Origin of the sequence: Brevundimonas sp. LPMIX5, assembly GCF_003576505.1 — a bacterium.
Taxonomy (GTDB): Bacteria; Pseudomonadota; Alphaproteobacteria; order Caulobacterales; family Caulobacteraceae; genus Brevundimonas; species Brevundimonas naejangsanensis.
In genome coordinates, this window is record NZ_QWTZ01000011.1 from 1 (window position 1) to 56115 (window position 56115).

Consider the following 56115-nt stretch of genomic DNA (forward strand, 5'->3'; position numbering starts at 1 on the left):
TCAGTTCGTGGTCTACTTCGACTTCGACCGTTCGGACCTGACGGCGGAAGCCCGCTCGGTGGTGACGCAAGCCGCCAACTACGCCAAGTCGGGCGCTCCGACGCGCGTGCTGGTGGTCGGCCACACCGACACCTCGGGCAACGCGGCCTACAACATGGGCCTGTCCAACCGCCGTGCGCGCACCGTGGCTGACGCCCTGGTCGCTCAAGGCGTCAACGGCGGCGTGATCTCGCTGGACGGCAAGGGCGAGACCCAGCCGGCCAAGGCCACCGGCGACGGCGTGCGTGAGCCGCTGAACCGCCGCGCCACCGTCGACATCAACTTCTAAGGCTCAAGGGGGCCGGCTCATCCCGGCCCCCGCGACCGTAGAAGCGTCGATAAGATCAAGGACGGTCAACCCGCAGGGGCCGACCGTCCTTTTTCTTTGTCTGAAGGCCGCCCTTGCTGGCGCCTGTCATCATCTGCGGCTATCTGCAGGTGACGATTTTCTAGAGGAGTGCTTCTATGCGCGTCGCCATGATCGGAACGGGCTATGTCGGCCTGGTGTCTGGGGCCTGTTTCGCCGATTTCGGCCATACGGTGACCTGCGTCGACAAGGACGCCTCCAAGATCGATCGCCTGCACCAGAATATCATGCCCATCTACGAGCCTGGCCTGGACGATCTGGTGGCGACCAACGTCAAGGGGGGGCGCCTGTCCTTCGCCACGGACGGGGCCGAGGCCATCCGCTCGGCCGACGCCGTCTTCATCGCCGTGGGCACGCCCTCGCGGCGCGGCGACGGCCATGCGGACCTGTCCTACGTCTATGCGGCGGCCGAGGAGATCGCCGATCTGATGCAGGGCTTCACCGTCGTGGTGACCAAGTCCACCGTCCCGGTCGGCACCGGGGACGAGATCGAGCGCATCATCCGCGAACGCCGCCCCGACGCCGACTTCGCCGTCGTCTCCAATCCCGAATTCCTGCGCGAAGGCGCCGCCATCGGCGATTTCAAGCGGCCGGACCGCGTTGTCGTCGGCACGGATAGCGAGCGCGCGCGCGCCGTCATGGCTGAGCTCTATCGTCCGTTGAACCTGAACGAGACGCCGATCATGTTCACCGGCCGCCGCACCTCCGAACTGATCAAATATGCGGCCAACGCCTTCCTGGCGATGAAGATCACTTTCATCAACGAGGTCGCCGACCTGTGCGAGGCGGTCGGCGCCGATGTGCAGCAGGTGGCCCGCGGTATCGGTCTGGACAATCGCATCGGCTCGAAGTTCCTGCACGCCGGGCCGGGCTACGGCGGTTCGTGCTTCCCCAAGGACACCCTGGCCCTGGTGCGCACGGCGACCGACGCCGGCTCGCCGATTCGTCTCATCGAGACGACCGTGGCCATCAACGACGCCCGCAAGAAGGCGATGGCCGACCGCGTGGCCGAGGCCCTGGGCGGCGATTTGAAGGGCCGGACGGTCGCCCTGCTGGGGCTGACGTTCAAGCCGAACACCGACGACATGCGTGATGCTCCCTCGCTGGACGTGGCGCCCGCCCTGATCGCACGCGGGGCGACGGTTCACGCCTATGACCCCGAGGGCATGGAGGAGGCTGCCAAGCTTCTCGACGGCGTGGTGTTCACGAGCGGCCCCTATGACGCGGTCCAGGGCGCCGACGCTGTAGTGATCCTGACGGAGTGGAACGAGTTCCGCGCTTTGGATCTGGCCCAGGTCAAGCTGCTGCTGAAGCAGCCAGTCATGGTCGATCTGCGCAACGTCTATCGCCCGGACGACATGAAGGCGCGGGGCTTCCGCTATACGTCAATCGGTCGTCCCGACCACGCCGCCTGATCAGCGGGTTCTAGAAGAACAGGGCCCGTCCCGCTGCAATGACGACGGCGGCTGTCACCACGGCGGCGAACGCCGCCGCGGCGCCAAGCCTCAACGCCCTGCCCAGCGCCCGACCTGGCGCGTCGTCATCCATGTGAATCTCCCTGATTGCGAACACCAAAGCCGTGCGGGCAGGGAACCGCAAGGGTGTACAGGGCAAAGAAAAAGGGCGGCCCGGTCACGGGCCGCCCTCCATCCTCGACAAGGCGTCGGGATCAGCCGGTGAACGGACGGATCAGGATTTCGACGCGGCGGTTCTGGGCCTTGCCCTCGACCGTATCGTTCGAGGCGATCGGATTGCGGGCGCTCATGCCGGCGACGTAGAGGCGCTCGCGCATCACGCCGCGGTCGATCAGATAGGAGGCGACCGACGACGCCCGGCGTTCCGACAGCGGCTGGTTGATCGCATCGCCGCCCGAGGCGTCGGTATGGCCGATTACGTCGACCATCGAACGATCATATTCGTTCAGCACCCGTGCGACATCGTCCAGCACCGGCAGGAAGCGGGTGTCCAGCGACGACTGGTTGGTGGCGAAGGTCACGTCTGACGGCATGCGCAGCACCAGGTTGTCGCCCTGGCGCCCCACGCCGACGCCAGTGCCCGAAAGCTCGGCTTCCAGCGCGCGTTGCTGGCGGTCCATGTACTGGCCGACCCCGGCCCCGGCCAGGGCGCCCACGCCTGCGCCGATGAGGGCGTTCTTGCGGCCCTGCTCGCCGCTGGAGGTGTTGGTCAGATAGCCCAGCAGGGCGCCGCCGACGGCGCCGGCGATCGCGCCCGTGCCGGTGTTGTTGCGACGCGGCGCAGAGCTGTAGGGGTCAGTGGTGGTGCAAGCGGCGGCGCCCAGCAGGGCGGCGATGCTCAGGCCTGTGACGGCAAGCTTGGCGCGCATAGGTGATCCTTTCGATAGTGATCCGGTCGCAGAAACGCAGGCCATATGGTGAAGGTTCCAATCTGTACCCGTCATGAACGGAACCGGCAGGGTTTTCACAGCGGTTGCGACCTCGGCGAGCGTTGACCGCACGGCCCCGGCCCCCCATCTGTAACAGCGGCCGGGCGCTTTGCCGATCGCGGGAGGCGCCGGACGGCCGAGGTCGCTTTTCCATGAGGACCCCATGACCACCCGCGCCGTGCTGTTCGACAGCCCCTTCCTGCTGGGCTTCGACCAAACCCGAGCCCTGATCGACCGCGCCGCCAAGGCGGCGGGCGAGAGCTATCCGCCCTATAACGTCGAACAGATCGGCGATGCGGCCGTCCGCATCACCCTGGCGGTGGCCGGATTCACGCCGGACGACCTTTCCGTCACCGTCGAAGGACGCCAGCTGACCATCACCGGCAAGCGCGAGGACGCAGGCCGCGACCCGCAGGCCTTCCTGCATCGGGGCATCGCCGCGCGCGGCTTCGTGCGCAGCTTCGTCCTGGCCGACGGGCTGGAGATTTCCGGCGCCCGGCTGGAGCACGGCCTGTTGCACGTCGAGCTGATCCGCCCGGAGCAGGAAAAGCTGGTGCGGCGCATCCCCATCACCACGACGGGCTGAACCAGCCATCGAACCGCTCGGCTTTCCGGGCGTTCAGTCAAGCGTAAGGAGGCGGTCTTATGACGCCCATCATGACTAAAAAGGACTTCGCCGGTTTCGGCGCCCCTGATCTTGTTTACGTCCGCGCCATCCGCGCCTCGGATGTGATGGCCGACGCCCACGTGGAGCCGGCGGCCGATATTGAGATCGATCCCGATCAGATCCTCTACGCGGTGCACGGCGCCGACGGCGAGCGTCTGGCCGTCATGCTGGATCGCGAAACTGCTTTCGCCGCCGCCGTCGCGCACGAGCTTGAGCCGGTCTCGGTCCATTGATTTCTTTGGAAGAATAAAGGCGCGGGCCGGCTGGGCGCCGCGCCTTTTCGTTGGTCAGGCGGCCGTCTTGGACACGTCCTTGACGAACAGGGCGCGGATGGCGTCCACGGTCCGCGCCTGACGCAGGTGCTCGCGCAGTTCCGGCGAGCGCAGGGCGCGCGACACCGCCGCCAGGGCTCGCAGATGCTCGGCCCCGGCGTCCGTCGGCGCGAACAGGGCGAACAACAGGTCCACCGGACGATCGTCCAGCGATTCATAGGCCACCGGCGTGTCCAGCCGCACGAAGACGGCGCACACCTGCTCCAGACCCTTGATGCGGGCGTGCGGCACGGCGACGCCCGAGCCCAGGCCGGTCGAGCCCAGGGCTTCGCGTTCCAGCAGAGCCTCGAAGGTGCGCTCGGCGTCCATGCCGGTCGCGCTGGCGAAAGCCTCGGCGACGGCGTGCAGCGCCTGACGCTTGGATGACGCGCCGCCGCGCAGGACGATCCCGTCCGGCGACAACAAATCAGCAATGTCCATGACTACCCCGAAATCGGTACCCGACATGTGCGGAAGGGCGAGGGCCTTCTAGCGCCTTCGCCCCTCCAGCGGAAGTCTCTCAGCCGACGCGTTTCGCCGCGCCGTTCACCGTGCGCTCCGGGTCGATCCAGCCCACATTGCCGTCCGGGCGACGATAGACCACAGCCAGGCCGCCGTGGGCGGCGTTGCGGAACATCACCAGCGGGTAGCCGGTCATGTCCAGTTCGGCCACGGCGCGGCCGACCGTGAGGGTGCGGATTTCGGCCTGGGTCTCGGCGATGACCATGCCCACGGGGGGCGGTTCATCGGGGCGACCCGCCTCGCCGAACTCTTCGTCCTCGACCGAATCGGGGTCGCGGAAGATGGTCAGGGCGGCGACTTCGCGCGCGGCGTCCTCGGTCTTCTCGGGCGACAGGCCCTTGGGTCCGATGTGGTGATCCTTCAGGCGGCGCTTATAGCGGCGGACCCGCTTCTCCAGCTTGTCCAGACTGTCGGAGAAAGCGGCCTGGGCGTCGCCGCCGAACCCGGTCGTCACCAGCGACTGACCCGAGGCGAGACGCACCCAGCAATCGACGCGGAAGCCATGGCGATCCTTGGAGACCACGACCTCGGCGTCCTGGGCGCCGCGGGCGAAATATTTGCCGATGCCCTCTTCGAGTTCCTGGGAGATGCGCGAGCCTAGCGCTTCGCCGACATCCACTTGCTTGCCGCTGACTTGTATCTGCATAGCCATACAACGCGACGGACCGCGTTTGGTGTCAACGCCGATCACCGATTTGTGGTGAAGCTTGGCGGGGGCGTGATCAGGCGGTCTTGAGCAGGCGGCGGCGCTGGACCGACGACGGAATTTTCAAGGCTTCCCGATACTTGGCGACCGTGCGCCGGGCGATGTCGATGCCGGCCTCATTGAGGATTTCGACGATCCGATCGTCGCTCAGCACCTCGCCGTCCGCGTCCTCGCCCTCGATCATGGTCTTTATCCGGCGGCGCACCGCTTCGGCCGAATGCGCGGCGCCGCCGTCGCTGGACTGAATGGCGGCGGTGAAGAAGAATTTCAGCTCGAACACCCCGCGCGGGGTGGAGACGTATTTGTTCGAGGTGACGCGGCTGACGGTGGATTCGTGCATCTCGATGGCTTCCGCCACCGTCTTCAGCGTCAGCGGGCGCAGGAATTCGACGCCGAAGGCCAGGAAGGCGTCCTGCTGGCGCACGATCTCGGACGAGACCTTGAGGATGGTCTTGGCGCGCTGGTCCAGCGATTTGACCAGCCAACTGGCCTGGGCGGCGCAGTCGGCGACGAAGGTCTTCTCCGTGTCGGACCGGGCGCCCGCCGCGATCACCGAATGATAGCGCTTGTCCATCAGCAGCCGGGGCAGGGTGTCGGCGTTCAGCTCGACCCGCCAGCCGCCCGCCGGATCCGGCCGCACATGGACGTCGGGCACCACGGTCTGCGTCGGTTCGCCGCCGAACCCGGCGCCGGGACGCGGCGTCAGGCCCTTCAGCTCGGCGATCATCTCGCCCAGGTCCTCGGCGTCGACGCCGCAGGCCTTGCGCAGGGCGGTCAGGTCGCGCCGCGCCAGCAGCTCCAGATTGTCCAGCAGGGCGCCCATCGCCGGATCGAAGCGGTTGCGCTCGACCAGTTGCAGCGTCAGGCATTCGGCGATCGAACGGGCCATCACCCCCGTCGGCTCGAACCCGTGGCAGACGCTCAGAATTGCCTCCACGCGGCTGATATCCACGCCCAGCCGCTCGGCGATTTCACCCAGATCGGCGCGCAGATAGCCGCCTTCGTCCGTGGCGTCGATCAGGGTCAGGGCGATGCCGTGGTCGGCCGCCGACAGGCCCGCCGCCGAGGCCTGGGCCTGCAGATGCTCCCACAGGGTCAGGTCGCGATGATCGGGGCGCTCGCGCTCTTCGCCGTCAGCCATGCCGCCGGCGCCCGTGCGGGACCAGTCGTTCAGGCCAGGCTGGGCGACGGCGCCGTCCTCCTGACGGTCGCTGACCCGTTCGCCAGGCGCGGCGTCGCCGTACAGGTCGTCCGAGGCGGCGTCCATGTTCTGGGCGTGGGCGTCGGACCCTTCGACGAATCTCAGCTCCGCCTCGCCGCCGTCTCCGGGGGCGGCGTCGTTGGCGGCGTCCGGCGCAGCGTCGCCGCCGGCGTCGGCCTCGTCGCGTTGCAGCAGGGGATTGCGTTCCAGCTCGGCCTCGACGAAGGCCTCCAGCTCCAGGTTCGACAGTTGCAGCAGCTTGATCGCCTGCTGCAGCTGGGGCGTGATGACCAGCCCCTGCCCCTGCCTGACCTCCAGCCTCTGACCGATCACGTCGCTTCAACCCCGCATGCAGGCGCTGTTGGCCCGCTTCTTGCTGGGATCATGGCGCAGAGCCGTTAACGGGGGATGAGCGGGGCTTTACCTTGGCCCTGCGGCTCGGCCTCAGCCGTACATCTCGCCCAGATAGACGCGGCGCACCTCGGCGTCGGCGACGGCTTCGTCAGCCGTGCCCTCGAACAGCAGAGAGCCGGACGAGATGATTGAGACGCGGTCGATGATGTCCAGCGTCTCGCGCACATTGTGGTCGGTGATCAGCACGCCGATGCCCTGGCTCGACAGATAGCGGATCACCTGGCGGATATCCGCGATGGCCAGCGGGTCGATGCCCGCGAACGGCTCGTCCAGCAGCATGAAGCTGGGTCGCGCGGCCAGGGCGCGGGCGATCTCGACGCGGCGCCGCTCGCCGCCCGACAGGCCGGTGGCCGGGGCGTGGCGCAGGTGGTCGATGCGCAGCTCCTCCAGCAGGCGGGTGGTCTCGTCGCGAACGCCGGCGGCGGTCTTCTCGCGCAGTTCGACCACGGCCTTGACGTTCTGCTCGACCGTCATGCCGCGGAAGATGGAGGCTTCCTGCGCCAGATAGCCCAGGCCCATGCGCGCGCGCTGGTACATGGGCTGCTGGGTGATGTCCTCATTGTCCAGCCAGATCGAGCCGCTGTCGGCGGGGATCAGGCCGGTGATCATGTAGAAGCAGGTCGTCTTGCCCGCCCCGTTCGGCCCCAGCAGGCCGCAGACCTCGCCGCGCTGGACGTTCAGCGAGACGTCGCGCACCACCTGCCGCTGGCCGAAGCTGCGGGCGATGTGTTCGACGCGCAGACCCGTCGGATGCGCGTTTTCGACCGCCGGCGCCGTCGGTTCGACGACGGGGCCGTCCAGGTTCAGGGCGGAGAGTTCCTTGCGCGCCACGCCGCCTCAGTTCCCTTGCGGATAGAAGACGCCCTGGACGCGGCCGTTGCCGCCGCCGCCCTCGATGCGCGCCGTCTCGGTGCGGACGTTGTAGACGAGGCGGCTGCCGGTCAGCACGCTCTTGCCCTGGGTCAGGATCACGTCGCCGGTCACCACGACGTTGCCGTCGTTCAGGGTGTAGACGGCGCGGTCGCCCTTCATGCTCTGGTCCGGGGTGACGAAGTAGACGCCGCCGCTGGCCTCGATACGGTTCAGGTCGCCATTGGACGTAAAGCCCCGGATGGCGTCGGCGCGCAGGCGGTTGCCGCCCTGCGTCACCTCGGCCCGGCCGCGAAGCGAGAAGCCGTCTGGCGTATATTCGCCGCTGTCGGCGCCGTACTGGACCGGCTGGCGGCTGGCGTCGGCGCGGGTGCTGGCGTTCTGGGCCCCCGAAACGGCGGGCAGCATCAGGGCGGTCAGCAGGGCGGCGCCTGCGATCGTCAGCTTGGACTTGGACAGTTTCATCGGTCGGCTCCGGCGGGATTGATCGTCCCGGTTACCTTGTTTTCGCCCTGGCCGTTGAAGACGACCCTCTGGCCCTGATCATAGATCGCATAAGACGAAGCATCGATGCTTCCAAGGGGGCCGCGACCCTGCACCCCCTTGTCGCCGGTGACGACGCCGGTGTCGGTGTCCACCACCGCTTCGGGCGTGGTCAGCTCCCAGCCCGTGCCGCCATCGGAAATCTTCACGTTCGGGCCGATGACGACCTTGCGCTGGGCTTCCAGATAGGTCCCGCCGTCGGCGCTCAGTTCCGTCGTCTTGCGCGCGCCCAGGTTCAGCCTCAGCAACGGGCCGACCAGGCGGAAATGGCCGCTTGCCGGATCGCGCACCGCCCCCTGGGCGCCGATGACGAAGGAGCGTCCCTGCGCGTCCTGGCCGTGGAACATCGGATTATCCAGGCGGATCTCGCGGCTTTCGCTGGCCTTGCGCTCGACCCCCGACATGACGGTGCGGAACACGGTCCAGGTCAGGGCGCCGCCCGCCAGCATCAGGATGACGATGGGCAGGACGCGCCGATACAGCTTTACCCGCCGCGAGCGCGTGCGCCAGCGTTCGCCGGCGCGGGCGACGCGCACCTCGTCGGCGCGCTTCTGCTCGTCCTGGGCGTGCTGTTCGCTCATCGGCGTTTCAGGTCCGATCCTTCTAGGCGTGGGCGAAGATGTCGATCTCGTCCCAACCGGCCAGGTCGAGGCGCGAACGCATGGGCAGGAAGTCGAAGCAGGCCTGGGCCAGCTCCATGCGGCCTTCGCGCACCAGCATCTCGTTCAGCCGGTTCATGATGACGTGCAGGTAGAGAACGTCCGAGGCGGCGTAGTCCAGCTGCGCCTGGCTCAGTTCGGCCGCGCCCCAGTCTGAGCTCTGCTGCGCCTTGGACATGTCGACCCCGGCCAGCTCGCGCGACACGTCCTTCAGGCCGTGGCGGTCGGTATAGGTACGCGCCAGCTTGGAGGCGATCTTGGTACAGTAGACCGGCCGCGTCTCGACGCCCAGGTGCAGCTCGAACATGCCGATGTCGAAACGGCCGAAGTGGAATATCTTCAGCACCTTGGGATCGGTCAGCAGCCGCTTCAGGTTGGGGCAGTCATAGGCCGGGCGGTTCAGGCGCACGACGTGGGCGTTTCCGTCGCCTGACGACAACTGCACCACGCATAGCGGATCGCGGCGGAAGCGCAGGCCCATCGTCTCGGAATCGATCGCCACCTCGGGGCCCAGGTCCAGGCCGTCGGGCAGGTCGCCTTCGTGGAAATAAACCGTCATGCGCGCAAACTCGTTCGTCGTTCAGGCCGCAACATAGACGAACCGCGCGCCACCGCCAGAACACAGGCGCCGGAACTCAGGCTCGACTTCGCCGTCGCGGCCGCAGGGGAGGGGATATCAGGGCCGAAATGACAAACGGCGCCGCATCCTATCGGATACAGCGCCGCTTGAGAAATGGTGCCCAGGAGAAGACTCGAACTTCCACGACCGTTAAGCCACTGGCACCTGAAGCCAGCGCGTCTACCAATTCCGCCACCTGGGCCCGGTGGGTCGCCCCGCCGAGGGCCGGACTAATAGGGGGGACCCTCGGGGCGGTCAACAGGCTTTTTTCGCTTTCGTGAAAAAACTGCGCCGTTGACCAAAAGCTCCGGGAAATCCGCGCACTATCAGGCCAGCCAGACCATCATCCGCGTATCGGCGCTCTCGCCCCGCGCGCGGCTGAAGGCCGGACGGGTCTCGCCGGTATAAAGGAACCCCGCCTTTTCCAGCACCCGGCCCGAGGCGGGGTTGTCGGCAAAGTGGCCCGCCATCAGGGCGCGGCGCTTCCATCGCGTCGAGGCCCAGACCAGGGCGCCTTGCAGCGCCTCGGTCGCATAGCCGCGGCCCCAGAACTCGCGGCCGATCCAGTATCCGGTCTCGGGCACGGCGTCGGCGTCGTGGAACATGCCGACGACGCCCACGGGGCCGTGGTCCTCGTGCTCGATCAGGAAGGTGTTGGCCTTCTTCGGGTCCTGCGACGCCACCTGCAGCACGAAATCCTCGGCATGGTCGACGCCGAAGGGGTGGGGCATCCGCTTGGTCATGCGGGCGATGTCGTGGTCATTGGCCAGGGCCGCGATCCGCGACACGTCCTGGGCGCCGGGGGCGCGCAGCAGCAGGCGCCGCGTCTCGACGACGGGAGAGGTTTCGATCACGCACATGGTTCGGCCTCGATGTCTTCGGCGCCGCCTCCTTGGAGGGCTCGGACGGCTTTCGAGGCGGGGAAACGCAAACGGGGAGCCTGGTGATCCAGACTCCCCGCGGAATATTTTCCCTTGGTCCGGATCGGCTGCTGTCGAGAGCAACGCGATCCGGGGAAATACTGTCCTGGCTTCGCGTTACTCGGCGGCCATCGCCTGGGCGTCGTCGTTGGCCGGGAGAATCGACACGTAACAACGGCCGCCACGTTTGGTCGTGAACTGCACCGAGCCGGTCACAGTGGCGAACAGGGTATGGTCGCGGCCCAGGCCGACGTTCGTGCCCGGGTGGAATTTGGTGCCGCGCTGACGCACGAGGATGTTGCCGGCCAGCACGTGCTCGCCGCCGAACTTCTTCACGCCAAGGCGCTTCGACTCTGAGTCGCGGCCGTTACGCGACGAACCGCCAGATTTCTTGTGAGCCATCTTGCTGCTCCTCTTCCTTGGTGCGCTACCGCCCGTTCGGGCTGCTTGAGCGCTCCATCTGTCTTGCTAGGCGCTGATCCAGCGCCGGTGAAAATCTTAGGCTTCGGCGCCTTCGGCGGCGTCAGCCTTAGCGGCCTTCTTGGCCGGAGCCTTCTTGGCCTTCGGGGCCTCGGCTTCGACAGCCTCGACGCGCGGGGCCAGGCCGCGGGCGCGGGCGTTGATCTCAGCCTTGGTGATCAGCTCGACCTTGCCGTCCCACTTGGCCTTCTCGCCGGCGCCTTCGATGCCGGTGATGCGCAGGACCGATTCCATCTGGCGATGGCCGTTCGTGCGGCGATAGCCCTGACGACGGATCTTCTTGAAGATCTTGATCTTCTCGCCCTTGCGGGTCTCGATCAGCGTGGCTGCGACAGCGGCGCCGTCGATCAGCGGAGCGCCGACCGTAACACCCTTGTCGCCGCCCAGCATGAGGACTTCACCGAAATTGACGGCAGCGCCAGCGTCGCCGTCGATCTTCTCGACAACAATCACATCGCCCGGTTGAACCCGGTACTGCTTTCCGCCGGTCTTGATCACCGCGTACATTAGGAAGCCTCAGCGTGAACGCAAAAATGGATGCGCCCGCCAGGAGACCCTGCGGGCGAAGAGCGGCGACATATACGGATGGTCACGGAAGAGTCAACGTGAAACGGACGCCCAAGGGGGCAAAACCCGCCTGAAACGGGTTCTGAGCCGACTCTGTGGCCGCGATGCACGGGCGTGCAAGCACGGGGGGAGTTCGAAGCCCCTATATATGAAGACGCGACGTGGCGCCGCGGACGAAGATTCTTCGCCGATTCTTCTCGACCGTTATAAGGTAACACTCTAAGGGAGCGGCCATGTCCTCTCCCGATCTCGCCGAGCCGGTGCTGCTGTCGCTTCTGGGCGGCGGCTTCGTCGCGGCCTTCCTGCACGCGGCCCTGCCGACCCACTGGCTGCCGTTCGTCCTGGTCGGACGGGCGCAGCGCTGGAGCGTGGCGCGGGTGATGACGACCGTGGTGACGGCCGGATTGGCCCATATCGCATCCACGGCCCTGGTGGGATCGCTGATCGTGGCGGCGGGCCTGGCGTTGAACCGCTGGGTCGAGGGCCTGCTGCCGCATCTGTCGGCGGGCCTGCTGTTCCTGTTCGGCGCCTTCTATCTGGCCAAGGCGTCGTTGAAGCGTACGGCGACGGCGGGCGGACCGGCGATGGACGCGGGCGAGGGGGCCGGGCCTGCCGTCTCCGACCGGGCGGCCTTTCTGGGGCTGGTGCTGATGATGGCGGTGACGCCGGGCGAAGTGCTTCTGCCTATCTATCTGTCCTCGGCGACCGAAGGCTTCTGGGCTCTGGGCCTTCTGACGCTGGTGTTTGCGGCGGGGACGGTGCTGGGCATGACCCTGCTGGCGGCGCTGGCGACGGCGGGCTACTCCATCCTGCGGCTGGAGCGGTGGGCGCGCTATGAAGGAGCCATTCTGGGCGGGGCCCTGATCCTGATCGGCTTCCTGGTGCTGACGCATCAGCATTGAGTTTCGATAGGTTATATATTTACATTCAAAGACTTGTGTCTTGCAGGGCTTGACCTTGCCGCGTGGGAAGACCTAGCTGGACGGACATGGCGCACGAACACGCACACGGTCATGAAGGCCACGATCATTCCCACGGCCAAGGGCATGGCCAGGGTCATTCGCACAGCCACAGCCACAGCCACGGCCTGGGCGGTCACCATCACGGGCCGACCGACACCGGCGACTGGCGCTACGCCGTCGGCCTGATCGTCAACCTGGTCTTCGTCGCGGTTGAGTTCATAGCGGGCTTCATCGCCGACTCCACCGCCCTGATGGCGGATGCGGGGCACAATCTTTCAGACGTTCTCGGCCTGGCGATGGCGGGCGGCGCGGCCTGGCTGGCCCGGCGCGCGGCGGGGGCCAGACGCACCTACGGCTACGGCAAGGCGACGGTGCTGGCGGCGCTGGGCAACGCCCTGCTGCTGATCTTCGCCTGCGGCGCCATCGCCTTCGAGGCGGTGCGTCGTCTGGCCGAGCCCGCGCCGGTGGCCTCGGGCATGATCATCGCCGTGGCGGGCATCGGCTTCATCATCAACCTGGGCACGGCCCTGATGTTCATGAAGGACCAGCACAAGGACCTGAACGTGCGCGGCGCCTATCTGCACATGATGGCCGACGCCGGGGTCTCGCTGGGCGTGGTCATCGCCGGCGTCGTCATTTTGTTCACCGGCTGGGCCATGATCGACGGGATCGTCAGCCTGATCATCGTCGCCGTCATCATGATCGGGACCTGGGGGCTGCTGAAGGATTCGGTGAATCTGGCGCTGGACGCCGCGCCCAACGGCCTCGACGTGGCCGAGATCCGCAGCGCGCTTCTGGCCCTGCCGGGGGTGACGGCGGTGCACGACCTGCACGTGTGGGGCCTGTCGACCACCGACGCCGCCCTGACCGCCCACCTGGTCCACGACCGCCCCGATCCCGACGCCCTTTTGGCCGAGGCGCAGGGGCTGGCGCGCGGCCGCTTCGACATCAGCCACACGACGCTGCAGCTGGAAACGGGCGTCCTGCCGGATTGTCCGACCTGCTGAGCGGTTTCGCCTCTTCCCAAGGCGGCCCTCAGCCGCCATCTAGCGAGCCATGACCCAGAAGACACCCGTGACCGTCCTCACCGGCTACCTCGGCGCCGGCAAGACCACCCTGCTGAACCGCATCCTCACCGAGGACCACGGCAAGCGCTACGCCGTCATCGTCAATGAGTTCGGCGAGATCGGCATCGACAACGACCTGGTGGTCGGCGCCGACGAGGACGTGTTCGAAATGAACAACGGCTGCGTTTGCTGCACGGTGCGCGGCGACCTGATCCGCGTGGTCAACGGCCTGATGAAGCGCCAGCGTCCCGGCAAACCCGCCTTCGACGCCATCATCGTGGAGACCACGGGGCTGGCAGACCCCGGCCCGGTGGCCCAGACCTTCTTCGTCGACGACGAGGTCAAGGCCAAGACGCAGCTGGACAGCGTCACCGCCCTGGTCGACGCCAAGCACGTCATGGCGCGTCTGGATGACTCGAAAGAGGCGCGCGAGCAGGTCGCCTTCGCCGACCGCATCATCCTGAACAAGATCGATCTGGTGGACGAGGCTGCTCTGGCCGAGGTCGAGACCCGTCTGCGCGCGCTGAACCCTCTGGCCCCCATCGTCCGCGCCGAGCGTTCGAACGTGCCGCTGGATCAGGTGCTGGGCCTGCACGCCTTCGATCTGGACCGCATCCTTGAGGTCAAGCCGGACTTCGTGAACCCGCCCCACGGCGCCGAGGGGCACGTCCACGACGAACACTGCGGCCACGGGCATGACCATGCCGAGGATCATGTTCACGACGAGCACTGCGGGCATGATCACCACCATCATGACCATGACCACGATCATGCGCACGGCCCGCGCGGCCACGCCCACAACGACGACATCAAGGGCATCTCCCTGACGCTGGACCGCCCGCTAAACGGGGCCAAATTCACCGCCTGGCTGGACCGCCTGCTGGGCGAGCAGGGCCAGAACATCCTGCGCGCCAAGGGCATCATCGACGTTCAGGGCGAGGATCGCCGTCTGGTCTTCCAGGCCGTGCACATGATCCTCGAAGGCGACCTTCAGCAGCCCTGGGGCGAGAAGGAACGTCGCTGGAGCCGCGCCGTCTTCATCGGCCGCGATCTGAACGAGGCCGAACTCAAGGCCGGGTTCGAGGCCTGCGCGGCATGAACCCGCCGCCCCGCCCGCGCGCAGAAGCCAAGCTGATCTACGGCACGCCCGAGTTCGAGATCGTGCAGCACGGCGACCACGTGCGTTGCGCGGTCTCGGGCGCGCCGATCCCGCTGGAGGCCCTCAACTACTGGAGCGTCGAGCTTCAGGAGGCCTACGCGTCCGGCGAACTGATGACGAAGCGCTGGGTCGAAACGCATAAATAAACCCTCTCCCGGCTGGAGAGGGCTTGAGGCTCGGAAAGCCGAAGGCGATCCGCAAGCCGAAAGGGTGAGGGGTTTGTCCTTTCAGTCGGCGTAAGCCGTTGCGCGGCGGCCCTTGGCCGACTTCACCCCCGAACCCTCACCCTTTCGCCTGTACCAATCGCTGACGCTCTTGGAGGCTCAAACCCTCTCCCATCAGGAGAGGGTGTTCAGCCATTCCGTCATAACCCGCGCCAGCGCCTTCGGCTGTTCCAGCGGGATCATGTGGCCGCTGTGCGGCACCGTCTTCAGCGTCGAACCTTTGATCCCGCGATGCAGCTCCTCCGCCTCTTCAGCGCTGCGCAGCCGATCCGCGTCCGCCGCCACGATCAGCGTCGGCTGAACAATCTCGCCCAGCCGGTTCAGATCGCCCGCCCGCGCCATCGCCGACTGGCGGTGAAACACCTCGCCGCCCAGCCGCAAGCCCATGTCGCGCACCCGCGCGATCATCGCCTCATCGTTCGCCAGATCAGGATGCAGGGACGAGACGATGGCCGGCCGGCTCAAGCCCTTGAAGGCCCTCGGCGGCGCCTTCAGGGCCGAGCGCCGCTGGCGGATCAACTCTTCCGTATCCCCGCGCGCCGAGGTGGCGATCAGGATCAGGGCCTCGACCCGCTCCGGCGCGATCCGCGCCAGCTCCCGCGCCACATAGCCGCCCATTGAGAAGCCCACGGCGACGAACCGCTCCGGCGCATCGGCCAGGATCGCCGCCGCCAGGCGCTCGATATCCTCGCCCCGGCTGAGGTCGGTGGCGACCAGCGGCCCGAACGGGGCCAGATCGTCGGTCATCTCGTCCCACAGGGTCGCATCGGCCATGAAGCCGGGAATGAGCAGCAGGGTCATGGTCCCCTCATAGACCCGCCACGCGACAGACGCGACGCAGGACGCTATGAGGCCTGCTGACTTCTCTTTGCGCGTGAGCCGACATGACGACCTTCTCCTTCGACGCCCAGGTCACCGCCGCCCTGTTCGACAAGACGGGCGCGATCTTCGCCCTGGGCGACGGCTCGGTGCGGTTCGAGAGCGGCGCGCGTAGCGAGGTCCATGACGGCGCCGTCCTGTGCGCCTGCGTCCACCCCTCGGGCGAGGGTGTCATCACCGGCGGCGACGACGGCAAACTGGTCTGGAGCCGCGAGGGCGAGGCCGTGCTGCTGGCCCAGACCAAGGGGCAATGGATCGACGCCGCTGCCGCCTCGGCCGAGTCGGGCCTGATCGCCTTCTCCTCGGGCCGCGCGCTGACGGTGCTGGACAGCAAGGACGTGGCTTTCCGCCGCGAGTTCCAGCATGAGCGCACCGTCTCGGGCGTAGCCTTCGACCCCAAGGGCCGCCGCATCGCCGCCTCGACCTATGGCGGCGCCTGGCTGTGGTACGCCCGCATCGAGCAGCAGCAGCCGACGAAGCTGGCCTGGGCCGGGTCGCACCTGGCGGTCGGCTTCTCGACCGACGGCGCCTTCGTCGTCACCTCCATGCAGGACAACCAACTGCACGGCTGGCGCCTGAAGGATCAGAAGAACATGCGGATGGGCGGCTATCCGTCCAAGATCAAGAGCTTCGCCTTCATGGCCAAGGGGCAGCTTCTGGCCACCTCGGGCGCGCAGGGCGTGGTGCTGTGGCCCTTCGTCGGCGCCAACGGCCCAATGGGGCGCGAGGCGACCGAGATCGGCTATGACGAGACGACCCTGATCGCCCAGGTCGCCGCCGCCCCCGCCCACGGCCGTCTGGCGGCGGGGCTGGAAGACGGGCGCGTCTGGTGGGCCGACCCGGCCGGGCGCGGCCTCCAGTTCGTCAAACAGGACAAGGGAGCCCCCATCACCGCCCTGGCCATGAGTTCCGGCGCCGCCCGCATCGCCTGGGCCGATGAAGACGGTCACGCGGGCGTGGCCTCGCTCTGATCGCGCTTGCGCTGAAGCTTGGCTGAGGCAGGATGACGGCATGACCCGCGCAAAGGGCCGCAGGCGGCGGCCGATCCTGACCCTGCTCGTGATCCTGGCTCTGTTCCCGTTGGCCGGGGTGGCGGTGCATCGCTTTTTGCCGCCTCTCGCCACGATCCTGATGGTCCAGCAGGCGGCGGCCGGGCGTGGCATGGACTATCGCTGGCGCTCGCTGGACCGCATCTCGCCGCGCCTGGTCGAGGCGGTGATCGCCGCCGAGGACGCCCGGTTCTGCCAGCACCACGGCTTCGACGTCGAGGCGATCCAGAAGGCGCTGGAGGCCAACGAACGCGCCGAGCAGCGCGGCTCGGGCAAGGTGCGCGGCGGCTCGACCATCAGCCAGCAGACCGCCAAGAACGTCTTCCTGTGGCCCGGCCGCGACTGGGTCCGAAAGGGGCTGGAGGCGGGCTACACCGGCCTGATTGAGATCGGCTGGGGCAAGCGGCGGATCATGGAGATGTATCTGAACGTCGCCGAATGGGCGCCGGGCGTTTATGGCGCCGAGGCCGCCTCGCGCCACTGGTTCAACAAGAGCGCGGACAAGCTGACGGCCGCCGAGGCCGCCCGCCTGGCCGCCATCCTGCCCAGCCCGCGCCGCTACAACGCCGCCGCGCCCGGCCCCTATGTCCGCCGCCGCGCCGCCCGCATTCAGGCGGCTATGGGCACGGTGCGCCAGCAGGGTCTGCACGCCTGCGTCGATCGCCGTTGAAGCCGGCCGTTTCGCAACCCGCTGTTAACCGTGAACTTGGGGCCAAGCCTTAACGGACCCGCGTCATGCTAAGGCGGACTGCGGACCTGGGCGTCTGCGCGCGAGACGGGATTTCACGGTGAAACACGGTCTGAAACGAGCTGGGCGCGGTCTACGCTTCTTCGTCCGCCGCCTGATGCGCCAGACCCAGGGCAATGTCGCCCTGATGTTCGCTATCGCCCTGCCGATCCTGATGATGATCACTCTGGGCGCCATCGACCTGCATCAGGCGTCCAAGGTGAAGGCCGAGCTTCAGGACGCGCTGGACGCCGCCGCCCTGGCCGCCGCCCGTTCGATCTATGCTGACGACGCCAACATCAACCGGGTGGGCATGGCCGCGCTGAAGGCCAATATGCCGCGCTATTTCCAGGCTGGTTCGGCGGATACGGCGACCTTTGTCCTGGCGAACAACCGAGTGACTGGCGAGGCGCGCGTCAATGTGAAGGTGCTGGTCGCCAACGTCTTCCTGCCGCCCTACGGCAAGCTTCTGGACGACTATCTGCCGGTCGGCACCCGCTCTGAAGTCCTGCGCGCCTCGCGCAACGTCGAGGTGGCGATGGCGCTGGACATCACGGGGTCGATGGACAACTGCACGCGCAACTGTCCGCCGACGTCCAAGCTTCAGGACCTGCAGGCGGCGGCCAAGGATCTGATCGACATCGTGGTTCAGGACCAGCAGACGCCCTTCTACTCCAAGGTGGCGCTGGTCCCCTACGCGGCGGGGGTGAACGTCGGGTCGCTGGCGGCTCAGGCGCGTGGGCCGCTGGACAGCACGACCCGTTCCGTCACGGCCGCATCGTGGGTAAGCGGGACGGTGCGCACGATTACGAGCATTTCGCGGGCCTCGCCGACGACCATCACCTCCAACGGCCACGGCTTCGTCACCGGCGACCGGGTGGTGCTGTGGAACGTCCAGGACATCGCGGGCCTGAATGGGGTTCCCTATGAGGTGGCGAGGATCTCCAACAACCAGTTCCAGCTCAGGACGCTGTCGGCGTCGGGCGCGGCCTCCAGCTATCAGGGCTCGTCCACCAGCACGACGAAATCGGCCTATGTCGCCAAATGCGTGCGCAGCGACTGCGGCCTGACGCTCACGGTCGGCAGTCATGGTCTGTCGCTGAACGACCATGTCCGCCTGACCAGCATGGGCGGCCTGACCCAGTTGAACGAGGCGGGGTTCCGCGTGGCGAGCGTCAGCGGATCGCAACTGGTTCTGGATACGACGCGCAGTCTGGGTCTGGTCCGAACCTCAAAGGGCGGCGTCTCCTATTCCAGCGGCGGTCAGCTGATGAACGGGCGCGATGGCGCTGAATGGCGCGTCTTCTCCACGGCGGACGGCTACGTCAACGTGCTCGCCTCCAGCACCTGCGTCAGCGAGCGCGTCGGGGCCGAGCGCTATACAGAGGCGCGGCCGTCCACCGCCTATGTCGGCCGCAGCTATCTGGATTCGGGCAACGCCTGCCCCAGCGCCGCCATTACCCCGCTGACGGCCAGCGCCAGCGCCCTGAAGACCAAGATCGACCAGATGCGCGGCGGCGGCTCGACCGCAGGCCAGATCGGCATCGCCTGGGCCTGGTATATGGTGTCGCCCAACTTCGCCTCCCTGTTCGACGGGGCGGGCAAGCCGGGCGCCTATGCGCCGACGGAGACGCTTAAGGTCGCCATCCTGATGACCGACGGCGAGTTCAACACGCCCTTCCGCGACGGGGTCATCGGCCTGGACGCAGGAACGGGCAGCGGCGCCCTGAACACCCACATCAACCTGAACTCCTCCAACGGCGATCCTTTCGCCCAGTCGGTCGAACTGTGCCGGGCGATGCACGCTCAAGGCGTGGTGGTCTATACGGTCGGCTTCGACCTGGGCAGCGACACCGGCAGGCCGAACGTCATCGACAGCGCCCTGGACGTCATGGAGGCCTGCGCCACCAACAAGAACACCCACTTCTTCCAGGCCAACAGCGGCGCTGATCTGAAGGAAGCCTTCCGCGCCATCGGCCGCGACATCACCCGCCTGCGTATCGCCCGCTGAGGCGGGGCCTCGCCAAGGCAGGGCGAGGGGCATGAAAAAGGGCCGGCGGATCGCTCCGTCGGCCCTTCATTGTTTCAATCGTTCCGCCCGGTCAGATCAGGCGGATTTCCTTCAGGCGCTCGGTCAGGAAGTCCTCGGCCAGAATGGTCTTGCCCGCATAGCGGTCCGGGTTTTCCGGGGTGATCGTCGACGGCAGGGTCTCGATCGGGAAGTCCGGGTTGAAGTGCAGGAAGAAGGGCGTCGAATAGCGGGCGAAGCCCCGACGCTCGGGGACCGGATTGACCACGCGGTGCGTCGTCGACGGCAGGACGTGGTTGACCAGCCGTTGCAGCATGTCGCCGATGTTGACCACCAGCGCCCCCGGCGGCGGGGCGATGTCCAGCCACTCTCCATCCGAGTCCTTGAGCTGGAGCCCGGCCTCTTCGGCGCCCAGCAGCAGGGTGATGACGTTGATGTCCTCATGGGCGCCCGCGCGCACGCCCTCGGCGTCGGCCGGGATCGGCGGATAGTGCAGCAGGCGCAGCACGCTGTTGCCCAGCTGGACCTTGTCCTCGAAATAGGTGTCGTCCAGCTTCAGATAGCGGGCGATGGCCTTCAGGATGCGGCGGCCCAGTTCGTCCAGCCCGTCGTACAGGCCGTAGACGTGCTGCTGGAAGCCCTCGACCTCGGTCGGCCAGACGTTGTCGCGCATGTATTTGCGATAGGGGTGGCCCTCCGGCAGTTCGCGGCCGGTGTGCCAGAATTCCTTCAGGTCGACCGCCTTGGCGCCCTTGGCCGCCTCGACGCCGAAGGGGGTCAGGCCGCGCGCCCCGCCGGTGCCGGGCTGGTGGTACTGGCGCTTCACGTCTTCGGGCAGGGCGAAGAAGGCCTTGGCGTCGCCCACGGCGGCGTCGATCAGCCCCTGATCCAGACCATGATCGGCGATGACGGCAAAGCCGTAGCGTGAAAAGGAGGCGCCCAGAGCGTCCGAAAAGGCCTGAAAGTCGGCATCATAGTCCTTCATCGACACCGGGACGATGGCGCGGGTCTTGGCCTGATCTTCGGCGGAGACGGCGGTGAGGGAAGAGGTCACTGTGAAATCAGCCTCTGTGATGGTGAGTATGGCGGCCCTCATACGCCCAATGGGCGCGAAAGGGCAGATGGGACAATTGGCGCCTTTGGTCCCAGGTCAGTCCTGCGGGATCACCGCCCGGATGACGCGCGCCGAGGACGGCCGTCCGGCGATGCCCCGGCGCGGATCGACCACCACGCGCAGGTCGCCGCCGGAATAGGTCACCGACGAGCGCTGCCCCTCGATGACGGTGATGCTGCGCAGCCGGTCCAGGAAGGGGCGGGCGCTGGGCGAGCGGGCGATGCGGACCACGGCGTCGGTGGTGACGATCAGCGCCTCGATGCACAAGGCCTCGGATTCCTGGCCGTCCACATTGATGCGGACCAGCCGGCCCATCGCCTCGGAGACCAGTCCGCTGCGGCGCGCCATCAGATTGAACATCTGCACCGGCCCCAGCGACGGCGGCGCCAGACTGACCGGCGGCCCGGCCAGCGACACCGGCGAGCCGCCGGGCGTCCGCGTCGTATAGACGGTGATGCCGCCCCCGGCGGTGACGCGCAGCACCTGATCGCCGGCGTCGTTGCGATAGATGGTGTCGCCGCGCGGCGCCGAGGACGGACGCAGGGCCCAGGTCTCGGTCGAACGCTCGAACCGCAGCAGGGTCAGCGACCCGGCCTGATCCAGCACAAAGGCCTGCCCCGCCTCCGAGACATAGCGGCCGGGCGGCGGGGTGGTGCGAATGACGGACTGGTCGCGGATCGCCCGGCTCTGCTCGGCCTGGGCGTTGGAACGCGTCTGAGCCTGCGCCTCGGCCGCTGCGATCCCGCAGGCCAGGACGATGGCCAGTCCGGCCGTTGCCCCGCTGCGGCGCCAGGCGCGCACGCAGACGCTCCCCGCGACACGAGGCGTCGCGAGGAGGACGGCAGGCGGATTCTCCGCCACGGCTTGGACCGCAGACCTCATGCTTTCAGAGGTGATATGCGCGAACGGCGGATTTTGGGCGAACGCGGCTTATCCAACCAGGTACTGCCCGCCGTTGAGCGACAGGGTGCAGCCTGTGACATATCCGGCACGCTCGCCCGACAGCCAGGACACCATGTCGGCGATCTCCTCGCCCTTGCCCAGGCGACCGACGGGGATCTGGGCCACGATGGCGTCCAGCACCTTCTGGTCCATCGCTCCGACCATTTCGGTGTCGATATAGCCCGGGGCGATGCAGTTGACCGTCACGCCCTTGCGCGCGTTCTCCAGCGCCAGCGCCTTGGTGAAGCCGATCATCCCGGCCTTGGCGGCGGAATAGTTGGTCTGGCCGATCTGGCCCTTCTGGCCGTTGATCGAAGAGATGTTGACGATGCGGCCGAAGCCCCGGTCGCGCATGCCGTTGATCACCTGGCGCGTCATGTTGAACACGCTGTCCATGTTGACGCGAATCACGTCGGACCACTGATCGGCGCTCATCTTGTGGAAGAAGCCGTCGCGGGTGATCCCGGCGTTGTTGACCAGCACGTCGATTGGGCCCAGCTGCGCCTCGACTTCCTGCACGGCGCGGGCGCAGTCGTCGAACGAGCCGACGTTGCCCTTCACCACCATGACGCCCAGTTCGCGGGCGGTGGCCTCTGCGGCCTCGGTGTTGCCGGAATAGCCGGCCGCGACCTGAAACCCGTCTTCCTTCAGTCGTTGAACGATCGCCTTGCCGATGCCCCGGGTGCCCCCGGTGACGAATGCGGTACGCGTCATGACGTCTCCCTGTCCTGTGCGGCGGCCGTCGTGGTCGCGACGCCGTCCGCCTCCCTTGGACGCCAGCCTTAGCGCGGCGCGCGTCGAACGAGAAGACGGGGTTACGCCGTCGCGGCCATGCGGCCCATGTCGATGACGAAGCGATAGCGCACGTCCGACCGCTCCATCCGTTCATAAGCCTGGTTGATCTGGTCGGGGGCGATCACTTCAATATCGCACACGATCCCGTGTTCGCCGCAGAAGTCGAGCATCTCCTGAGTCTCGCGGATCCCGCCGATCAGCGAGCCGGCGATGCGGCGGCGGCGCCACAGCAGGGGCATGGCGAAGACCGGCAGTCCCTCCGTCGTCAGCCCCAGCATGACCATGGTCCCGTCACGCGCCAGCAGATTGACGTGGCTGGCGATCTCATGCGTGGCCGAAACGGTGTTGATGATCAGGTCGAACTGTTCGGCCGCCGCCTTCATGGCGTCTGCGTCCGAGTTGATAAGGAAGTGGCGGGCGCCCATCCGCTCGGCGTCGGCCTTCTTGCGGTCCGAGGTCGACAGCACCGTCACCTCGGCGCCCAGGGCGGCGGCCAGTTTGACCGCCATATGGCCCAGGCCGCCCAGGCCGATCACCGCCACCTTCGAGCCCGGCCCCACGCCCCAGGTCTTAAGCGGGGACCAGGTGGTCACGCCCGCGCACAGCAACGGCGCTGCCGCATCCAGCGGCAGGCTGTCGGGTATGTTCAGCACGAAGGCCTGATCGACGGTGATCCTGTCCGAATAACCGCCCTGGGTGATCGTCTGGCCGACGCCTGCGCCCTTGAGGTCGCGCGAGCCGTAGGTCTGGGTCATGCCCGGTTCGCAATACTGCTCCAGCCCCTCGCGGCAGGCCGAACAGGTCCGGCAGCTGTCCACCATGCAGCCGACGCCGACGCGGTCGCCTTCCTTGAAGCGCGTGACGTTCGCGCCGACCGCCGTCACCACCCCGGCGATCTCATGACCCGGCACGATGGGATAGCGCGTTCCGCCCAGATCGTTCTTCACCACATGCAGGTCCGAGTGGCAGACGCCGCAGTATTTGATCTCGATCGCCACGTCGTCCGGCCCCGGATCGCGGCGCTCGAAGCTATAGGGGCTCAGCGGCTGGTCGGCGGCGGTCGCGGCGAAGGCGCGTGTGGCGATGGGCATGGATTCAGTCCTTCAGCTTGGCGTCCCGGAGTTGGGCGATCAGCGCCTGGGCCGCCGCCGGGTTCCGCACCTTGGCCCCCGAGATAAAGTAGGCGAAGACATCGCCCCGCCCGGCCCAGCCGCGCGCCTGTGCCGCCACCGCGTCCAGCTCGCCCGAGGTCATGCCCGTCGGCTCGTCCTCGCGGCTGGACATCAGCCGGGCGTAGGTAAAGTCCGCCGTCGCCTCGTCGATCTGGGGCCAGGTCGGCTCCTCGTCATCGACCGCATAGACGATGGCCGCGCCATACTGGCGCGCCAGATCATAGAACTGTTCGGTGGCGAAGGTCGGGTTGCGCACTTCCAGCGCGTGGCGCAGCCGCACGCCGCCCTTCTCCTTCGGCAACAGCTTCAGAAAGCCCTCGAAGTCCTCAGGATCGAACTTCTTGGTTCCCATGAACTGCCAGTTGATCGGCCCCAGCTTGTCGCCCAGCACCGTCAGCCCCTGCGACAGGAACCGCTCAAAGCTCTCGGCGCCGTCGGCCAGAACCTTGCGGTTGGTGCAGTAACGGCTGGCCTTGATCGAAAAGACGAAGCCGTCCGGCGTCTCGTCGCGCCACTTCGCCCAGCTGTCGGGCTTGAAGGTCGAATAATAGGTGCCGTTGATCTCGATCGAGGTCAGCGCCCGGCTGGCGAACTCCAGCTCCCGCTTCTGCACCAGCCCCTGCGGATAAAAGACCCCCCGCCACGGCTCGAACGTCCAGCCGCCCACGCCGATATGGATGGATCCTGTCATGGCCGCGCCTCCTGATGCAGGCCGCTTGATCGCAGAAATCAGCGGCGGCGGCTACGGAAAGCGGATGGTGTGAAGGTCTACGACGGGTGGAAAGCGGACGCCCAATGATACGGCCGATGAAAATATCCGGCTAGCTAATCCGGATCAGAAATATCTGTAAGATCAAAGACGGTAGGGGTCCATCGAGCGAGAATGCGATCTCTTTCCGGGAGAAGGAAAGCTCGTTGCCCCCAGATGGTCACTGCTTGATAGCCCGCTTCCGAGCCGCATCCCACCGACATGTTTTCGAACACTGCAATGCCAGCTAGGCTAGCGTTCCACCGGTCGAGCTCCTCCTTTGTTGCGCTTCTGTCTCCTCGCGAGAACTCTTCGACTGTGATGGCGGGGCTTGCGCTGATTACAATCCTTATGGGGTCGTCAAAACACTTATATTCCCCAACCACCCTCAGGCTGTGGGGCGCTGAGTAGTCCATAAAGGGCGTTACGAAAGGTTGGGTGGCTTGGAGCGCAAAGCCCATGAGTAGAGCGGCGAGTGATGCCGACATGTCAGACCTCCCAACTGTGCGCGTTCAGCCTTATGCGATCTGAAAAGGTCCGCAATGGGTCGTGACGCGAAGTTCGCCTCAATCCAGCTTCCGGACATTGAGCGAGCCAGCCAAACGGGCGACCCCTGCCTCAGCCTGAAACGCAATCTCCCGCCCCGCCGAAGACCACCGCGCGCGGGTTGGGGGGGCGCAGGCGGGCCAGGACGTCGCGGCGGCTGGGCGGGCGGCCCCAGCGGGTGAAGTCCAGGCCGTAGCGCCTCAGCGTCGCCTCATGCGGCAGCCACAGCGAATGGCGCGACAGCCAGGCCGCGCGCGGCGTCGCCTCGCCGGGGATGGTCACCTGGGTCTGAATGTCCGACAGCCCGATCTGGGCGGCGGCGCATTCCAGAATGCCGGGATCGACGCCCCGCGCGGCGTAAAGGGCGCGCAGCCGTCGCGCGCCCCGGGCGATCTCGTCCGGAACGGCCTCGTTCAGCTTTTGATAGTTGGCCTCGATCACCGGCGAGGAGTGGTGAAAGCTGACGAAGCCCGCCCGCTCTATGGTGCGCGTCGCCCCGGCGGCGAAGACGGCGTTGGCGCAGGCGGACGTGCACTGCCCCCGCACCGTCACCGGCAGGCGCCGCGCCAGGATGACCTCGGCCGCATCCAGCGCGGCGTTCTCGTCGCCGCCGCCGCTGTCGATCACCAGCCCCTCGACGCTCTCGTCCGACAGGGCCAGGGCCAGGGCGGCGCCCGAGGCCGGGTTCAGGGCGCCGCGAAACACCACGCGCGGTCCCTCGCGCGACAGCAGCCACTGGGGTCGCGCCGGGGCGGCGGACATGGGCGCTGATGCAGAGGCGGAAGGGGGCGCGGGCGGGGCCGCCGCCGTCTGGGGCGGGGCTGCGGCGATCAGGGCGAAGGTCACGGCGGCGATGAACGACACGGGCCCTCCGGCGCCTTCGTCCCTGCGGGACCGCCACCATGCGCCCGCCGCCCGGCCCATGTCCAAAACAATTCTCAGCACCCCGCCTAATCGCGACGACAGAGGCATGACGGCGCCGTCAGATCAATGCCTCAAGGGGGCTTGGCCGCACCGTCAGCCTGTGCATAGTGATGCTCGACAAACGGAGGTCGGTCATGTTGTTGGCGGTTCTGTTCTACGGTGTTACGGCGCTCGGCGGCCAGACGCAGGCCAAGCCTGCGCCCCCTTCCAACCATCAGGTCATCCGGCCCAGCGACGACCGGGCCGATCCGACCATGTGGCGCTTTCAGGACATGGACGATCGGCGGGCCATCGACGAGATGCGCCGTGAGCGCGTCCGCCTGAACTACGAAGCCGCCGTCATCAACCAACGCTGGCTGCTGGCCGATGAACTGGACAGGCTGATCGCCGCCAATGAATGCGGCCAGGCGACCGAACTGGCCCAGCGCGCCGGCTATCGCGATATCCGCGAAGGCGTCGCCAACGCCTGTCAGGCCAGGGCCGGGGCCAGCTCCTAAGGCTTCATCGCCGATTTCGCGTTCGAGCGTGGCGGTTCGCCGCCTGCGGGGCTATAGCGCCAGCCTGACCGGAGTGCTGTGCGCGTGTTCGACCTGACGCCTGAAATCATCGCCCTGTTGGGCGTCGCGTCGGTGATCGCCGGCTTCATCGACGCCATCGCCGGAGGCGGGGGGCTGATCTCGCTTCCGGCCCTGCTGTCGGTGGGCCTGAACCCGGTCGCCGCCATCGCCACCAACAAGGTTCAGGGCAGCGTCGGCACGGCCAGCGCCCTGTGGAATTTCTGGCGCAAGGGCCGGGTGGATTTCCGCCTGATCCGTTGGCCTCTGGCGCTGGTGGCGGTCGGGTCGGGACTGGGCGCCTTCGCCGTGACCCTGGTGGATACGCGCTGGCTGATGATCCTGCTGCCGGTCCTTTTGATCGGCATCGCCCTTTATTTCCTGCTCGGACCCAAGGCGGCGGACGAGGACGCCCACGCCCGGCTGACGCCGCTGGCCTACGCCTTTGTGGCGGGCGGGATCGGCTTTTACGACGGCTTCTTCGGGCCGGGGACGGGGTCGTTCTTTGCGCTGAGCCTCGTCATGCTGCTGGGCATGGGGCTGACGCGGGCGACGGCGCATACCAAGGCGCTGAACCTGATGAGCAATGTCGTCGGCATCGTCGTCCTGGCCGTCGGCGGCCATATTGTCTGGGCGCTGGCCGGGATCATGGCGGTGGGTCAGTTCATCGGCGGGCGGCTGGGTTCGCACGCGGCCATGCGCTTCGGCCCGCGTCTGATCCGACCCCTGCTGGTGGTGATTTCGCTGGCCATGACGGCGCGGCTGCTGTCCGACCCCGCCAATCCGCTGCGGGCCATGATCGCGGGCTGGCTGGGTCTTTAATAGGCGCAGTCGCGATAGACGCGGCTGATGTCGCCGCCCCATTCGCCGTTGTACAGTTCCAGCAGGCGATCGGCCGAGGTCACGCCGCTGTCGGCGATGTCTTCCAGTTCGGTGATGTAGCCCCGCTCGTCCACCATGCCGCCGCTGAAACGAGCCCGGTTCTTCAGGCCCTGTTTGGCGATGTTGACCATGTCGACGGCCACGTCGCGCACGCTGCGGCCGCCCACTTCAGCCTTCAGGCCCAGCCGCGTCACGTCGCGGCGCAGACGCTCGTGGTCGGCGATGTCCCAGTCCTTGCACAGGTCCCACGCCGCCGCCAGCGACGGCGCGTCGTACAGGATCCCGGCCCAAAGGGCGGGCAGGGCGCAGATGCGGCTCCACGGCCCGCCGTCGGCGCCGCGCATCTCGAGATACTGTTTCAGCCGCACCTCGGGGAACAGGGTGGTCAGGTGGTCGGCCCAGTCCTGCGCCGTCGCCCGGTCGCCGGGCAGGGCGTCCAGCTTGCCTTCGATGAAGGCGCGGAACGACTGGCCCGACAGGTCGACATAGGTCTCGCCGCGCTTGGCGAAATACATCGGCGCATCCAGCGCATAGTCGGCGTAGCGCTCATAGCCGAAGCCGTCCTCGAACACGAAGCCCAGCATGCCGGTGCGGTCCGGGTCGGTGTCGGTCCAGACGTTGGCGCGCGCCGAGACGAAGCCGTTCGGCTTGCCCTCGGTGAAGGGGCTGTTGGCGAACAGGGCCGTGGCGATGGGCTGCAGCGCCAGCGACGTGCGGAACTTCATCACCATGTCGGCTTCGCTGTCGAAGTCGAGGTTCGCCTGGATGGTGCAGGTGCGCAGCATCATATCCAGGCCCAGCTTGCCCTTCTTGGGCATATAGGCGCGCATGATGTCATAGCGGCCCTTGGGCATGACGGGGATGTCCTCGCGCCGCCACAGGGGGTCGAAGCCCAGCCCCAGGAAGCCGAGATTCAGCTGGTCCGCGACCTGCTTGACCTCCATCAGGTGCTGGCCGGTCTCGTTGCAGATGTCGTGAATGTCCTTCAGCGGGGCGCCGGACAGTTCGAACTGTCCGCCCGGCTCCAGGCTGATCGAGGCGCTGAAGCCTTCGGCGTTCTTGCGCTCCAGGGCGATGACGTGGTCGCCCTCCAGCACCGGCGTCCAGCCGAAGCGCGTCAGCCCGTCCAGCATGGCCTTGATGCCGCCGGGGCCGTCATAGGCGGGGCGGCGCAGGGTCGACTTGTCGAAGCCGAACTTCTCGTGCTCCGCGCCGATGCGCCATTGGTCGCGGGGCTTCTCGCCCTTCGACATGGCGTGGATCAGCTGGTCTCTGGAAAGGGGCGCCGTGTCGGACATCTGTAACCTCTGCTGTCGCGGCTAGATGGGCCAGCCAGCGGCCGGGCTCAAGGGGGGCGGCGGAAACTTCTAACGATCCCAGTCGCCGACCGCCGCCTGCCACAGGGTCATGGCGGCGATGGCGGCCGTGTCGGCCCGCAGGATGCGCGGCCCCAGCGAGACGGCGGTGGTGAAGGGCAGGGACCGCAGCCGCTCGCCTTCTTCCGGCGAGAACCCGCCCTCCGGCCCGATCAGTATGGCCCACCGACCCTCTCCCTCCCCTTCATGGGGAGGGTGGTCGCCCCCGGGCTTCGCCAAAGGCGAATCCGAGGACAGGCTCTGCGACCGGGTGGGGAGGGTCGAAGCCGTCGCCCCCACCCCGTCGCCGCTGCGCGCCGACGACCCTCCCCACAAGGGGGAGGGAGAAAACGGCGTCAACGCGGTGATCGCGGGCGCGCCGCCTGTCTCGTCGCAGAACATCAGCCGACGCCCGTCCTCCCAGCCGTCCAGCAGGGCGTCCAGCTTCACCGGATCATCCACCACCGGCACGTCCAGACGGCCGGTCTGCTCGGCGGCTTCCTCGGCGATGGCGTCCAGCCGGTCCAGCCGCAGACGGTCGGCGTTGGTGCGGTGGGTCAGCGCCAGCCGCACCCGCTTGGCGCCCAGTTCGGCGGCCTTTTCGACGATGGTCTCGACGCGCGCCTTCTTCACCACGGCCACGATCAGTTCCAGATCGGGGCCATAGGTCTGCGGCCGTGTCTGCTCTTCGGCGCGCAGGATGACGCCTTTTTTCAGCACCTCGGCGACGCTGACGCGCCACTCGCCGTCGCGACCGTTGAAGACCAGCAGTTCGTCGCCCGCCTTCAACCGCATCACCTGCGTCAGATAGCGCGACTGGTCGAGCGTGGGCGCCACGGCGGCGCCGGGGGCGAGGTCGCCCTGAACATGAAGACGGATCATGGCGTCTGCATATCGCGCTTTCGCAGTCGCGACCAACCTCGGCGATCGACTGAATTTGCCGGGAACGCGGCCGTTCCGCCCGCGTTCGTCTGTCATGTTCACAACCTTGGCCGTTGCGGCGCGCGATCGAAAACGTCTGGCCGAGATTTCCGGCGTCGCCGCCCGCTTCGGGCTTGAGGCCGTGCTGCTGCGCCTCGGCCTCGGCGGCGGGGGCGCGGACGAGACGGACGGGCCTGAGCCCCTGTCCCGCCGCACCCGTCAGGCGCTGGAGGCGCTGGGGCCCACCTTCGTCAAGCTGGGCCAGATTCTGTCCACCCGCTCGGACCTGCTGCCCGCTGACTGGATCGCCGAGTTCGAACAGCTTCAGAGCGCCGGTCCCACCCTCGACTTCGAGGCGCTGCGGCCCGAGGTCGAGGCCGCTCTGGGCGGGCCGCCGGAACAGGTCTTCGCCCGCTTCGACGCGGAGCCGCTGGCCGCCGCCTCCATCGCCCAGGTGCACCGCGCCGCCCTTCACAATGGGACCGAGGTGGTGGTCAAGATCCGCCGCCCCGGCGTGCGTCCGCGCGTTGAGGCCGACCTGCGCCTGATCGCCGAACTGGCTCGCCGCGCCGAACAGTCCAGCGCCGAGATCGCCCGCTATCGCCCGCGCGCCCTGATCGCCCAACTGACCGAGGCCATGCTGGACGAGCTGGATTTCACCACCGAGGGCCGCAACGTCGACCGCTTCGCCGCCGACTTCGCCCGCAACCGTGATGTGGTCATCCCCGCCGTCTATTGGGAACACACGACCGACAGCGTGCTGGTGCAGGACTATCTCGACGGCGTTGCGCCGATAGACGCCGCACGGCTGAGGGCGGCGGGCGTCGATCCGCATCGGCTGGCTCGCGTCGGCGCCGAGGCCGTGCTGGACATGGTGCTGGTCAACGGCCGTTTTCACGCCGATCCGCACCCCGGCAACCTGCGCGCCCTGCCGGGCGACCGGGTGGGACTGCTGGACTTTGGCATGGTCGGGACGGTGACCCCGCGCCGCCGCGCCGAGCTGATCAGCTTCGTCCAGTCCCTGGCCGCCGGCGACGGCGCCCGCATGGCCGAGGTGCTGGCCGACTGGACCGAGGGGACGGACGTCTCGCGCCCCAGCCTGACCGCCGGGGCCGAGCGGCTGATCGCGCGCCACGGTCAGGGCGCGGTGGACCTGCCCGCCATCGTCGCCGATCTGATGGGGCTGATGCGTCAGGAACGGGTGGCCGCCCCGCCTGATCTGGTCCTGATCCTCAAGGCGCTGGTGACCATCGAAGGCGTGCTGTCGCGCGTCGATCCCGACTTTGATCTTGTGCAGACGATGAAGGGCGCCTGGAGCCGCGCCCTTTTTTCCAGCCGCAGCCCGGAAGACCTTCGCAACCGCCTGATCGGCGCCCTTCTGGACCTGTCGGCAGCCAGCGACGACCTGCCCCGCCTGATCCGCGCCGCCTCGCGCCGCCTGACGGCCGAGCCCGCCACGACTGCGACTTCGGACAAGGAAACCGCCCGGTCGATCGTCTCGGCCGGGCGGTGGATCGCCGCTTCGATTGTCATCTCAGGCGCTCTGATCGCGGGCGCGCTGCTGTTGCGCTGATTACAGCGTCCGCGCGATCAGCAGCTTCATGATCTCGTTCGTGCCGCCGTAGATGCGCTGGACGCGGGCGTCCTTGTACAGCTGGGCGATCGGATATTCGGTCATGTATCCATAGCCGCCGAAGAGCTGCAGCATCTCGTCGATGGTCTCGCCCTGAATGTCCGTCACCCAGTATTTTGCCATCGAGGCCGTGGCGGCGTCCAACTGGCCCTTCAGGTGCAGAGCAATGCAGTGGTCGACGAAGACCTTGGCCACGGTCAGCTTGGTCTTGATCTCGGCCAGTTTGAACTGGGTGTTCTGGAAGTCGATGACCCGCTTGCCGAAGGCCTTGCGCTCCTTGACGTAGGTCAGTGTCGCCTCCAGCCCGCGCTCGGCGGCGGCCACGCCCTGAACGGCGATGTTCAGACGCTCCTGCGGCAGCTGCTGCATCAGCTGGACGAAGCCCTGTCCCTCAGTCCCGCCGATGATGTTATCCAGCGGGACCTTCACGTCGTTGAAGAACAGCTCGGAGGTGTCGTTCGCCTCCATGCCGATCTTGTGCAGGTTGCGGCCGCGCTCGAAGCCTTCTGCTCCATCGGTTTCGAGGCAGATCAGGCTGGTGCCCTTGGCGCCTTCGGCCGGGTCGGTCTTGGCGACGACGATGATGAAGTTGGCCAGCTGGCCGTTGGTGATGAAGGTCTTGGAGCCGTTCAGGACATAGTGGTCGCCCTGCTTCACGGCGGTGGTCTTGACGCCTTGCAGATCCGACCCGGCGCCCGGCTCGGTCATGGCGATGGCGCCGACCAGTTCGCCCGACTGCAGGCGCGGCAGCCAGCGCGCCTTCTGCTCGGCCGTGCCGTAGTGCCAGATGTAGGGCATGACGATGGCGTTGTGCAGCGAGATGCCGAAGTGGTCCGCGCCCTTCCAGCCCAGTTGGCGCATCAGCACGACCTCGTGCCGATAGTCGCCGCCGAAGCCGCCGTCCTCTTCCGGCAGCGACAGGCCCAGCAGGCCCGCATCGCCTGCCGCATTCCACAGCCCGCGCGGCACCGAGGAGGCGGCGATCCACTGCTGGAACTTCTCTTGCGGCGCGTGCTCCTCGATCCATTTGGCGACGGAGTCGGAGAAGAGGACGATCTCCTCTTCGCGCATGAAGTCGGGTTCGGGGCTGCCTAGGACGTTCATGAAAGGCGATCCTGCTTTCTCCCTCCCCTTCATGGGGAGGGTGGCTGAGGCCGTCAGGCCGAAGCCGGGTGGGGGCGGCAAGGCAAGGCAGACTCTCTGTGGCGGAGGGACGGGCGCGGCGTGTGTCTCGCCATGCCCTCCCCACCCGGTCGTCGCTACGCGCCGACCACCCTCCCCATGAAGGGGAGGGAGAAGTTCATGCTCAGAACGCCTCGGCGGGCATCTGCATCAGCACCTCGGCGCCGGACTTCAGCTTCTTCAGGTGCGCCCCGGCGTCGGGCAGGATGCGCTCGACGAAGTAGCGGCCGGTCATCAGCTTGTTGGCGTAATAAGGATCGGCGTCCCCGGCCGCGATCTTCTCTTGCGCCGCCTTGGCCATCTGGGCCCACAGGAAGGCGTAGGCCGTCAGGCCGAAGATGTGCAGGTAGTCGGTCGAGGCCGCCGCCGCATTGTCCGGGTTCGCCATGCCGTTCTGCATCAGCCACATGGTGGCCTCCTGCAGCTTCTTCTTGGCGTCGGCCAGGCCGTCGACGAAGGGTTTGCTGGCCTCGTCATCGCCGTTCTCGCTGACGAAGGCGTCGATGTCGGCGAACCAGCTCATGATGGCGCGGCCGCCGTTGGCGGGCAGCTTGCGACCCACCAGATCCAGCGCCTGAATGCCGTTGGTGCCTTCATAGATCATGGTGATCCGCGCATCGCGCAGATACTGCGAGGCGGGGAAGTGCTCGGTATAGCCCGAACCGCCGTGGACCTGCATCGCCAGAGAGGCGACGTGGAAGCCCTTGTCGGTCAGATAGGCCTTCAGCACCGGCGTGATCAGGCCCATGTAGTCCTTGGCCTTGGTGGCGACGGCTTCATCGGCGGCCTTCTGCAGGTCGGCCTGCAGCGCGGTCCACAGGATGAAGGCGCGGCCGCCTTCGACGAAGGCCTTGGCTTCCAGAAGCATGCGGCGCACGTCCGGGTGGACCATGATCGGGTCGGCCGGGCCGTCTGGGTTCTTCGGTCCGGTCAGGCTGCGGCCCTGCAGGCGGTCGTTGGCGAACTCGACGGCGGCCTGATAGGCGGCGTCGCCGATGGCCAGACCCTGCAGGCCGGTGCCCAGACGCGCCTCGTTCATGACCACGAACATATTGTTCATGCCGCGGCCTTCTTCGCCGATCAGCCAGCCCTTGGCGTTTTCATAGGCCATGACGCAGGTGGCGTTGCCGTGGATGCCCATCTTGTGCTCGAGACCGGCGCAGGCCACGCCGTTGCGCTCGCCCAGCGAGCCGTCCTCATTCACCAGGAACTTCGGCACCACGAACAGGCTCAGGCCCTTGATGCCCGGAACCGCGCCTTCGACGCGGGCCAGCACCGTGTGGATTATGTTGTCGGCGAAGTCGTGCTCGCCCGCCGAGATCCAGATCTTCTGGCCGGTGATCGAATAGGAGCCGTCGTCGTTCTTGACCGCCTTGGTGCGGACCATGCCGAGGTCCGTGCCGCACTGCGGCTCGGTCAGGTTCATGGTGCCGGTCCATTCGCCCGACGCCATCTTCGGCAGATACTTCTGCTTGATCTCGTCCGAGGCGCTGGCCTCGATGCCGTGGAAGGCGCCGCTGGTCAGGCCCGGATACATGGAGAAGGCGGCGCTGGCGGCGGCGGTGAACTGGCCCACCGCGCTCGACACCACCGAGGGCATGCCCTGACCGCCGAACTCGGTGCTAAAGCCCAGCGAGGGCCAGCCCGCCTCGACCATCTGGTGATAGGCTTCCTTCCACCCCTTGGGCGTCGTCACCACGTCGCCGTCGATGTGACAGCCTTCCAGATCGCCGGGACGGTTGATCGGGGCGATGACCTCTTCGGCGAACTTGCCGCCTTCCTCGATGATCTGGTCGATCAGGTCGCGCGACAGATCGGCGTCGGGCAGCTGGTTGCCGTAGTTCTCGACCTGCAGAACGTCATGCAGGACGAAGGACAGGTCGCGGACGGGCGCCTTATAGGTCATGGGATCACGCTCTCGCTTTGAAGGTCAGGAAATGGTCGTCGGGGTCGTTGAGACGCTCGCTCAGCAGGCTGGCGTAGGCCTCAGCGCCCGGCAGAAGGTCGGGGCGGTGTTCGCTCAGGGTCTTTTCCATCCAGGCGCAGGCGGCCTCGGCCGTCTCGATGGCGCCTTCGATGTCTTCGAGCTGCTGCTTCAGCGCCTCGATGCGGGCGCGATGGCGGGGCAGGGCGATGGCCATCTGATGGACGTTGTGGTCCTTCTGGTCATACAGATCCAGCATCTCCTGGATCTCGACCAGGGTGAAGCCGATGCGGCGGCCACGCATGATCAGCTTCAGCCGGGCGCGGTCGCGCGGGCCATAGACCCGCGTCTGCCCCTTGCGCGATGGCGTCAGCAGGCCCTTGTCTTCATAGAAACGAAGGGCGCGCGCGGTCGCGCCGAACTCACGGCATAGCTGCCGTATGGAATAGGTGCGATGTTCGTCTGCGATCGACATGGCCTCGTCATAACTTGACGCGGACGTAAAGGGAAGCTTTTCGCGTGACGGCTACGAACTTGTGAACGGCTCAAAAGAAAAGGCCGCGACCGGGGACGGGTCGCGGCCTTCGTATTCGCAGGCCCTCAGGGGGAGGGGGAGAAGCGGGCCTGCAAATCGGATCGGGAAGGAGCGTCGGCTCAGCGGCGACGCAGCCACAGCACCGGCGCCGTAATGGCGATCAGGAAGACGTTGGTCAGGCTCAGGCCCAGGTCCAGGTTGAAGGCGTGGACGCCCAGGGCGATCGCCTCCAGCACCAGCAGGCCCGCCGCCGCTGTCAGCAGCAGCGGGCGGCCGAACCGCCATGAAACCAGCGGCGCCAGCATCATGACCGCCAGCGCCATCTCGGCGACGCCGACGCCGCGCACGAAGGTTTCGCCGACCAGGGCGGGCCACTGCATCAGGACGATCAGATTCTCCATCGGCTCGGACAGCTTGGCGTAGCCGGCGGCGAGGAAGAACATGGCGATCCAGCCCTGGAACGTCCAAAGCGCGATGTTCAGATAGTCGGCGCGGGCGCGCGCCTGATGGGGCGTCAAGGTGGTCGTCGTCATGGCCGTAACCGTTAATTTGCAACAGTCACAAGATCAGTTCTTGTAGCCGCTTTTCAAGCGCTGGAAACAATCTGTGATCACGGTGGCGGAAGGTCGTGGCGACAGAGGGGCTGAAACCACAATTCCCCGTAACCCAGCCGGGATCATTCGCCTCTAAGCCGAGCCGTATTTCGAGTCAACGGTCGATGACATCAATTGATGACTTAGAGGCTCCAGGCCGCCTTCGCCGTCTCCAGCCGGGCCAGTTTGCTCTTCAGCGGCGCCCAGTCGTCGGCGGCGTCAATGGCGCTCCACAGGGCCTCGACCTCGTCGATCAACAGCTCTTCAGGTTCGGGCGCGGCGAACATCGGATGCTCCAGCCGCTCAGGCCGGTCGGGCTCATGCTCCATCAGGGCGAAGCGGAAGGCGTCGAAGGCCTCGCCCTGATAGGTCTTGCCGCGCACCCCGCCCAGCGCCCGCGCCGCCGAGCTGAAACCGCCGAACCAGTCGAAGAAGAGCGGCTCCCAGCGCAGGGCCTCCTTCTTCTCGCGCGCCAGCGCCAGGGTCGCGTCCAACAGCCGCTGGTCCGCCGCCTCGCCCAGGCTCTGCACCCCCAGCCGGTTCAGGAAGGCCGCCCGCAGATGGCGGATATAGGCCGGGCCGAAGGCGTTCAGCGCCGTCGCCAAGGACTCCGGCTCGGCGATCAGTTTCAGACACCCCGCCAACTGGGTCAGGTTCCAGAACACCGCCTCCGGCTGGCGCGCGAAGGCGTAGAGGCCGTTCTGGTCGAAATAGGCGGCGGTGAAGCCCGGCTCATAGTGCGGCAGGAAGCGCCACGGGCCATAGTCGAAGCTCTCGCCGGTGACGTTCAGATTGTCGGTGTTCAGCACCCCGTGCACGAAGCCCGCCGCGATCCATTTCGCCGTCAGCGCCGCCGAGGCCTCCACCACCGCGCCCAGAAAACCCGCCGCATCGCCCGGCGCGACCGCCGGATGATACAGGCTGCGCGCGTGCTCCATCAGCGCCTCGATCTGGTCCTTGCGCCCATAGTATGCGGCGCGCTGGAAGGTCCCGAAGCGGATATGGCTGTGCGACAGCCGCACCATGACGGCCGAGCGCGTCGGCGACGGCTCGTCGTGCCTCTCCAGATCCTCGCCCGTCTCGATCAGCGACAGGATGCGGCAGGTCGGAACGCCAAGGCTCTCCAGCATGGCCGCCGCCAGCGCCTCGCGCACCCCGCCCTTCAGCGTCAGTCGCCCGTCCGCATGACGTGACCACGGCGTCTGGCCTGAGCCTTTGGTCCCGAGGTCGAGAAGGCGGGGATTTTGGTTTTCCCTATCGCCTTCCTCGCGGAGGGAGGCTGCTTGAGGGCGTTTGGAGTCCTTGTCGTCTTGAGGGACTTCTCTCATCTGCGCCGCCAGAAAGCCGCGCCCGTCGCCGATCTCGGGATTGTACACGCGGAACTGGTGGCCGTGGTAGCGCATGGCCACGGGGCCGGGCTGGCCGGGCAGGGGCTCGAAACGGCCGAAATGGGCGACCCATTCGGCGTCGCTCAGCGTCTCCAGCCCCACCGTCGCCGCCGCCCGGTCGTTGCGCAGGCGCAAGATCGTCTGCGGGAAGTCGGCCGACTTCACGGCGTCGCCGTAGTCGGCGCCCAGTTCAGAAAAGCGGGGTTCGGGGCGATAGGCGGGGGAGACGGGCATGGGCCGCAGATGCCCCTTCGCCGCGCATTTCGCAACCGCGAGGCCGATCCGGCGTGGCGGGGTTGAACCTTACGGCCCGATCCGTATTTTCACCGGCAGAGATCAGGCCCCGCGCGACATCGCCCAGGGGTCAGGCTGGCGCCGCCTTGCGTGCGAATCCGGTCCGGCGTCCGTCGATAACCTGACGCCACGACAGACCCTCTCACTGTTTCGGAGACCTTCGTGGCCAGAAAACACACGCTCGCCTTTCTCAAGACCGAGGCCGGTTCCGGCGCCGTCCTCGGCTTCGCGGCTCTTGCGGCGCTGATCGTCGCCAACTCGCCCTGGTCGGCCGATTATTTCGGCTGGCTCAAGAGCGTTCACGCCGTCCAGATCGGGCCTCTGCGGCTGGAGGAGACGGTGTCCGACTGGATCAAGGAAGGCCTGATGGCGGTCTTCTTCCTGATCGTCGGTCTGGAGATCAAATACGAAGTTCTCAAGGGCGAACTCAGCAATCCCAAGAAGCTGGCCCTGCCCATCCTGGCGGCTCTGGGCGGCATGGCGGTTCCGGGCCTGGTCTATCTGGCCGTCGCTGGAACGCTGGGCGGACCGCATCAGGGCTGGCCCATTCCGCTGGCCACCGACATCGCCTTCGCCCTGGCCGTCTTCGCCGTGGTGGGGCGCAGCCTGCCTGCGTCGCTGCGCGTCTTCCTGCTGACCCTGGCCATCGTCGATGATCTGGGCGCCATCGCCCTGATCGCCATCCTGTTCAGTCAGGGCGTTCAGTGGGTTCCGCTGCTGGTGGCGCTGGGCGTCATCGCCGTCTTCGCCGTGCTGGGCCGCCGCCGGATGGCCGCCGCCTTCTGGGTGCTGGGCTTCGCCGCCGTCTGGTATCTGACGGTGCTGTCCGGCCTGTCGACGTCGCTGACGGCCGTGGCCTTCGCCCTGATCGTGCCGGTCGATCCGCGCCGCGAGACGTCGCAGAGCCCGCTGAAGGACGCCATGCACGACCTGCACCCCTATGTGGCCTATCTGGTCCTGCCGCTGTTCGCCTTCGCCAAGGCGGGCGTCTCCTTCGCCGGCCTGTCGCTGGAGCAGGCTTTCGCCCCCCTCGTCATCGCCATCGCGCTTGGTCTGTTCATCGGCAAGCAGGTCGGCGTCTTCGGCGTGGCCTGGCTGGCGGTCAAGCTGGGTCTGGGCGACAAGCCGTCCGGCGCGGGCTGGATGCAGATCTACGGCGTCAGCCTTTTGTGCGGCATCGGCTTCACCATGAGCCTGTTCATCGGCGTGCTGGCCTTCCCCGGCGCCGTGGACTCCGTCGAGCAGATCGAGGTCAAGCTGGGCGTCATCGGCGGCTCGCTGCTGTCCGGTCTGGCTGCGGCCGTGATTCTGTCGTTGGCCGACGCAGCGCAGAAGAAAAGACGCCATTTGAAATCAGTCGCTTCGGCTGAGTGATCGCTGATAACATTGACCTAACGTCAGTATATTTGTCGCTTTATCGCCACAGGTGAGGCGAGGGTGAGGGAAATTATCGTTCCTCAGGTGGCCTTTGCTTGTCGGTGACTCGGGCATGGACTACCCCTTTGTGCTGAGAACCCGCGCCGTTCAATGAGCGCGGATCATCAGGGACAGGAATCGCGCGCGGCCGCGAAATGCGGCCGGGCCCACAGAGTCGGGGAGCCGCCTTATGCGTTTGAACCACATCCTTCGCTGCACCGCTTCGGTCGCCGTCGTCGGCGTCGCAGCCTTCGGCTTCGCGGGGGCCGCCGCCGCCCAGGACGGGCCGACCACGGTCGACGACATCATCGTCACCGCCCAGAAGCGCGAGCAGAGCCTGCAGGACGTGCCGATCGTGGTCACCACCCTGTCGCAGGCGGCGCTGGAAGGCGCCGGGGTCCGCGACATCAAGGATCTGCAGATCCTGACGCCGGGCATGACCGTGACCTCGACCCAGTCGGAAACCGCCACCACCGCCCGTATCCGCGGCGTCGGCACTGTGGGCGACAACCCCGGCCTGGAAAGCTCGGTCGGCGTGGTGATCGACGGCGTCTACCGCTCGCGCAACGGCGTCGGCTTCGGCGATCTGGGCGAACTGAGCCGCATCGAGGTGCTGAAGGGGCCGCAGGGCACCCTGTTCGGCAAGAACACCTCGGCGGGCGTCATCAACATCATCTCCGAGGCGCCGTCCTTCACGCCGGGCTTCGAGGCCGAGGCCACCTACGGCAACTTCGGCGCCTGGGGCATCGCCGGCTCGGTCACCGGCCCGCTCAGCGACAAGGTCGCCGGCCGCCTCTACATGGCCAAGCGCGAGCGCGACGGCTTCTACGACGTCGTCACCGGCGCCGGCCCGCGTCAGGAAACGGACGACCAGAATCAGAACTTCTGGACCGCGCGCGGCCAGCTGCTGATTCTGCCGTCGGACGACATCTCGATCCGCCTGATCGCCGACTATTCCAAGCGCGATGAATACTGCTGCGTCTCGACCCAGGTTCGCACCGGCCCGACCGTGGCCTTCATCAATGCGGTCGGCGGTCAACAGGCCGCCCCGGCGCCGGGCTTCGGCGAGCTGCCCTTCTCGCGCACGGCCTACGCCAACCGCGGCACCGGCCAGACCATGGAAGACATGGGCTTCTCGGCCGAAGCCAACATCGACATCCCGTCGTGGAACGCCACCTTCACCTCGCTCAGCTCCTGGCGGAACTGGTCGGGCGTCAACGGCATGGACCTCGACTACACCACCGCCGATCTGCTCTATCGTCCGCACGACGGCGGCTACGGCTTCGAGCTGGACAACCTGACCCAGGAAGTCCGTCTGGCCGGCGCCACGGATCGTATCGACTGGCTGGTCGGCGCCTTCATGACGCGCGAGATCATCAACCGCGACGACAGCTACTGGTACGGCGCGGGCTACACGCCCTTCATGTCGCTGTTGATCTCCAGCCAGCTGAACGCCGGTTCGAGCGCCATCCCGATCAGCCCGAACATCGTCGGCTGCCTGACCCGTCCGGGCACGACGGCGCAGTTCCTGACCGGCTGTCTGGCGACCGGCGGCATGGCGCCTTCCGGCCCGACGGCGCCGACCGGCCCCGGCTTCGGCACGGGCCATGGCGTTCAGGACCACTACCGTCAGACGACGGAATCCTTCGCCATCTTCACCAACAACACCCTGCATCTGACCGACAAGTTCGATGTCACCCTGGGCCTGCGCTACACGCTGGACGACAAGAGCCTGACGGGCGTCCAGGACAATCTGGGGACCAACGGCGCGGCCTGCGGCGGCGCTCTGGGCAACATCGCCGCCATGACCGGGGCCCTGATGGGCGCGGGTCTGCCTCAAGCGACCGCTCAGGCTACGGCCGGGCGTCTGGCCTCCAACCTGTGCCTGCCCTGGGCCAACCCCATGTTCGACAACCGTCGCATCGGCGAAGGCCACAGCAACGGCGAGTTCAGCGGCACGGTGAAGGGCAGCTATCGCTTCAACGACAGCGTCATGGCCTACGCCTCTTACGCGCGCGGCTATAAGTCGTTCGGCTATAACATGGACCGGGTGCAGGGACCGACGGCGGCCAATCCGCTGCCGATCAACCCCAGCAACTCCCTGCTGTTCCCGTCCGAGACGGTCGACAGCTTCGAGATCGGGCTGAAGAACACCCTGTTCAACCGCTCGGTGCTGTTCAACATCACCTACTTCAATCAGAAGTTCGAGGATTTCCAGCTCAACACCTTCCTGGGCACGGCCTTTGTGGTCGAATCCATTCCTGAGCTGACCTCCAGGGGCGTCGACGCCGACTTCGTCTGGTTCACGCCGGTCCAGGGCCTGTCGTTCAACGGCGGCGTGACCTACACGGACACCAAGTACGGCGACTTCACCGCCGCCGACCTGGCCAACCCCGGCAACTTCCCGCAGCTGTCGCTGCTGCCGGGCGCCCGCGCTTCATTTGCGCCGGAATGGTCGGCCACGGCCGCCGTGGCGTTCGACCGTTCGATCGGTTCGGGGATGAAGGTGGGTCTGAACCTGTCGGCGAAGTACTCGACCGAGTTCAACACCGGCTCGGACCTGCTGCCGTACAAGATGCAGGACGCCATGACCCTGCTGAACGGCCGCATCACCCTGGGCGCCGAAGACGACCGCTGGGCGCTGGACCTGTGGGCCCAGAACCTGACGGACGAAGAGTACAAGCAGGTGGCCATCAACGCCCCGCTGCAAGGCTCGGCCTTCCAGACCACGGTCCAGCCGAACGGCACCTATTACAACCCGGCGCTGGACACCCAGACCTACAACGCCTTCATGGGCCAGCCGCGCACCTACGGCGTGACCCTGCGCGTCCGCTACTGATCTAAGCGGAGCGTCTGACAATAGGGGCGGGCCGGAGCGATCCGGCCCGCCCTTTTTCTTACGGCGCGCGCTCGCGCCCACGAAAAAGCCCCCGGCCATGCGACCGGGGGCTTTCCTGTCTTCAGCGCTTGAGGCGCGCCTCACTCCGCCGGGGCGTGGCTTTCTCCGGCCATCCGCCGCTGCCCGGCGAACATCCGGTTCAGCATCCGCCGCCCGAAGCCGGCGATGTCGTCGATGATGGTGAACACCGCCGGGATGTAGAGCAGCGACAGGAAGGTCGAGGAGATCAGCCCCCCCAGGACAGCCACGGCCATCGGCGAGCGGAACTCCACGTCGGCGCCCCAGCCGATGGCGATGGGCACCATGCCCGCCCCCATCGCGAAGGTGGTCATCAGGATGGGCCGGGCCCGCTTGTGGGCGGCGTCCATGATGGCGTCGAAACGGTTCAGTCCGCTCTTCTCGGCCATGATGATGTAGTCGACCAGCAGGATGGAGTTCTTGGCCGCGATCCCCATCAGCATCAGCACCCCGATCAGGGCCGACATCGAGAAGCTCTTGCCCGCGATCACCAGGGCGATGAAGGCGCCGCCGATGGCCAGGGGCAGGGCCGCCATGATGGTGACCGGATAGGCGAAGCTTTTGAACAGCAGGGTCAGCACCGCATACATCAGCAGGATGCCGGACAGGAAGGCGATGCCGAAGCCCACCAGCATCTCCTGAATGAACTCGGCGTCCCCGGCTGGGACCTGTCGCACGCCGTTGGGCAGGCTCTTGACCGAGGGCAGGCGGTTGACCGCCTGACCGGCGGCGCCGGTGGTGATGCTGTCCAGCTCGGCCGTGATAGAGGCGATGCGCGACCGATCCTGGCGGCTGACCGTGGCCGGTCCGGCGCCGAATTCGATGTCGGCCACCGCGCTCAGCGGCACCGAGGCGCCCGAGGCGGTCGGCACCCGCAGGCTTTCCAGCACGTTCAGGTCCTCGCGCGCCGCCTCGGTCAGTTGCAGGCGAATGGGGATCTGACGGTCGCCCAGATTATACTTCGGCAGGTTCTGATCGACGTCGCCGATGGTGGCGACGCGCACCGCCTGCGAGATGGCCCCCGCCGAAACGCCCAGCAGGGCCGCCTCGTCGGGGCGCGGCGTGACCAGGATTTCCGGGCGGGCGATGGCGGCCGTATTGACCACATTGGCCAGCCCCTTCACGCCGCGCATCTCGTCCTCGACCTTACGCGCAGCCGCCTCCAGCGTCGCCGGATCGTCGCCCAGGATGGAGAAGGTGTAGCTGGTGCCGTCGCCGGGGCCGCCGCCCTGCTGGGCGATGCCGGCGCGGATGCGGGCGCCGGGGATCTGCTTCAGCTCATCGACCATGACGCGGGCGAAGGCCTGCTGGCTCAGCTCGCGCTTACCCTTGGCGACCATATCGGCGTAGACGTTGGCCTGATTGACCGACTGGCCGCCGACGGCGGCGTAGACCGAGGTGACCTCGGGCCGGGCGTTCAGCTTCTGGGTCACCTGCTGCACCACGGCGTCGGTCTGGCGCAGGGTGGCGCCCGGCGGCAGTTCGATCTGGAAGGCGGCGCGGCCTTCGTCGGCGGGCGACATGAACTCGAACGACATCTTGGCGACCACGGACAGGCCGATGGAGCCGAACAGGAAGGCCCCGCCCATGACGAAGACGATCCAGCGATGGCGCAGGCACCACTTCAGCGCCCGTAGATAGCCCCCCATCCAGAAGGGGTCCTTGTCCTCATGGTGGGTGTGCTTGAGCATATAGGCCGCCATCAGCGGCGTCAGCAGACGCGCCACCACCAGAGAGAAGAAGACGCTGATGCAGGCGGCCAGCGCAAAGGCCTTGAAGAACTGGCCGATGATGCCGGGCATGAAGCCCACAGGCGCGAACACGGCGATGATGGTGCCGGTCGTGGCCACCACCGCCAGACCGATCTCGTCGGCGGCCTCGAAGGCGGCGTCATAGGGCGGCTTGCCGTCGCGCATGTGGCGGACGATGTTCTCGATCTCCACGATGGCGTCGTCGACCAGAATGCCGATCGTCAGCGACAGCGCCAGCAGCGTCACCACGTTCAGCGACTGGTCCATCGGCCCCAGGATGGCGAAGGTCGGGATCAGCGACATCGGCATGGCCGTCGCCGCGATCAGGGTCGCCCGCCAGTCGCGCAGGAATATCCACACCACGATGACCGCCAGCACGGCGCCCAGGATCAGCGCTTCCAGCGAAGCGAGGTAGGATTCCTCGATGTATTTCACGCTGGACGTGACCTGTTCGATGGTCAGTTCGGGGTGGGCCTCGTCGATCTTGGCGACCTCGGCGCGGACCTTTTCCGAGACCTTGACCTCGCTGGCCTCGCGCGAGCGCAGGAAGTTGAAGGTCACGGCCTCCTGGCCGTTGTAGCGGGCCAGGCGACGCGGCTCGCTCCACTTGTCGACCACCACGCCCAGATCGCCCAGGCGCACGTTCTTGCCGTCGCCGACCGGCACAAGGGTCTCGCGCAGTTGTTCGACCGAACCGGCGGCGCCCAGCGTTCGCACCGCGCGCTCCGACCCGGCGATGGTGACGCGCCCGCCCGGCAGGTTGTTGTTGACGTTGGTCAGGGCCTGGCTGACCTGAGCCGCCGTGACGCCGTAGGCGCTGAGCCGTTGCGGATCCAGCTCGACGCGGATCTCGCGATCCACGCCGCCCGAGCGGTTGACCTCTCCGACGCCGCCCAGGGCCAGCAGGGCGCGGCTCATCTCATTGTCGATGAACCAGCTGATCTGCTCGGGAGTCATCGTCTCCGAGCGCACGACGTAGGTGATCAGGGCGTCGCCGGTGATGTCGATGCGCTGGACCGTCGGCTCCTGCATGTCCTGGGGCAGGCTGGCGCGCACCCCGCTCATGGCGTTGCGCACGTCGTTGGTGGCGCGCTCGGTGTCGGTGCCCAGTTCGAACTCGATGGTGGTCGAGGACACCCCGTCCGACACGTTGGAATAGATGTGGCGCACGCCCGACAGGCCGGCGATCGAATCCTCGATCACCCGCGTGACCTGCACCTCCATCTCGGTCGGGGCGGCGCCGGGGCGCGCGGCCGTGACCGCGACCAGCGGGAAGTCGATGTCGGGGTTGTTGTTGATCCGCATCCCGGCGAAGCCGGTCACCCCGCCCAGCGTCAGCAGCAGGAACAGCAGGATGACGGGGATGGGGTTCTTGATCGCCCAGGCGGAAATCTGGTTCATGGCCGGGCCTTATTTCTTGGCGGGCGCGGAGGCTGGAGCCGGGGCGGTCGCAGCGGCGGGCGCCGCAGCCGGTTTGGGCGCGGCCACCGTCACCTTGTCCCCGTCGTTCAGGAAGCCTGCGCCGGCCACCACGACCCGCATCCCGGCGTCCACCCCCTCGACCGAGGTCTGGTCGTCGTTGCGCGCCAGCACGGTCACCGGGGCGAAGCGTACCGAGGAGTCGCCGTTCAGCACGAACACCCCCGAACGGTTGCTGCGGTACAGAACGGCGTCGGTCGGCACCACGGTCGCCGGGCGGGCGCCCGCTTCGATCGCGGCGCGGGCGAACATGCCGGGCTTCAGCGCGCTGCCGGGGGCCAGGCTGATGCGCGCCAGGCCCAGACGGGTCTGCGGATCGACTTCGGGCGTGACGATGCGCACCGTGCCGGTCGTCGATCCGGCCTGGCTGGAGGTGATGGCCGCGCTCTGACCGGCCTGGATCAGCGGCAGTTCCGTCTCCGGCACCTGCGCGTCCAGCTCCAGACGGCCGTCGCGCACCATGCGGAACAGTTCGGTTCCGGCTTCGATGATCTGGCCCTTGGTGACGCTGCGCCTGATGATGAGGCCGCTGACGGGCGCGCGGATGGTGGCCTGCGACAGCCGGGTCTGGGTCTCTGACAGCGAAGCGCGCGCCGAGGCCAGATTGGCCGCCGAGGCGCGCTGGTTGGCCAGGGCCGTGTCCAGCGCCGCTTGGCTGAGGAAGCCCCGCTCCTTCAGCTCCTGCGCGCGGGAAAGGGCGGCGTCGTCGCGCGCGGCGTTGGCCTCGGCGGTCTGCACCGCCGCCTGCTGCTGACGCACCTGGGCGCGCAGCAGCACGTCGTTCATCTGCACCAGAGGCTGTCCCTGGCGGACATAGGAGCCCTCGTCGACATACAGGGTCGTCGCGGTCAGCCCGCCGGTTTCGGCGCCGACCGGCACCTCTTCCCAGGCGGTGACGGTGCCTGAGGCGACCACGGTGCGGGGCAGGGCGACCGTGGTCGCCGTCGCCGCGCTGACGGTCTGGCGCGAGGCGCCGGCCTCCTTGTCCTTGGGGGCGTCGCCGTGTCCGCCGCAGGCGGCCAGGGTCAGGCTGGCGGTCAGCGCCACGGCCAGGGCGCCGGTCAGTCGGGCCGAAAAGCGTCGAGAGGTCGCCACGTGGGGATATCCTGGGAGATTGAGCGTTCAGTCGGGCGCGCGCCAACCTTCTGTCCGGCGTCGCGGGCATAGCAACGCTGTTTAGCCCTTCGGCGATCCCCGCTCAAACGACTCGATCGCAATTACACAGAAGTAATCTGCGGGCGGCCGGATCGGGAGGCGCTGCGATCAGGGACGGGGGTCAGGGGCGATCCCGCGCCGGCAGGGCGGCGACTTCAGCGTCGGTCAGACCCTTGACTATACGAACGCTGCACGGCGTGTTGTCGAAGTCGCGGGGCGCCGAGACGATGCGGGTCCAGTCGCCCACGCACAGGCTGGTCAGGCCGCCGTTCGGCTTGAAGCCGATGGCCAGCGCATTCTCCAGGTCCGGGCAGGCGCCAAGCGTCTCCAACTGATAGACCGACTTCATTCCCGTGCGCACATAGACGTTGCGCCCGTCGTTCGAGACGCGGAAATTGCGAATGTCGCGCTGGAAGATGCACTGGCGCGCCGTCGTATTCGCGGTGGTCTGGCCGCCGCTGCCGCCACCGTTGACCGGCGCGCAACTGGCGATGGTGAAGCTGGCGGCCAGAAGGGCCGGAGCCATAGCGAGACGAAGGATCATGACGCTGCCTCGGTTGAAGTCGATCACGGCGGTGCGCCCGGTCTGAACCAGGCCGGTGGCGTTATGCACGACAACGCCGGGCGCGCCCGCTGGTTTCGCTCAAACCGCGTTATCGCCTTCGGTCAGCCAACGGGTCGCCGACAGCCGACGCGCCGCCTCGGCGCTCAGGGGCGAGGGCCGCCCCATCGCCAGGGCCGCCAGATGCTCGCCCAGCAGCGGCGCGACGCAGAAGCCGCGCGATCCCATCCCGGTCAGGACGAACAGGCCGGGGCGCCATTCGCCGCACAGGGGCAGGCGGTCGGGCGTCGTGGCGCGCACGGCGACGCGTCGTCCCCGCGCCTCGGCAGGCGCGGCGTCCACGCGCGCGGCGCATCGGGGCAGGGCGGCGCCGAGGGTCGCCCGGTTGCGGCCGCTGGCCTCGTCGGACGCCTCGGGCGCTTCGACGCCCCGGTCGTGGGTGGCGCCGTACAGCATTCCTCGTCCGGTCGGCGCGGCATAGCCGCCCCAGGCGGCTGGGACGCTCGGGGCGGACAGCGTTTCGTCTTCGATCCAGTCCGCCTGTCCGGCCACGGGCGACAGCGGCAGGTCCGGCGCCAGCCGGGCCGTCCCCCAGCCCGCCGCCAGCACCACGGCGTCCGCCTCGATCAGCACGGCGTCGTCTTCGTCCCGAACACGCCAGCCCTCCGCCAGCGGCTCCAGCCGCGCCACGCGCCCTGCGACCCGTTCTGCGCCCGCCAGCCACGGCTCCAGTACGGCGTCGGAGCGCACCGCCAGCGCCTGCGCCATCATCAGTCCGCCGCGCGCGGTAGGCTCGCCCAGATGTCGCGAACAGGCGGCCGCGTCCAGCCGCTGCATCGCCCCTTCGGGCCACAGGTCCTGAGCGGCGATCTTGTCGAAGCGGACGGGGTCGCGCGGCGTCTGCTCCAGTTGCAGCACCCCTTCGGCGACCACGGCGCCGGGCAGGGCGCGATACAGGCTGCCCGCCCGTTCCAGCGCCTGCGCATGGAAACCGGCGATCAGGGCGTCGCCCGCATCCAGCCGGGGCGTGACCAGCGACGCGGGAAAGCCCGAGGCCCCCGCGCCCGCCCGTTCGGCCTCGATGACGGTGACGCGCGCGCCCTCGGCGATCAGGGTGCGCGCGACGGCCGCCCCGGCGATCCCGGCGCCGACGACGGCGACGTGGACCGGGCGTTCCGGCCGGGGCTCGCCCGCCATCCGCGCCTCCAGCCGTTCGCGCTTGCGCCCGTGGCCGGGCTTTTTCTCGACCGTAAAGCCGTGCTCGGCCAGACCGCGCCGCACGGCTCCTGCGACGGTGAAGGTGGCCAGCCGCGCGCCCGGCGCTGAGCGCGTCGCGACCAGGGTCAGAATCTCGGGCGACCACATGCCGGGGTTCAGCGCCGGCGAAAATCCATCCAGGAACCAGGTGTCGGCGCCGCCCGACCACTGCTCCAGCGCCCACCGCGCGTCGCCGACGGCCAGGTCGATCGTCGCTCCCCACTGCGGCAGGTCCAGCCGGTGAAACCCCGGCGTCCCGGCGGGCCAGACCGCCAGCAGCCCGGCCGCCGTCTCGGCCAGTTCCGGCCAGGCGGCCAGCGCCCGCGCCGCCTCTTCGCGCGTCAGGGGGAAGCCTTCGATGGAGAAGACCTTGAGTCGCCCGTTCTCGGGCCGCGTCCGCCGCCACAGGTCCAGCAGGGCGACGATGTTCAGCCCGGTGCCGAAACCCAGCTCGCCTACGGTGAAGGCGGATCGCCCGCTCCACGCCTCCGGCAGTCCGCAGCCCTGCAGGAAGACCGCGCGGGTCTCGGCCAGCCCGTCGTCCTTGGAGAAGTAGACGTCGCCGAATCGGCCCGAGCGGGGCGAGCCGTCCTCGGCCCACACCAGTTGCGGAGAGGCGTCGTCGGGCGCGATGTCGTCGGGATGGGTCATGACGGCCGGTCTATCGACCCGCGCGACCGGGCGAAAGCGGGCCAGAGCTATGGGCCAGAACTAGGGGCAAGAAAAAAGGGACCGTCCGAAGACGATCCCTTTCTCCATCACGGTCCGGAGACCGCGATTTAAGACTGTGAAGTCTTAGGCAGCCGGAGCGGCCGGAGCAGCAGCGGCGTCGGCGGCCGGAGCAGCAGCGTCGGCGGCCTTGGCGGCTTCGCCAGCGGCTTCGCCAGCAGCGGCGGCAGCGTCGGTGGCGGCGGCGTCGGCCGTAGCAGCGGCGTCGGCAGCGGTGTCGGCGGCGGCGGTGGCGTCGGCAGCGGCGTCTTCAGCCTTGTCGGTGGCGGCGGGTTGGCAAGCAGCCAGGGCCAGAGCGGCGGCCGAAGCGGCGATCAGAGCGGTGATGCGCATAGTTTTCTTCCTTCAGAAGGTAAATGCGAGACCATGAACCTCGCTGAGGGAGTGATAACGGCTTCGTGAGGATAAGCGCAAGCGATTTCTCACGCGTTCGTGAAGACGTCGCGAGCGCATCTCGATTGTCGATGCGCCGATACTCCTCGCATCAGCCGCTGTGCGGAGGAGGGGGCCTGGTGGGATCCGTCGGATCATTGGGAAGCGGCGTGGGCGCGGCATCCGGATCCTGAGGCAAGGTCGGCGGCGTCGGGGCCGGAACGCCGTCGCCCGGCGGCGGATTGGCGGGCGACATCGTGTCGGGAGACGCCGTCGTCGCGGGCGGCTGTGCGGGCTGTGCGGGCTGGGCGGGCTGCGAGGACTGGGCGGCGGGCGAGGCCACGCCTTCGGCCTTTTCCGGCGCCCGCTCATTGCAGGCGCTCAGCAACAGGACTGCGCCCAGCGCGCTCAGGCTCGGCAGAAAGACTCTTGAGGACGGTCGCATTGGACGGCTCCTTTCAGAAACGGCCGCGCACGCAGCCGTGATCTTCAGAGAACCGTCGTGAACGCTCTGTGTTCCGAAAGTCGCTTCGGGCGCCCGTCAGGCGTCCATCGGCGCGGCGGCCAGGGCTTCTTCCATTTCGGTGAAGGACGGCTGGGCGGTCGAGGGAATGTCTCCGCGCCCGATCTCGACCGAGATCTGGGCCGCATTGCCGTGCAGGTGGGCCACCAGCACCGACTGGATGATCTTGTAGTAGGCGCCTTCCTCTTCGACGATGGCGTTCAGGCGCGAGGCGAACGGCCCGACCAGCCCATAGGCCAGGAAGACGCCCAGGAAGGTGCCGACCAGTGCGCCGCCGATCATGCCGCCCAGCACCTCGGGCGGTTCGGTGATCGAGCCCATCGTCTTGATGATGCCCAGCACCGCCGCGACGATGCCCAGCGCCGGCAGGCCGTCGGCCAGGGTCTGCAGGGCATGGGCCGGGGCCAGGGCCTCGTGGTGGTGCTTCTCCAGCTGCTTTTCCATGGCGTCCTCGATCTGATGCGGATCTTCGAGGTTCATGGTCATCATCCGCAGGGTGTCGCAGATGAAGTCGGTGGCGAAGTGGTCCTTCAGCACCTTGGGATACTTCTGGAAGATGGTGCTCTCGGCCGGCTTTTCGATGTGGCTTTCCAGGGCGATCACGCCCTTGGACTTCATCGTCTTGGTCAGCTGGAACAGCAGGCTCAGCAGATCCTTGTAGTCCTGCTTCTTCCACTTCGGCCCGGCGAAGCATTTGCCCAGCCCGCCCAGGGTGGCCTTGATCACCGGCAGGCTGTTGGAAATCAGGAAGGCCGCGATGCCCGCCCCGAAGATCGCCATCAGCTCATAGGGCAGCGAATAGAGGATGGTCGCCATCTTGCCGCCGTGCAGCAGGAAGCTGCCGAACACCATGGCGAACAGCATGACGATGCCGATGATCTGGAACATGGGGCGAGCGTGCGTCCTGCAGCCGATGGGTCAGGACGCCCTTATCGCGGTTAATGCTTAAGGGCGCGTTTCGGGAATCCCGGTTCGGCACAAAAACAACAGAAACCCTCTCCCGGCGGGAGAGGGCTTGAGCGCACGAGAGCGAAGCGATCGTTCTTTGCGCGAAAGGGTGAGGGGCTTGTCCTGTCAGTCGGCGTCAGCCGTCGCGCTGGCGGCCTTCGGCCGACCTCAACCGGCGAACCCTCACCCTTTCGCCTTGGCCAATCGCCTTCGGCTCTTGGAGGCTCAAGCCCTCTCCCAACAGGAGAGGGGCTCGGTGCTTAAAGCCGCGTCGCGCCGCTGAGGATGTTCTCGCGCGCCTTGGCGGTCAGCTTCTGATAGCCGGCCTTGCCGCCGCGCACATAGACGGCGCCGTCGACCTTTTCCGGGTCGAAGCCGTCGGCGACCAGATCGACCTTGCGGTATTTGAACGTCCCGGTGGTGTCGGCCGACTTCAGCATCCGCACGAACACCGGCCGCGCATAGGTCGGTAGTTGCTCGTCGGTCCAGGCGGCGAAGGCGGCGGCGTCGAACTTCTCGTCCAGCACCAGGCCGACCATGCCCGCCTTGCCCTCCTGGCCCGGCACCTCGACGCCATAGGCGATGACCTCCTGCACGCCCGGCGCCTCGGACAGGCGCTGCTCGACCTCGGCGGTCGAGACGTTCTCGCCCTTCCAGCGGTAGGTGTCGCCCAGCCGGTCCATGAAATAGAGGTAGCCCTGCCGGTCCTGGCGCATCAGGTCGCCGGTGCGGAACCAGCGGTCGCCCTTCTTGAACACATCGGTCAGGATCTTCTTCTCGGACGCCTTCTTGTCGGCGTAGCCCGAGAAGTCGTGGCGGATGTCGCTGCCGATCTGGCCGATGGCTTCGCCGGTCTCGCCGACGGCGACGGGAACGCACTGGCCGTTCGGTCCGCGCAGGGGCTCGCCCGTCTCCGGGTCCAGCGCGATCAGGCGGATGTTGATCTGCGACTTCAGATAGCTCGGCACACGGCCGATGGCGCCCGCCTTGCCGTCGAAGTTGAAAAGGGAGACGTTGCCCTCGGTCGAGCCGTAGAATTCCAGAATATCCTTGATGCGGAACCGGCTCTGGAACTCGGGCCAGACATCGGGGCGCAGGCCGTTGCCGAAGGCCAGCCGCAGCTTGTGATCCCGCTCGTCGGGGGTCTCGGGGCTGTTGACCAGATAGCGGCACAGCTCGCCGATATAGACGAACATCGTTGCGCCCGTCGCCTTCACGTCGGGCCAGAAATGGGTGGCCGAGAAGCGCCGTCGCGTCACCATCCGCCCGCCGTTCAACAGCACCGAGCCGACGCCGACCAGCCCGCCGGTCGAGTGATACAGCGGTAGGACGTTGAACAGCACGTCCTTGGGCGTCGAGGCCGTGGCCCCCGCGAAGGCGCGCATATAGGTCCGCACCCGCGAATGCGGCATCCGCGCCGCCTTGGGCAGGCCCGTGGTGCCCGAGGTGTAGATGTACAGGGCCGTGTCGCGGTTGGTCATGCTCTGACGCAGCGAGCGGTCGGGTCGCACCGAGGAGGCGCTGCGCACGGCGTTGTCCAGATCGCGGCGGCCGTTGGTCTCGTTCTCCTCGCCCAGACCGTGAACCCAGATCATCAGGTTGCGGTCGACCAGGCCGCGCGCGTCCTCGACCGCCTGCCAGCAGTCCTCGTCCGTCACCACGTTGAAGGCGGTCGAAATGGTCAGGCAGTGGGCCAGAGCCGCGCCGGTCAGATTGTTGTTGATCAGGGCGGTGGCCACCCCGACCTTGGAGAAGCCGAACCAGGCCGCGACATATTCCACGCGATTGTGCATCACCAGGGCGATGACGTCGCTGCGCTTCAGATTGCGGCTCTTGGCCCAGTTGGCGTAGCGGTTCGCCAGGGCCTCGAACTCGCGATAGGTCAGTTTGCGGGTCTCGTCCTCGACGGCGATGTTGGGGCCGAACCTGTCGACCGCCTCCTCGATGTCGTCACAGGCCAGGACGTCGCTGTCGAGGGTGATGGGCTTGATGCGCTTCAGAAGCCGGAACAGCCCGCTCGCGAACTTGATGTCACGCCGGATGTTTGCCGCCAGTCCCATGGGTGCGCCGCCTCTTCCCGATTTGCCTTTACCAAGGGTGATGAACGGCGCGGAGCGGCGGGTCAACCGGCGGCGGAGACGCAGGCGGGGCCATTCGACAAAAAGGCAAGCTTTCGCGCCGTTTTCAATGACGTAAGGTCAAGTCGAAGGGCGACGTAACGTCAATCTGATCCATCAATGACGGACGCGTTCACACCGGATCGTCTACAGATGAAATCCGTCGCCGGCCGCCATGACTGACGAAGGTCTGTTTCGCATCTCAGCGTGCGGCAGGGCTCACGCGCCAGACGGCGTCGCCCACGTCGTCGGCGACCAGCAGGGCGCCGCGGCCGTCTACGGCGACCCCCACCGGCCGCCCCATCGCCTCGCCCTGTTGATTGCGGAAGCCGGTCAGCACGTCCTGCGGCGGCCCGTCCGGCCGCCCGTCGCGGAAGGGGACGAAGATGACCTTGTACCCGGACGGCGGGTTGCGGTTCCACGAGCCGTGCTGGCCGATGATCGCCCCATTGCGCCACTTCGGCAGCAGGTCGCCTGTATAGAAGGTCAGGCCCAGCGAGGCTGTGTGCGCCCCCAGGGCGTAGTCGGGCCGGATCGCCCTGGCGACCATGTCGGGCCGGGCGGGCGTCACCCGCGCATCGACGGTCTGGCCGTAATAGCTCCACGGCCAGCCGTAGAAGCCGCCCGCCGTCACCGAGGTCATATAGTCGGGGACCAGATCGTTCCCCAGGGCGTCGCGCTCATTGACCGAGGTCCAAAGCCGCCCGTCCTGCGGGTTCCAGGCCAGGCCGACGGGGTTTCTCAGCCCCGAGGCGAAGACCCGCCGCGCGCCTGTCGCGACGTCGATCTCCAGGATGGCGGCGCGGTCGACCTCCTCGTCCAACCCGTTCTCGCCGATGTTGGAGTTGGAGCCGACCCCGACATAGAGCTTGGTCCCGTCGGCCGAGGCGACCAGACTCTTGGTCCAGTGGTGGTTGCGCCCGGCGGGCAGGTCCGCGACCTTGACCGGCGCCGCCTCGATGCGCGTCTGTCCCGTCCGATAGGGGACTTTGACCACGGCGTCGGCGTTGGCGACGTAAAACGTCTCTCCGACCAGGGCCATGCCGAAGGGCGAGGTCAGGCCGCTCAGAAAGACCGTCTTCGTCTCCGCCGTCCCGTCGCCGTCGGCGTCGCGCAACAGGCTGATGCGGTCGGCGCTGGGCCGGTCGCCCGACCCGGCGCGCGCCATCACCAGCCCCTCGATCCAGCCGCGCAGGCCGCCCTTCTTCGCCTTCGGCTTGGCGGGCCCCTGGGACTCGGCGACCAGCACGTCGCCGTTGGGCAGGACATAGAGCCAGCGCGGATGATCCAGCCCGGTCGCAAAGGCGTTCACCGTCAGTCCCGACGCTGCAACGGGCGTGCGTCCCTGCGGCCAGCCGACGGCGGGGGCGATCTTCACCATCGGCACGCTTTGCGGCTGCGGCGCGGGCAGGTTGGGCGCGGCGCCGAACCCGTCCGTTTCCGGCAGCACGCTTTCGGTCTCGCAGGCCGCGAGGGCGAGTGCGGCGACGAGAGGCAGGGCGAGGAAGAGGGGGCGAACAGACATGACGGACATCCTGAACGATTGCCCTTCATCATACGCCGTTTCGCGCGAGAAAGGGCGTCCCCCTTGAGCGGGCGGGGCGCCCTGCCTATCTGCCATCCCCGAAGCCGGGAGGGGCTCCATGCCAGCCGTCATTTCCATCGAAGGTCTGACCAAGACCTACAAGTCCGGCCATCAGGCCCTCAAGCGTGTCGATCTGGAGATCGAGAAGGGCGAAATCTTCGCTCTTCTGGGGCCGAACGGGGCGGGCAAGACGACGATGATCTCCATCGTCTGCGGCATCGTCACCCCGTCCAGCGGAACCATCATCGCCGACGGCCACGACATCCAGTCCGACTACCGCGCCGCCCGCACCCGCATCGGCCTGGTGCCGCAGGAGCTGACGACCGACGCCTTCGAGACCGTCTGGGCCACCGTCACCTTCAGCCGGGGCCTGTTCGGCAAGGCGCCGAACCCGGCCCATGTCGAACAGATCCTTCGCGACCTTTCCCTGTGGGACAAGAAGGACGCCAAGATCATGACCCTGTCCGGCGGGATGAAGCGCCGCGTCATGATCGCCAAGGCCCTGAGCCACGAACCGGACATCCTCTTCCTGGACGAGCCGACGGCGGGCGTCGACGTCGAACTGCGCCGCGATATGTGGGCCCTGGTGCGCCGGCTGCGCGATCGCGGCGTGACCATCATCCTGACGACCCACTACATCGAGGAAGCCGAGGAGATGGCCGATCGCGTCGGCGTCATCCTCAAGGGCGAGTTGATCCTGGTCGAGAAGACCGCCGACCTGATGCAGAAGCTGGGTCGCAAGACCCTGACCCTGAACCTGCAGGAGCCGCTGGCCGCCCTGCCGCCCGAATTGGCCGACTGGTCTCTGACGCTCAAGAATGACGGCGGCGAGATCGAATACGTCTTCGATTCCAACGCCGAGCGCACCGGCGTCCCGTCCCTGATGCGCCGCCTGTCGGACCTCGGCATCGGCTTCAAGGATCTCAGCACCCGCCAGAGCTCGCTCGAAGACATCTTCGTCGACCTGGTCCATCAGGATCGGGAGGCCGCGTGATGAGCTTCAATGGTTACGGAGTCTGGGCCATCTACCGCTTCGAGATGGCGCGGGCCCTGCGCACCCTGTGGCAGTCGCTGGTGACGCCGGTCATCACGACGTCGCTCTATTTCGTCGTCTTCGGCGGCGCCATCGGCAGCCGCATGACCGAGGTGGACGGCGTCCCCTACGGCGCCTTCATCGTGCCGGGGCTGATCATGCTCAGCCTGTTCACTCAGTCGATCTTCAACGCCTCCTTCGGCATCTACTTCCCCAAGTTCACCGGGACGATCTACGAGATCCTGTCCGCGCCCGTCTCGCCGCTGGAGATCGTGCTGGCCTATGTCGGGGCGGCGGCGACCAAATCGGCGATCCTGGGCCTGATCATCCTGGCCACGGCGGCCTTCTTCGTGCCGCTGCAGATATTGCACCCGTTCTGGATGCTGGCCTTCCTGATCCTGATCTCGACCACCTTCGCCCTGTTCGGCTTCATCATCGGGGTCTGGGCGCAGAATTTCGAGCAGCTCCAGTTCATTCCCATGCTGATCGTCACGCCCCTGACCTTCCTGGGCGGCGCCTTCTATTCGATCGAGATGCTGCCCGAGGGCTGGCGCACGCTCGCCCTGTTCAACCCGGTGGTCTATCTGATCTCGGGTTTCCGCTGGGCCTTCTACGGCGTGGGCGACGTCAGCGTTCAGGTCAGCCTGCTGGCCACGCTGGGCTTCTTCTTCGCCTGTCTGGCGGTGGTGGGCTGGATCTTCAAGACCGGCTATCGTCTGAAGAACTGAAGGCCACGAAAGCGCCGAACTCGGCGCTCACCGTCCTGGCCCTCTATCGCCTTTTCGACCTGATGCGCGCTCGCCTGAGCGCCGGAGACCGAATGTCCGACGCCGACGACAAGACCCAGTCCGCGCCCTTCCGCCGGGGCCAGATCACCTGGGGCCGCCCGCCCCAGGCCGCCTTCCACGTCGGCCCCCTGCCGCGCGACGAAGGCCTGGCGCGCCTGACCGCCATGCCGCCGCATCCCAAACCGGCGCAGCCAAGGCCCGCCCAGCCCCAGCCCCAGCCTACCCAGCAGACGCCGCCCAGGTCTGCGCCAGCAGCACCGCTGTCCGCGTCGCGCCCATCGGGCGTCTTCGGCGGCTCGATGGTGCCGCGCCGCCAGCCTGCGCCGACCGCCGCTCCACAGCCCCCCGCGCCCCAACCTGCCGCGCCTCAGCCCAGCGTGGCCGCCCGACCGACCCCGCCGCCCGCGCCGCGTCCGGCGCCTGAGGCGGTCGCTCAACCGACGCCCGCCGCCCCGCCGCTCGCAGCCCCGCCGTTCGCAGCCTCTGCGCCGTCTTCCGCGCCGCAGCCCGCAGCGCCCCAACCGGTCGAGCCTGTCGCTGCGCCGCTGGCCTCGTCTTCGAGCAAGCCGCGCTCGCGCTGGCCGCTCTATGTCGGC

The 56115-nt window shown here is 67.5% G+C and carries 54 protein-coding genes and 1 tRNA gene (1 of these 55 only partly in view); 19 read left to right on the forward strand and 36 right to left on the reverse strand.

Features of this window, described 5'->3' with window-relative positions:
• The coding region (locus D1604_RS10935; protein WP_147399909.1) for an OmpA family protein at nucleotides 1-328 on the forward strand (328 nt) is incomplete at its 5' end.
• 176 nt (nucleotides 329-504) lie between these two features.
• Nucleotides 505-1821 (forward strand): UDP-glucose dehydrogenase family protein, encoded by a 1317-nt coding sequence (locus D1604_RS10940; protein ID WP_119413311.1) that lies wholly within the window; start codon nucleotides 505-507, stop codon nucleotides 1819-1821.
• A gap of 10 nt (nucleotides 1822-1831) precedes the next feature.
• Here the strand turns inward: D1604_RS10940 and D1604_RS16035 are convergent, their stop codons facing one another.
• Together D1604_RS16035 and D1604_RS10945 are read right to left on the reverse strand one after the other, a co-directional pair.
• Nucleotides 1832-1954, reverse strand: coding sequence for a hypothetical protein (locus tag D1604_RS16035; protein ID WP_255413960.1), 123 nt, complete (start codon nucleotides 1952-1954; stop codon nucleotides 1832-1834).
• A 121-nt stretch (nucleotides 1955-2075) separates the two neighbouring features.
• Nucleotides 2076-2750 carry an OmpA family protein gene (locus D1604_RS10945; protein WP_024354490.1) on the reverse strand — a complete coding sequence of 225 codons (675 nt, stop codon included), beginning with the start codon at nucleotides 2748-2750 and terminating at the stop codon, nucleotides 2076-2078.
• 223 nt (nucleotides 2751-2973) lie between these two features.
• Here D1604_RS10945 and D1604_RS10950 point away from each other — a divergent pair, with 223 nt between their 5' ends.
• Complete coding sequence (locus D1604_RS10950) at nucleotides 2974-3396, forward strand: Hsp20 family protein (RefSeq protein ID WP_024354491.1); 423 nt, start codon at nucleotides 2974-2976, stop codon at nucleotides 3394-3396.
• A 59-nt stretch (nucleotides 3397-3455) separates the two neighbouring features.
• On the forward strand, nucleotides 3456-3710 hold the full coding sequence (locus tag D1604_RS10955; RefSeq protein ID WP_003169641.1) for a DUF1150 family protein: 255 nt from the start codon (nucleotides 3456-3458) through the stop codon (nucleotides 3708-3710).
• 54 nt (nucleotides 3711-3764) lie between these two features.
• Here D1604_RS10955 and ptsN read toward each other — a convergent pair whose 3' ends face one another.
• The 11 genes from ptsN to rplU form a co-directional block, all read right to left on the reverse strand.
• The gene (ptsN, locus tag D1604_RS10960) at nucleotides 3765-4229 is read right to left on the reverse strand and encodes a PTS IIA-like nitrogen regulatory protein PtsN (RefSeq protein WP_119413370.1); all 465 of its coding nucleotides are present in this window, start codon (nucleotides 4227-4229) and stop codon (nucleotides 3765-3767) included.
• A 79-nt stretch (nucleotides 4230-4308) separates the two neighbouring features.
• Nucleotides 4309-4956: a ribosome hibernation-promoting factor, HPF/YfiA family gene (hpf, locus tag D1604_RS10965; RefSeq protein WP_119413312.1), complete on the reverse strand. Its 648-nt coding sequence runs from the start codon at nucleotides 4954-4956 to the stop codon at nucleotides 4309-4311.
• Between the two features lie 76 nt (nucleotides 4957-5032).
• The gene (gene rpoN / locus D1604_RS10970; RefSeq protein WP_119413313.1) at nucleotides 5033-6550 is read right to left on the reverse strand and encodes an RNA polymerase factor sigma-54; all 1518 of its coding nucleotides are present in this window, start codon (nucleotides 6548-6550) and stop codon (nucleotides 5033-5035) included.
• 111 nt (nucleotides 6551-6661) lie between these two features.
• Nucleotides 6662-7462 (reverse strand): LPS export ABC transporter ATP-binding protein, encoded by an 801-nt coding sequence (gene lptB, locus D1604_RS10975; RefSeq protein ID WP_119413314.1) that lies wholly within the window; start codon nucleotides 7460-7462, stop codon nucleotides 6662-6664.
• A gap of 6 nt (nucleotides 7463-7468) precedes the next feature.
• A complete protein-coding gene (locus D1604_RS10980) occupies nucleotides 7469-7966 on the reverse strand; it encodes an LptA/OstA family protein (RefSeq protein ID WP_024354496.1) in 498 nt (165 codons plus the stop codon).
• On the reverse strand, nucleotides 7963-8625 hold the full coding sequence (gene lptC, locus D1604_RS10985; protein ID WP_024354497.1) for an LPS export ABC transporter periplasmic protein LptC: 663 nt from the start codon (nucleotides 8623-8625) through the stop codon (nucleotides 7963-7965). The genes D1604_RS10980 and lptC overlap by 4 nt, the downstream gene beginning before the upstream one ends.
• 22 nt (nucleotides 8626-8647) lie before the next feature.
• On the reverse strand, nucleotides 8648-9262 hold the full coding sequence (locus tag D1604_RS10990; protein ID WP_024354498.1) for a ribonuclease D: 615 nt from the start codon (nucleotides 9260-9262) through the stop codon (nucleotides 8648-8650).
• 175 nt (nucleotides 9263-9437) lie between these two features.
• Nucleotides 9438-9524: transfer RNA gene (locus tag D1604_RS10995), tRNA-Leu, on the reverse strand.
• Between the two features lie 124 nt (nucleotides 9525-9648).
• A complete protein-coding gene (locus D1604_RS11000) occupies nucleotides 9649-10182 on the reverse strand; it encodes a GNAT family N-acetyltransferase (RefSeq protein WP_024354499.1) in 534 nt (177 codons plus the stop codon).
• A gap of 177 nt (nucleotides 10183-10359) precedes the next feature.
• On the reverse strand, nucleotides 10360-10644 hold the full coding sequence (gene rpmA, locus D1604_RS11005) for a 50S ribosomal protein L27 (protein WP_024354500.1): 285 nt from the start codon (nucleotides 10642-10644) through the stop codon (nucleotides 10360-10362).
• Nucleotides 10645-10740: 96 nt separating this feature from the next.
• Nucleotides 10741-11229 carry a 50S ribosomal protein L21 gene (rplU, locus tag D1604_RS11010; protein ID WP_003169630.1) on the reverse strand — a complete coding sequence of 163 codons (489 nt, stop codon included), beginning with the start codon at nucleotides 11227-11229 and terminating at the stop codon, nucleotides 10741-10743.
• A gap of 293 nt (nucleotides 11230-11522) precedes the next feature.
• Between rplU and D1604_RS11015 the strand changes: the two genes are divergently transcribed.
• The 4 genes from D1604_RS11015 (at nucleotide 11523) to D1604_RS11030 (ending at nucleotide 14623) form a co-directional block, all read left to right on the forward strand.
• Complete coding sequence (locus tag D1604_RS11015) at nucleotides 11523-12191, forward strand: hypothetical protein (RefSeq protein ID WP_024354501.1); 669 nt, start codon at nucleotides 11523-11525, stop codon at nucleotides 12189-12191.
• Between the two features lie 86 nt (nucleotides 12192-12277).
• Nucleotides 12278-13258 carry a cation diffusion facilitator family transporter gene (locus D1604_RS11020; protein ID WP_119413315.1) on the forward strand — a complete coding sequence of 327 codons (981 nt, stop codon included), beginning with the start codon at nucleotides 12278-12280 and terminating at the stop codon, nucleotides 13256-13258.
• 49 nt (nucleotides 13259-13307) lie between these two features.
• Nucleotides 13308-14417 (forward strand): CobW family GTP-binding protein, encoded by a 1110-nt coding sequence (locus D1604_RS11025; RefSeq protein WP_119413316.1) that lies wholly within the window; start codon nucleotides 13308-13310, stop codon nucleotides 14415-14417.
• The gene (locus tag D1604_RS11030) at nucleotides 14414-14623 is read left to right on the forward strand and encodes a DUF2093 domain-containing protein (RefSeq protein WP_024354504.1); all 210 of its coding nucleotides are present in this window, start codon (nucleotides 14414-14416) and stop codon (nucleotides 14621-14623) included. Before D1604_RS11025 ends, D1604_RS11030 begins: the two co-directional genes overlap by 4 nt.
• Nucleotides 14624-14815: 192 nt before the next feature.
• On the opposite strand, the gene D1604_RS11035 is transcribed toward D1604_RS11030, so the two are convergent.
• Nucleotides 14816-15502, reverse strand: a complete 687-nt coding sequence (locus D1604_RS11035; protein WP_119413317.1) for an alpha/beta fold hydrolase — start codon at nucleotides 15500-15502, stop codon at nucleotides 14816-14818.
• 83 nt (nucleotides 15503-15585) lie between these two features.
• Between D1604_RS11035 and D1604_RS11040 the strand changes: the two genes are divergently transcribed.
• The 3 genes from D1604_RS11040 to D1604_RS11050 all read left to right on the forward strand — a co-directional run bounded on the left by D1604_RS11040 (nucleotide 15586) and on the right by D1604_RS11050 (nucleotide 19367).
• Nucleotides 15586-16551 carry a WD40 repeat domain-containing protein gene (locus D1604_RS11040; RefSeq protein ID WP_119413318.1) on the forward strand — a complete coding sequence of 322 codons (966 nt, stop codon included), beginning with the start codon at nucleotides 15586-15588 and terminating at the stop codon, nucleotides 16549-16551.
• 40 nt (nucleotides 16552-16591) lie between these two features.
• Nucleotides 16592-17299: a monofunctional biosynthetic peptidoglycan transglycosylase gene (gene mtgA / locus D1604_RS11045; RefSeq protein WP_119413319.1), complete on the forward strand. Its 708-nt coding sequence runs from the start codon at nucleotides 16592-16594 to the stop codon at nucleotides 17297-17299.
• A 118-nt stretch (nucleotides 17300-17417) separates the two neighbouring features.
• On the forward strand, nucleotides 17418-19367 hold the full coding sequence (locus D1604_RS11050) for a TadE/TadG family type IV pilus assembly protein (protein WP_233552049.1): 1950 nt from the start codon (nucleotides 17418-17420) through the stop codon (nucleotides 19365-19367).
• A 91-nt stretch (nucleotides 19368-19458) separates the two neighbouring features.
• Here D1604_RS11050 and D1604_RS11055 read toward each other — a convergent pair whose 3' ends face one another.
• The 6 genes from D1604_RS11055 to D1604_RS11080 all read right to left on the reverse strand — a co-directional run bounded on the left by D1604_RS11055 (nucleotide 19459) and on the right by D1604_RS11080 (nucleotide 25566).
• Nucleotides 19459-20481 carry an isopenicillin N synthase family dioxygenase gene (locus D1604_RS11055; RefSeq protein ID WP_119413321.1) on the reverse strand — a complete coding sequence of 341 codons (1023 nt, stop codon included), beginning with the start codon at nucleotides 20479-20481 and terminating at the stop codon, nucleotides 19459-19461.
• Between the two features lie 54 nt (nucleotides 20482-20535).
• Nucleotides 20536-21300: a DUF4908 domain-containing protein gene (locus D1604_RS11060; RefSeq protein WP_233552051.1), complete on the reverse strand. Its 765-nt coding sequence runs from the start codon at nucleotides 21298-21300 to the stop codon at nucleotides 20536-20538.
• Between the two features lie 129 nt (nucleotides 21301-21429).
• On the reverse strand, nucleotides 21430-22155 hold the full coding sequence (gene phbB, locus D1604_RS11065; protein WP_003169616.1) for an acetoacetyl-CoA reductase: 726 nt from the start codon (nucleotides 22153-22155) through the stop codon (nucleotides 21430-21432).
• A 101-nt stretch (nucleotides 22156-22256) separates the two neighbouring features.
• The gene (locus D1604_RS11070; RefSeq protein WP_119413323.1) at nucleotides 22257-23327 is read right to left on the reverse strand and encodes an NAD(P)-dependent alcohol dehydrogenase; all 1071 of its coding nucleotides are present in this window, start codon (nucleotides 23325-23327) and stop codon (nucleotides 22257-22259) included.
• 4 nt (nucleotides 23328-23331) lie between these two features.
• The gene (locus D1604_RS11075) at nucleotides 23332-24099 is read right to left on the reverse strand and encodes a DUF72 domain-containing protein (RefSeq protein WP_119413324.1); all 768 of its coding nucleotides are present in this window, start codon (nucleotides 24097-24099) and stop codon (nucleotides 23332-23334) included.
• Nucleotides 24100-24774: 675 nt separating this feature from the next.
• The gene (locus tag D1604_RS11080) at nucleotides 24775-25566 is read right to left on the reverse strand and encodes a hypothetical protein (protein ID WP_119413325.1); all 792 of its coding nucleotides are present in this window, start codon (nucleotides 25564-25566) and stop codon (nucleotides 24775-24777) included.
• Nucleotides 25567-25760: 194 nt separating this feature from the next.
• Here D1604_RS11080 and D1604_RS11085 point away from each other — a divergent pair, with 194 nt between their 5' ends.
• Nucleotides 25761-26123, forward strand: coding sequence for a hypothetical protein (locus tag D1604_RS11085; RefSeq protein WP_119413326.1), 363 nt, complete (start codon nucleotides 25761-25763; stop codon nucleotides 26121-26123).
• Nucleotides 26124-26207: 84 nt separating this feature from the next.
• Nucleotides 26208-27002 (forward strand): TSUP family transporter, encoded by a 795-nt coding sequence (locus D1604_RS11090; protein ID WP_119413371.1) that lies wholly within the window; start codon nucleotides 26208-26210, stop codon nucleotides 27000-27002.
• Here the strand turns inward: D1604_RS11090 and D1604_RS11095 are convergent.
• A complete protein-coding gene (locus D1604_RS11095; RefSeq protein WP_119413327.1) occupies nucleotides 26999-28360 on the reverse strand; it encodes a glutamate--cysteine ligase in 1362 nt (453 codons plus the stop codon). The two genes, D1604_RS11090 and D1604_RS11095, sit on opposite strands and share 4 nt — an antisense overlap.
• 69 nt (nucleotides 28361-28429) lie before the next feature.
• Nucleotides 28430-29299 (reverse strand): 16S rRNA (uracil(1498)-N(3))-methyltransferase, encoded by an 870-nt coding sequence (locus tag D1604_RS11100; protein WP_119413328.1) that lies wholly within the window; start codon nucleotides 29297-29299, stop codon nucleotides 28430-28432.
• A 94-nt stretch (nucleotides 29300-29393) separates the two neighbouring features.
• Here D1604_RS11100 and D1604_RS11105 point away from each other — a divergent pair, with 94 nt between their 5' ends.
• Entirely contained in the window at nucleotides 29394-30911 is a 1518-nt protein-coding gene (locus D1604_RS11105) for an ABC1 kinase family protein (RefSeq protein ID WP_119413372.1), read from the forward strand.
• Here the strand turns inward: D1604_RS11105 and D1604_RS11110 are convergent, their stop codons facing one another.
• From D1604_RS11110 to D1604_RS11130, 5 genes are all read right to left on the reverse strand, one after another.
• Nucleotides 30912-32075, reverse strand: coding sequence for an acyl-CoA dehydrogenase family protein (locus D1604_RS11110; protein ID WP_119413329.1), 1164 nt, complete (start codon nucleotides 32073-32075; stop codon nucleotides 30912-30914). It abuts the gene before it with no gap.
• Between the two features lie 202 nt (nucleotides 32076-32277).
• Nucleotides 32278-34059: an acyl-CoA dehydrogenase C-terminal domain-containing protein gene (locus D1604_RS11115; RefSeq protein WP_119413330.1), complete on the reverse strand. Its 1782-nt coding sequence runs from the start codon at nucleotides 34057-34059 to the stop codon at nucleotides 32278-32280.
• Nucleotides 34060-34063: 4 nt separating this feature from the next.
• A complete protein-coding gene (locus D1604_RS11120; protein WP_024354523.1) occupies nucleotides 34064-34552 on the reverse strand; it encodes a MerR family transcriptional regulator in 489 nt (162 codons plus the stop codon).
• A gap of 179 nt (nucleotides 34553-34731) precedes the next feature.
• A complete protein-coding gene (locus D1604_RS11125) occupies nucleotides 34732-35145 on the reverse strand; it encodes a DoxX family protein (RefSeq protein WP_119413331.1) in 414 nt (137 codons plus the stop codon).
• A gap of 203 nt (nucleotides 35146-35348) precedes the next feature.
• The gene (locus D1604_RS11130) at nucleotides 35349-36827 is read right to left on the reverse strand and encodes a protein adenylyltransferase SelO family protein (protein WP_119413332.1); all 1479 of its coding nucleotides are present in this window, start codon (nucleotides 36825-36827) and stop codon (nucleotides 35349-35351) included.
• A 222-nt stretch (nucleotides 36828-37049) separates the two neighbouring features.
• Here D1604_RS11130 and nhaA point away from each other — a divergent pair, with 222 nt between their 5' ends.
• Together nhaA and D1604_RS11140 are read left to right on the forward strand one after the other, a co-directional pair.
• Nucleotides 37050-38261 carry a Na+/H+ antiporter NhaA gene (nhaA, locus tag D1604_RS11135; protein ID WP_119413333.1) on the forward strand — a complete coding sequence of 404 codons (1212 nt, stop codon included), beginning with the start codon at nucleotides 37050-37052 and terminating at the stop codon, nucleotides 38259-38261.
• Between the two features lie 232 nt (nucleotides 38262-38493).
• Nucleotides 38494-41142: a TonB-dependent receptor gene (locus tag D1604_RS11140; RefSeq protein WP_119413334.1), complete on the forward strand. Its 2649-nt coding sequence runs from the start codon at nucleotides 38494-38496 to the stop codon at nucleotides 41140-41142.
• A gap of 140 nt (nucleotides 41143-41282) precedes the next feature.
• On the opposite strand, the gene D1604_RS11145 is transcribed toward D1604_RS11140, so the two are convergent.
• From D1604_RS11145 to D1604_RS11185, 9 genes are all read right to left on the reverse strand, one after another.
• The gene (locus D1604_RS11145; RefSeq protein ID WP_119413335.1) at nucleotides 41283-44372 is read right to left on the reverse strand and encodes an efflux RND transporter permease subunit; all 3090 of its coding nucleotides are present in this window, start codon (nucleotides 44370-44372) and stop codon (nucleotides 41283-41285) included.
• A 9-nt stretch (nucleotides 44373-44381) separates the two neighbouring features.
• Nucleotides 44382-45545, reverse strand: coding sequence for an efflux RND transporter periplasmic adaptor subunit (locus D1604_RS11150; RefSeq protein WP_233552053.1), 1164 nt, complete (start codon nucleotides 45543-45545; stop codon nucleotides 44382-44384).
• Nucleotides 45546-45726: 181 nt separating this feature from the next.
• Complete coding sequence (locus D1604_RS11155) at nucleotides 45727-46218, reverse strand: DUF6491 family protein (RefSeq protein WP_119413336.1); 492 nt, start codon at nucleotides 46216-46218, stop codon at nucleotides 45727-45729.
• A gap of 30 nt (nucleotides 46219-46248) precedes the next feature.
• Complete coding sequence (mnmC, locus tag D1604_RS11160; protein WP_119413337.1) at nucleotides 46249-48075, reverse strand: FAD-dependent 5-carboxymethylaminomethyl-2-thiouridine(34) oxidoreductase MnmC; 1827 nt, start codon at nucleotides 48073-48075, stop codon at nucleotides 46249-46251.
• A gap of 144 nt (nucleotides 48076-48219) precedes the next feature.
• A complete protein-coding gene (locus D1604_RS11165) occupies nucleotides 48220-48486 on the reverse strand; it encodes a hypothetical protein (RefSeq protein WP_024354532.1) in 267 nt (88 codons plus the stop codon).
• Nucleotides 48487-48637: 151 nt separating this feature from the next.
• Complete coding sequence (locus D1604_RS11170; RefSeq protein ID WP_119413338.1) at nucleotides 48638-48970, reverse strand: hypothetical protein; 333 nt, start codon at nucleotides 48968-48970, stop codon at nucleotides 48638-48640.
• A 96-nt stretch (nucleotides 48971-49066) separates the two neighbouring features.
• Nucleotides 49067-49936, reverse strand: a complete 870-nt coding sequence (gene motA, locus D1604_RS11175; RefSeq protein WP_003170169.1) for a flagellar motor stator protein MotA — start codon at nucleotides 49934-49936, stop codon at nucleotides 49067-49069.
• A gap of 320 nt (nucleotides 49937-50256) precedes the next feature.
• Nucleotides 50257-52056 carry a long-chain-acyl-CoA synthetase gene (locus D1604_RS11180; RefSeq protein WP_119413339.1) on the reverse strand — a complete coding sequence of 600 codons (1800 nt, stop codon included), beginning with the start codon at nucleotides 52054-52056 and terminating at the stop codon, nucleotides 50257-50259.
• A gap of 259 nt (nucleotides 52057-52315) precedes the next feature.
• Nucleotides 52316-53647 carry a PQQ-dependent sugar dehydrogenase gene (locus D1604_RS11185; RefSeq protein WP_119413340.1) on the reverse strand — a complete coding sequence of 444 codons (1332 nt, stop codon included), beginning with the start codon at nucleotides 53645-53647 and terminating at the stop codon, nucleotides 52316-52318.
• A gap of 109 nt (nucleotides 53648-53756) precedes the next feature.
• Here D1604_RS11185 and D1604_RS11190 point away from each other — a divergent pair, with 109 nt between their 5' ends.
• The 3 genes from D1604_RS11190 to D1604_RS11200 all read left to right on the forward strand — a co-directional run.
• Entirely contained in the window at nucleotides 53757-54692 is a 936-nt protein-coding gene (locus D1604_RS11190) for an ABC transporter ATP-binding protein (protein ID WP_119413341.1), read from the forward strand.
• Nucleotides 54692-55459 carry an ABC transporter permease gene (locus D1604_RS11195; protein WP_119413342.1) on the forward strand — a complete coding sequence of 256 codons (768 nt, stop codon included), beginning with the start codon at nucleotides 54692-54694 and terminating at the stop codon, nucleotides 55457-55459. Before D1604_RS11190 ends, D1604_RS11195 begins: the two co-directional genes overlap by 1 nt.
• A gap of 92 nt (nucleotides 55460-55551) precedes the next feature.
• On the forward strand, nucleotides 55552-56115 hold the 5' portion of the coding sequence (locus D1604_RS11200) for a hypothetical protein (protein ID WP_119413343.1). 492 nt of this gene lie beyond the right edge of the window; 564 of the gene's 1056 nt are visible here — the first part of the coding sequence; it begins with the start codon at nucleotides 55552-55554; its stop codon lies beyond the right edge, outside the window.

Coding starts and splice junctions, on each gene's coding strand:
- phbB (WP_003169616.1), bottom strand. CDS start 22,155: ATGACGCGTACCGCATTCGTCACCGGGGGCACCCGGGGCATCGGCAAG.
- D1604_RS10980 (WP_024354496.1), bottom strand. CDS start 7,966: ATGAAACTGTCCAAGTCCAAGCTGACGATCGCAGGCGCCGCCCTGCTG.
- D1604_RS11130 (WP_119413332.1), bottom strand. CDS start 36,827: ATGCCCGTCTCCCCCGCCTATCGCCCCGAACCCCGCTTTTCTGAACTG.
- D1604_RS11035 (WP_119413317.1), bottom strand. CDS start 15,502: ATGACCCTGCTGCTCATTCCCGGCTTCATGGCCGATGCGACCCTGTGG.
- mtgA (WP_119413319.1), top strand. CDS start 16,592: ATGACCCGCGCAAAGGGCCGCAGGCGGCGGCCGATCCTGACCCTGCTC.
- D1604_RS10955 (WP_003169641.1), top strand. CDS start 3,456: ATGACGCCCATCATGACTAAAAAGGACTTCGCCGGTTTCGGCGCCCCT.
- D1604_RS11165 (WP_024354532.1), bottom strand. CDS start 48,486: ATGCGCATCACCGCTCTGATCGCCGCTTCGGCCGCCGCTCTGGCCCTG.
- D1604_RS11075 (WP_119413324.1), bottom strand. CDS start 24,099: ATGACAGGATCCATCCATATCGGCGTGGGCGGCTGGACGTTCGAGCCG.
- D1604_RS11055 (WP_119413321.1), bottom strand. CDS start 20,481: ATGAGGGCCGCCATACTCACCATCACAGAGGCTGATTTCACAGTGACC.
- D1604_RS11030 (WP_024354504.1), top strand. CDS start 14,414: ATGAACCCGCCGCCCCGCCCGCGCGCAGAAGCCAAGCTGATCTACGGC.
- lptC (WP_024354497.1), bottom strand. CDS start 8,625: ATGAGCGAACAGCACGCCCAGGACGAGCAGAAGCGCGCCGACGAGGTG.
- rplU (WP_003169630.1), bottom strand. CDS start 11,229: ATGTACGCGGTGATCAAGACCGGCGGAAAGCAGTACCGGGTTCAACCG.
- D1604_RS16035 (WP_255413960.1), bottom strand. CDS start 1,954: ATGGATGACGACGCGCCAGGTCGGGCGCTGGGCAGGGCGTTGAGGCTT.
- D1604_RS11015 (WP_024354501.1), top strand. CDS start 11,523: ATGTCCTCTCCCGATCTCGCCGAGCCGGTGCTGCTGTCGCTTCTGGGC.
- rpmA (WP_024354500.1), bottom strand. CDS start 10,644: ATGGCTCACAAGAAATCTGGCGGTTCGTCGCGTAACGGCCGCGACTCA.
- D1604_RS11095 (WP_119413327.1), bottom strand. CDS start 28,360: ATGTCCGACACGGCGCCCCTTTCCAGAGACCAGCTGATCCACGCCATG.
- hpf (WP_119413312.1), bottom strand. CDS start 4,956: ATGCAGATACAAGTCAGCGGCAAGCAAGTGGATGTCGGCGAAGCGCTA.
- D1604_RS11085 (WP_119413326.1), top strand. CDS start 25,761: ATGTTGTTGGCGGTTCTGTTCTACGGTGTTACGGCGCTCGGCGGCCAG.
- D1604_RS11025 (WP_119413316.1), top strand. CDS start 13,308: ATGACCCAGAAGACACCCGTGACCGTCCTCACCGGCTACCTCGGCGCC.
- D1604_RS11125 (WP_119413331.1), bottom strand. CDS start 35,145: ATGACGACGACCACCTTGACGCCCCATCAGGCGCGCGCCCGCGCCGAC.
- D1604_RS11120 (WP_024354523.1), bottom strand. CDS start 34,552: ATGTCGATCGCAGACGAACATCGCACCTATTCCATACGGCAGCTATGC.
- mnmC (WP_119413337.1), bottom strand. CDS start 48,075: ATGACCCATCCCGACGACATCGCGCCCGACGACGCCTCTCCGCAACTG.
- D1604_RS11140 (WP_119413334.1), top strand. CDS start 38,494: ATGCGTTTGAACCACATCCTTCGCTGCACCGCTTCGGTCGCCGTCGTC.
- D1604_RS11195 (WP_119413342.1), top strand. CDS start 54,692: ATGAGCTTCAATGGTTACGGAGTCTGGGCCATCTACCGCTTCGAGATG.
- D1604_RS11000 (WP_024354499.1), bottom strand. CDS start 10,182: ATGTGCGTGATCGAAACCTCTCCCGTCGTCGAGACGCGGCGCCTGCTG.
- D1604_RS11100 (WP_119413328.1), bottom strand. CDS start 29,299: ATGATCCGTCTTCATGTTCAGGGCGACCTCGCCCCCGGCGCCGCCGTG.
- D1604_RS10945 (WP_024354490.1), bottom strand. CDS start 2,750: ATGCGCGCCAAGCTTGCCGTCACAGGCCTGAGCATCGCCGCCCTGCTG.
- D1604_RS11040 (WP_119413318.1), top strand. CDS start 15,586: ATGACGACCTTCTCCTTCGACGCCCAGGTCACCGCCGCCCTGTTCGAC.
- D1604_RS10940 (WP_119413311.1), top strand. CDS start 505: ATGCGCGTCGCCATGATCGGAACGGGCTATGTCGGCCTGGTGTCTGGG.
- D1604_RS10950 (WP_024354491.1), top strand. CDS start 2,974: ATGACCACCCGCGCCGTGCTGTTCGACAGCCCCTTCCTGCTGGGCTTC.
- D1604_RS10990 (WP_024354498.1), bottom strand. CDS start 9,262: ATGACGGTTTATTTCCACGAAGGCGACCTGCCCGACGGCCTGGACCTG.
- ptsN (WP_119413370.1), bottom strand. CDS start 4,229: ATGGACATTGCTGATTTGTTGTCGCCGGACGGGATCGTCCTGCGCGGC.
- D1604_RS11115 (WP_119413330.1), bottom strand. CDS start 34,059: ATGACCTATAAGGCGCCCGTCCGCGACCTGTCCTTCGTCCTGCATGAC.
- D1604_RS11180 (WP_119413339.1), bottom strand. CDS start 52,056: ATGGGACTGGCGGCAAACATCCGGCGTGACATCAAGTTCGCGAGCGGG.
- motA (WP_003170169.1), bottom strand. CDS start 49,936: ATGTTCCAGATCATCGGCATCGTCATGCTGTTCGCCATGGTGTTCGGC.
- D1604_RS11190 (WP_119413341.1), top strand. CDS start 53,757: ATGCCAGCCGTCATTTCCATCGAAGGTCTGACCAAGACCTACAAGTCC.
- D1604_RS11185 (WP_119413340.1), bottom strand. CDS start 53,647: ATGTCCGTCATGTCTGTTCGCCCCCTCTTCCTCGCCCTGCCTCTCGTC.
- D1604_RS11170 (WP_119413338.1), bottom strand. CDS start 48,970: ATGCGACCGTCCTCAAGAGTCTTTCTGCCGAGCCTGAGCGCGCTGGGC.
- D1604_RS11105 (WP_119413372.1), top strand. CDS start 29,394: ATGTTCACAACCTTGGCCGTTGCGGCGCGCGATCGAAAACGTCTGGCC.
- D1604_RS11070 (WP_119413323.1), bottom strand. CDS start 23,327: ATGCCCATCGCCACACGCGCCTTCGCCGCGACCGCCGCCGACCAGCCG.
- D1604_RS11145 (WP_119413335.1), bottom strand. CDS start 44,372: ATGAACCAGATTTCCGCCTGGGCGATCAAGAACCCCATCCCCGTCATC.
- D1604_RS11020 (WP_119413315.1), top strand. CDS start 12,278: ATGGCGCACGAACACGCACACGGTCATGAAGGCCACGATCATTCCCAC.
- D1604_RS11110 (WP_119413329.1), bottom strand. CDS start 32,075: ATGAACGTCCTAGGCAGCCCCGAACCCGACTTCATGCGCGAAGAGGAG.